Source organism: Pseudomonas sp. WS 5532, assembly GCF_012985445.1.
GTDB classification, from domain to species: domain Bacteria; phylum Pseudomonadota; class Gammaproteobacteria; order Pseudomonadales; family Pseudomonadaceae; genus Aquipseudomonas; species Aquipseudomonas edaphica.
On record NZ_JAAQWK010000001.1, the window covers coordinates 397685 to 454959 of the forward strand.

51 protein-coding genes and 1 pseudogene (2 of these 52 running past the window's edge) are annotated in these 57275 nt (G+C 61.0%); 29 read left to right on the forward strand and 23 right to left on the reverse strand.

Annotated features, from left to right (window positions below; all coding sequences use genetic code 11):
- Positions 1–742 carry the 5' portion of an IclR family transcriptional regulator gene (locus tag HBO23_RS01885; RefSeq protein WP_017135179.1) on the reverse strand. Its footprint begins 38 nt before the window's first position, so only the first 742 of its 780 coding nucleotides appear in the window; its start codon is at positions 740–742; its stop codon lies beyond the left edge, outside the window.
- A 120-nt stretch (positions 743–862) separates the two neighbouring features.
- On the opposite strand from HBO23_RS01885, the gene hmgA reads away from it, so the two are divergent.
- The 4 genes from hmgA to HBO23_RS01905 all read left to right on the forward strand — a co-directional run bounded on the left by hmgA (position 863) and on the right by HBO23_RS01905 (position 5592).
- Positions 863–2146, forward strand: a complete 1284-nt coding sequence (hmgA, locus tag HBO23_RS01890) for a homogentisate 1,2-dioxygenase (protein ID WP_017135178.1) — start codon at positions 863–865, stop codon at positions 2144–2146.
- A 3-nt stretch (positions 2147–2149) separates the two neighbouring features.
- A complete protein-coding gene (gene fahA, locus HBO23_RS01895) occupies positions 2150–3436 on the forward strand; it encodes a fumarylacetoacetase (RefSeq protein ID WP_170036316.1) in 1287 nt (428 codons plus the stop codon).
- A gap of 12 nt (positions 3437–3448) precedes the next feature.
- Positions 3449–4084: a maleylacetoacetate isomerase gene (gene maiA, locus HBO23_RS01900; RefSeq protein ID WP_170036318.1), complete on the forward strand. Its 636-nt coding sequence runs from the start codon at positions 3449–3451 to the stop codon at positions 4082–4084.
- A gap of 137 nt (positions 4085–4221) precedes the next feature.
- Positions 4222–5592: an aromatic acid/H+ symport family MFS transporter gene (locus HBO23_RS01905; RefSeq protein ID WP_169986954.1), complete on the forward strand. Its 1371-nt coding sequence runs from the start codon at positions 4222–4224 to the stop codon at positions 5590–5592.
- A gap of 140 nt (positions 5593–5732) precedes the next feature.
- On the opposite strand, the pseudogene HBO23_RS01910 reads toward HBO23_RS01905, so the two are convergent.
- Positions 5733–6533: pseudogene (locus tag HBO23_RS01910) on the reverse strand (transglutaminase family protein); the annotation flags it as partial.
- A 187-nt stretch (positions 6534–6720) separates the two neighbouring features.
- Between HBO23_RS01910 and HBO23_RS01915 the strand changes: the two are divergent.
- Positions 6721–7740, forward strand: coding sequence for a Glu/Leu/Phe/Val dehydrogenase dimerization domain-containing protein (locus HBO23_RS01915; RefSeq protein WP_017135173.1), 1020 nt, complete (start codon positions 6721–6723; stop codon positions 7738–7740).
- A gap of 55 nt (positions 7741–7795) precedes the next feature.
- On the opposite strand, the gene HBO23_RS01920 is transcribed toward HBO23_RS01915, so the two are convergent.
- Positions 7796–8056: a YebG family protein gene (locus HBO23_RS01920; RefSeq protein WP_138451819.1), complete on the reverse strand. Its 261-nt coding sequence runs from the start codon at positions 8054–8056 to the stop codon at positions 7796–7798.
- Between the two features lie 248 nt (positions 8057–8304).
- Here HBO23_RS01920 and HBO23_RS01925 point away from each other — a divergent pair, with 248 nt between their 5' ends.
- Positions 8305–8793 (forward strand): phosphate-starvation-inducible PsiE family protein, encoded by a 489-nt coding sequence (locus tag HBO23_RS01925; protein ID WP_017135172.1) that lies wholly within the window; start codon positions 8305–8307, stop codon positions 8791–8793.
- Here the strand turns inward: HBO23_RS01925 and HBO23_RS01930 are convergent.
- The 3 genes from HBO23_RS01930 to HBO23_RS01940 form a co-directional block, all read right to left on the reverse strand.
- A complete protein-coding gene (locus HBO23_RS01930; protein ID WP_058419385.1) occupies positions 8790–9107 on the reverse strand; it encodes a DUF3509 domain-containing protein in 318 nt (105 codons plus the stop codon). The two genes, HBO23_RS01925 and HBO23_RS01930, sit on opposite strands and share 4 nt — an antisense overlap.
- Before the next feature lie 286 nt (positions 9108–9393).
- Entirely contained in the window at positions 9394–10698 is a 1305-nt protein-coding gene (locus tag HBO23_RS01935; RefSeq protein ID WP_017135170.1) for a serine/threonine transporter, read from the reverse strand.
- Positions 10699–10760: 62 nt separating this feature from the next.
- Positions 10761–12137, reverse strand: coding sequence for an L-serine ammonia-lyase (locus tag HBO23_RS01940; RefSeq protein WP_170036320.1), 1377 nt, complete (start codon positions 12135–12137; stop codon positions 10761–10763).
- A gap of 137 nt (positions 12138–12274) precedes the next feature.
- On the opposite strand from HBO23_RS01940, the gene HBO23_RS01945 reads away from it, so the two are divergent.
- Together HBO23_RS01945 and HBO23_RS01950 are read left to right on the forward strand one after the other, a co-directional pair.
- Positions 12275–13222, forward strand: a complete 948-nt coding sequence (locus HBO23_RS01945) for a LysR substrate-binding domain-containing protein (protein ID WP_017135169.1) — start codon at positions 12275–12277, stop codon at positions 13220–13222.
- A gap of 212 nt (positions 13223–13434) precedes the next feature.
- Positions 13435–13845 carry an HPF/RaiA family ribosome-associated protein gene (locus HBO23_RS01950; RefSeq protein WP_017135168.1) on the forward strand — a complete coding sequence of 137 codons (411 nt, stop codon included), beginning with the start codon at positions 13435–13437 and terminating at the stop codon, positions 13843–13845.
- Positions 13846–13903: 58 nt separating this feature from the next.
- Here the strand turns inward: HBO23_RS01950 and HBO23_RS01955 are convergent, their stop codons facing one another.
- A complete protein-coding gene (locus HBO23_RS01955; protein WP_170036322.1) occupies positions 13904–15415 on the reverse strand; it encodes an MFS transporter in 1512 nt (503 codons plus the stop codon).
- 105 nt (positions 15416–15520) lie between these two features.
- On the opposite strand from HBO23_RS01955, the gene HBO23_RS01960 reads away from it, so the two are divergent.
- Positions 15521–16393, forward strand: a complete 873-nt coding sequence (locus tag HBO23_RS01960) for a LysR family transcriptional regulator (protein WP_170036324.1) — start codon at positions 15521–15523, stop codon at positions 16391–16393.
- 324 nt (positions 16394–16717) lie between these two features.
- Here the strand turns inward: HBO23_RS01960 and fecA are convergent, their stop codons facing one another.
- From fecA to HBO23_RS01975, 3 genes are all read right to left on the reverse strand, one after another.
- The gene (fecA, locus tag HBO23_RS01965; RefSeq protein ID WP_170036326.1) at positions 16718–19054 is read right to left on the reverse strand and encodes a TonB-dependent Fe(3+) dicitrate receptor FecA; all 2337 of its coding nucleotides are present in this window, start codon (positions 19052–19054) and stop codon (positions 16718–16720) included.
- Positions 19055–19147: 93 nt separating this feature from the next.
- The gene (locus tag HBO23_RS01970) at positions 19148–20089 is read right to left on the reverse strand and encodes a FecR domain-containing protein (RefSeq protein WP_169986964.1); all 942 of its coding nucleotides are present in this window, start codon (positions 20087–20089) and stop codon (positions 19148–19150) included.
- Positions 20086–20574, reverse strand: a complete 489-nt coding sequence (locus HBO23_RS01975; RefSeq protein WP_099548693.1) for a sigma-70 family RNA polymerase sigma factor — start codon at positions 20572–20574, stop codon at positions 20086–20088. The genes HBO23_RS01970 and HBO23_RS01975 overlap by 4 nt, the downstream gene beginning before the upstream one ends.
- Positions 20575–20745: 171 nt before the next feature.
- Here HBO23_RS01975 and HBO23_RS01980 point away from each other — a divergent pair, with 171 nt between their 5' ends.
- The 6 genes from HBO23_RS01980 to HBO23_RS02005 all read left to right on the forward strand — a co-directional run bounded on the left by HBO23_RS01980 (position 20746) and on the right by HBO23_RS02005 (position 27016).
- Positions 20746–21048 carry a DUF3649 domain-containing protein gene (locus HBO23_RS01980; RefSeq protein ID WP_026013535.1) on the forward strand — a complete coding sequence of 101 codons (303 nt, stop codon included), beginning with the start codon at positions 20746–20748 and terminating at the stop codon, positions 21046–21048.
- Positions 21045–22613 (forward strand): PepSY-associated TM helix domain-containing protein, encoded by a 1569-nt coding sequence (locus HBO23_RS01985; protein ID WP_170036328.1) that lies wholly within the window; start codon positions 21045–21047, stop codon positions 22611–22613. Before HBO23_RS01980 ends, HBO23_RS01985 begins: the two co-directional genes overlap by 4 nt.
- Positions 22614–22940 carry a DUF3325 domain-containing protein gene (locus tag HBO23_RS01990; RefSeq protein WP_017135159.1) on the forward strand — a complete coding sequence of 109 codons (327 nt, stop codon included), beginning with the start codon at positions 22614–22616 and terminating at the stop codon, positions 22938–22940. It abuts the gene before it with no gap.
- Positions 22941–22947: 7 nt separating this feature from the next.
- The gene (locus HBO23_RS01995; protein WP_017135158.1) at positions 22948–23526 is read left to right on the forward strand and encodes an RNA polymerase sigma factor; all 579 of its coding nucleotides are present in this window, start codon (positions 22948–22950) and stop codon (positions 23524–23526) included.
- Entirely contained in the window at positions 23523–24500 is a 978-nt protein-coding gene (locus tag HBO23_RS02000) for a FecR family protein (protein ID WP_170036330.1), read from the forward strand. The genes HBO23_RS01995 and HBO23_RS02000 overlap by 4 nt, the downstream gene beginning before the upstream one ends.
- A gap of 275 nt (positions 24501–24775) precedes the next feature.
- Positions 24776–27016, forward strand: a complete 2241-nt coding sequence (locus HBO23_RS02005; RefSeq protein WP_170036332.1) for a TonB-dependent receptor — start codon at positions 24776–24778, stop codon at positions 27014–27016.
- Between the two features lie 195 nt (positions 27017–27211).
- Here the strand turns inward: HBO23_RS02005 and HBO23_RS02010 are convergent, their stop codons facing one another.
- Positions 27212–27562 (reverse strand): glutaredoxin family protein, encoded by a 351-nt coding sequence (locus tag HBO23_RS02010; RefSeq protein WP_099548478.1) that lies wholly within the window; start codon positions 27560–27562, stop codon positions 27212–27214.
- Positions 27562–28566, reverse strand: a complete 1005-nt coding sequence (gene yejK, locus HBO23_RS02015; protein ID WP_003171997.1) for a nucleoid-associated protein YejK — start codon at positions 28564–28566, stop codon at positions 27562–27564. Before yejK ends, HBO23_RS02010 begins: the two co-directional genes overlap by 1 nt.
- 396 nt (positions 28567–28962) lie before the next feature.
- Here yejK and HBO23_RS02020 point away from each other — a divergent pair, with 396 nt between their 5' ends.
- Positions 28963–29244 carry an HU family DNA-binding protein gene (locus tag HBO23_RS02020; RefSeq protein WP_003188840.1) on the forward strand — a complete coding sequence of 94 codons (282 nt, stop codon included), beginning with the start codon at positions 28963–28965 and terminating at the stop codon, positions 29242–29244.
- Positions 29245–29325: 81 nt separating this feature from the next.
- Here HBO23_RS02020 and rlmF read toward each other — a convergent pair whose 3' ends face one another.
- The 5 genes from rlmF to HBO23_RS02045 all read right to left on the reverse strand — a co-directional run bounded on the left by rlmF (position 29326) and on the right by HBO23_RS02045 (position 35972).
- Positions 29326–30345: a 23S rRNA (adenine(1618)-N(6))-methyltransferase RlmF gene (rlmF, locus tag HBO23_RS02025; protein WP_069551850.1), complete on the reverse strand. Its 1020-nt coding sequence runs from the start codon at positions 30343–30345 to the stop codon at positions 29326–29328.
- 203 nt (positions 30346–30548) lie between these two features.
- Entirely contained in the window at positions 30549–33395 is a 2847-nt protein-coding gene (locus HBO23_RS02030; protein ID WP_017135153.1) for a valine--tRNA ligase, read from the reverse strand.
- Between the two features lie 212 nt (positions 33396–33607).
- The gene (locus tag HBO23_RS02035) at positions 33608–33994 is read right to left on the reverse strand and encodes a hypothetical protein (RefSeq protein ID WP_017136289.1); all 387 of its coding nucleotides are present in this window, start codon (positions 33992–33994) and stop codon (positions 33608–33610) included.
- A gap of 7 nt (positions 33995–34001) precedes the next feature.
- Positions 34002–34430: a DNA polymerase III subunit chi gene (locus HBO23_RS02040; RefSeq protein ID WP_017136290.1), complete on the reverse strand. Its 429-nt coding sequence runs from the start codon at positions 34428–34430 to the stop codon at positions 34002–34004.
- Positions 34431–34481: 51 nt separating this feature from the next.
- Positions 34482–35972, reverse strand: coding sequence for a leucyl aminopeptidase (locus HBO23_RS02045; RefSeq protein WP_017136291.1), 1491 nt, complete (start codon positions 35970–35972; stop codon positions 34482–34484).
- A 284-nt stretch (positions 35973–36256) separates the two neighbouring features.
- On the opposite strand from HBO23_RS02045, the gene lptF reads away from it, so the two are divergent.
- From lptF to tadA, 10 genes are all read left to right on the forward strand, one after another.
- Entirely contained in the window at positions 36257–37375 is a 1119-nt protein-coding gene (gene lptF, locus HBO23_RS02050; protein ID WP_017136292.1) for an LPS export ABC transporter permease LptF, read from the forward strand.
- On the forward strand, positions 37368–38447 hold the full coding sequence (gene lptG, locus HBO23_RS02055; protein ID WP_017136293.1) for an LPS export ABC transporter permease LptG: 1080 nt from the start codon (positions 37368–37370) through the stop codon (positions 38445–38447). Before lptF ends, lptG begins: the two co-directional genes overlap by 8 nt.
- A 151-nt stretch (positions 38448–38598) precedes the next feature.
- Positions 38599–40398, forward strand: a complete 1800-nt coding sequence (gene lepA, locus HBO23_RS02060) for a translation elongation factor 4 (protein WP_003210439.1) — start codon at positions 38599–38601, stop codon at positions 40396–40398.
- A gap of 5 nt (positions 40399–40403) precedes the next feature.
- Positions 40404–41258 carry a signal peptidase I gene (lepB, locus tag HBO23_RS02065; RefSeq protein WP_017136294.1) on the forward strand — a complete coding sequence of 285 codons (855 nt, stop codon included), beginning with the start codon at positions 40404–40406 and terminating at the stop codon, positions 41256–41258.
- A gap of 152 nt (positions 41259–41410) precedes the next feature.
- Positions 41411–42100, forward strand: a complete 690-nt coding sequence (gene rnc / locus HBO23_RS02070; protein ID WP_017136295.1) for a ribonuclease III — start codon at positions 41411–41413, stop codon at positions 42098–42100.
- On the forward strand, positions 42093–42995 hold the full coding sequence (gene era, locus HBO23_RS02075) for a GTPase Era (protein WP_016978271.1): 903 nt from the start codon (positions 42093–42095) through the stop codon (positions 42993–42995). The genes rnc and era overlap by 8 nt, the downstream gene beginning before the upstream one ends.
- A gap of 194 nt (positions 42996–43189) precedes the next feature.
- On the forward strand, positions 43190–43879 hold the full coding sequence (gene recO, locus HBO23_RS02080; RefSeq protein WP_099548483.1) for a DNA repair protein RecO: 690 nt from the start codon (positions 43190–43192) through the stop codon (positions 43877–43879).
- A 51-nt stretch (positions 43880–43930) separates the two neighbouring features.
- Entirely contained in the window at positions 43931–44674 is a 744-nt protein-coding gene (pdxJ, locus tag HBO23_RS02085; RefSeq protein WP_017136297.1) for a pyridoxine 5'-phosphate synthase, read from the forward strand.
- Between the two features lie 267 nt (positions 44675–44941).
- Entirely contained in the window at positions 44942–46318 is a 1377-nt protein-coding gene (locus HBO23_RS02090; RefSeq protein WP_170036334.1) for a multicopper oxidase family protein, read from the forward strand.
- Complete coding sequence (gene tadA, locus HBO23_RS02095) at positions 46318–46815, forward strand: tRNA adenosine(34) deaminase TadA (protein ID WP_170036336.1); 498 nt, start codon at positions 46318–46320, stop codon at positions 46813–46815. Before HBO23_RS02090 ends, tadA begins: the two co-directional genes overlap by 1 nt.
- A 140-nt stretch (positions 46816–46955) precedes the next feature.
- On the opposite strand, the gene cmoB is transcribed toward tadA, so the two are convergent.
- The 6 genes from cmoB to HBO23_RS02125 form a co-directional block, all read right to left on the reverse strand.
- Positions 46956–47912, reverse strand: a complete 957-nt coding sequence (gene cmoB / locus HBO23_RS02100) for a tRNA 5-methoxyuridine(34)/uridine 5-oxyacetic acid(34) synthase CmoB (protein WP_170036338.1) — start codon at positions 47910–47912, stop codon at positions 46956–46958.
- Positions 47909–48652, reverse strand: coding sequence for a carboxy-S-adenosyl-L-methionine synthase CmoA (gene cmoA / locus HBO23_RS02105; protein ID WP_017136302.1), 744 nt, complete (start codon positions 48650–48652; stop codon positions 47909–47911). Before cmoA ends, cmoB begins: the two co-directional genes overlap by 4 nt.
- A 36-nt stretch (positions 48653–48688) precedes the next feature.
- Positions 48689–49345 carry a lysoplasmalogenase gene (locus HBO23_RS02110; RefSeq protein ID WP_099548485.1) on the reverse strand — a complete coding sequence of 219 codons (657 nt, stop codon included), beginning with the start codon at positions 49343–49345 and terminating at the stop codon, positions 48689–48691.
- A 1-nt stretch (position 49346) separates the two neighbouring features.
- Complete coding sequence (locus HBO23_RS02115) at positions 49347–49736, reverse strand: protease inhibitor I42 family protein (protein ID WP_170036340.1); 390 nt, start codon at positions 49734–49736, stop codon at positions 49347–49349.
- Positions 49737–49928: 192 nt separating this feature from the next.
- Positions 49929–52352 (reverse strand): endopeptidase La, encoded by a 2424-nt coding sequence (gene lon / locus HBO23_RS02120; RefSeq protein WP_262378149.1) that lies wholly within the window; start codon positions 52350–52352, stop codon positions 49929–49931.
- A 222-nt stretch (positions 52353–52574) separates the two neighbouring features.
- Entirely contained in the window at positions 52575–53564 is a 990-nt protein-coding gene (locus HBO23_RS02125; RefSeq protein WP_017136306.1) for a GntR family transcriptional regulator, read from the reverse strand.
- A 335-nt stretch (positions 53565–53899) separates the two neighbouring features.
- On the opposite strand from HBO23_RS02125, the gene HBO23_RS02130 reads away from it, so the two are divergent.
- From HBO23_RS02130 to HBO23_RS02140, 3 genes are all read left to right on the forward strand, one after another.
- Positions 53900–55231: an amidase gene (locus tag HBO23_RS02130; RefSeq protein ID WP_170036342.1), complete on the forward strand. Its 1332-nt coding sequence runs from the start codon at positions 53900–53902 to the stop codon at positions 55229–55231.
- 11 nt (positions 55232–55242) lie between these two features.
- Positions 55243–56121, forward strand: a complete 879-nt coding sequence (locus HBO23_RS02135) for a polysaccharide deacetylase (RefSeq protein ID WP_003234086.1) — start codon at positions 55243–55245, stop codon at positions 56119–56121.
- 78 nt (positions 56122–56199) lie between these two features.
- Positions 56200–57275, forward strand: the 5' portion of a protein-coding gene (locus HBO23_RS02140; protein ID WP_069786160.1) for an MFS transporter. Its footprint extends 265 nt past the window's final position; 1076 of the gene's 1341 nt are visible here — the first part of the coding sequence; the start codon lies at positions 56200–56202; its stop codon lies off the right edge, out of view.

Consider the following 57275-nt stretch of genomic DNA (forward strand, 5'->3'; position numbering starts at 1 on the left):
TCGCCGCCAGCAAGTGCTGCGCCGCCGGGCCGTCTTCATCGGCATGGAACAGTGAGGTGGGGCCGACCACGGTCATCACCGCCGCGACGTGCCCGACCGCATTGAACACCGGCGCCGACAACGCATCCACGCCGGGCATCAGCAAACCATGCACAAAGTGCAGGCCACGGCTGCGGATCTGTTCGCAGGCGCTGGCGTAAGCCTCGTCGTCCGCCAGGGCATGGGCAGTCCCGGCCTGAATCTCGCGTTCGCGCAATTCCACGGTTTCCCGCGACGGTAAATAGGCGCTGAACACCAGCCCGGTGGACGAGCTGAGCAGCGGCAGCACCGAACCCAGCTGCGTCACCACGGTGACGGCGCGCACCGCCGGCTCGATCTGCACCACGGTCGCACCCTGGTTGCCCCACACCGCCAAAAAGCAGGTTTCATTCAATTCGTCACGCAGTTCTGCCAGCGGCATTGCGCCGACTTTCAACACATCCATGCTGCCCAGCGCTGCCAAGCCCACGCGCAAGGCCTCGCGACCCAAGCCGTAATGGTTGGTGGCGGCGTTCTGCTCGGCGAAGCCCGAGGCGATCAATGCCTGCAAATAGCGGTGGACCTTGCTCGCCGGCATCTGCACATGGTCGGCCAGGCGCGACAGCGAAGTGGCCGGGGACAGCTCGGCCAGCGCCTTGAGGATATCGGTGCCCACTTCGGCCGAGCGGACTTTCTGTTTACCGGTGTCGCGGGGCTTTTCCATGGAAGGGCGAGAATCCGAGAGATGAATGGGCGTCTTTATAGCTTGACGGTCGATAGTGATCAAATTACGTTATGCGTAACTGGATTACGATAAAAACAACTTCCGCACAGAGGATGATCCATGAACCTCGAATACCTGTCGGGCTTCGGCAATGAATTCGCCAGCGAAGCCCTGCCCGGCGCGCTGCCCGTCGGCCAGAACTCCCCGCAAAAAGCCCCCTACGGCCTGTACACCGAACTGTTCTCCGGCACCGCCTTTACCATGGCGCGCAGCGAAGCCCGCCGCACTTGGCTGTACCGCATTCAGCCATCAGCCAACCACCCGGCGTTTATCAAGCTGGAACGGCAATTGGCCGGTGGGCCGTTGGGCGCGGTGACGCCGAATCGCTTGCGCTGGAACCCGCTGGATAGTCCAAGTGAGCCGACCGACTTTGTCGACGGCCTTGTAGGCATGGTCGCTAACTCCGGGTCGGAAAAACCCTCAGGCATCAGCATCTACAACTACCGCGCCAACCGTTCCATGGAGCGGGTGTTCTTCAACGCCGATGGCGAACTGTTGATCGTCCCCGAGCAGGGCCGTCTGCGTATCGCCACCGAATTGGGGGTGCTGAACGTTGAGCCACTGGAAATCGTGGTGCTGCCCCGTGGTTTGAAATTTCGCATCGAACTGTTGGATGCGCAGGCTCGCGGCTATGTCGCGGAAAACCATGGTGCGCCACTGCGCCTGCCAGACCTTGGGCCGATCGGCAGTAACGGCCTGGCTAACCCGCGTGACTTCCTCACGCCGGTTGCGCACTACGAAGACAGCAAAAAGCCGACCACGCTGGTGCAGAAATTCCTCGGCGAACTCTGGGCCTGCGAACTGGACCATTCGCCGTTGAACGTAGTCGCCTGGCACGGCAATAACGTGCCGTACAAGTACGACCTGCGCCGCTTCAACACCCTCGGCACGGTGAGTTTCGATCACCCGGACCCGTCGATTTTTACCGTATTAACCTCGCCCACCAGTGTGCACGGCTTGGCCAACCTCGACTTCGTGATCTTCCCGCCGCGCTGGATGGTGGCCGAGAACACCTTCCGTCCGCCGTGGTTCCATCGCAACCTGATGAACGAATACATGGGCCTGATCCAGGGCGCCTACGACGCCAAGGCCGAGGGTTTCCTGCCGGGTGGCGCGTCGCTGCACAGCTGCATGAGCGCCCATGGCCCGGACGGCGAGACCTGCACCAAAGCCATCAACGTGGACCTGGCGCCGCACAAGATCGATAACACCATGGCCTTCATGTTTGAGACCAGCCAGGTGCTGCGCCCGACACAGTTCGCCCTTGAGTGCCCACAACTGCAACCTTCCTACGACGCGTGCTGGGCCTCGCTGCCCGCCACCTTCAACCCGAACCGGAGATAACCGATGACTCAGCCAACCTTTACCCGCAGCTGGGTAGCCTCCGCCAACGGCCACCGCGATTTCCCCTTGCAGAACCTGCCGCTGGGCGTGTTCAGCATCAATGGCTCGGCGCCGCGCAGTGGCGTGGCGATTGGCGATTCGATTCTCGACCTGCACGCCGCGCTGGATGAGTTCGAAGGTGAAGCACGGCGTGCCGTTGAAGCCACTGCCGGTGGTCAACTGAACGCGTTTTTTGAACTCGGCCGTGGCCCGCGCGTAGCCTTGCGCGAGCGCCTGCTGGAGCTACTCGCCGAAGGCAGCAAGCTGCACACCCGTGAGGCGCAGGTGCTGCACCGCGCGGCTGATTGCCAGATGCATCTGCCGGCAAAAATCAGTGATTACACCGACTTTTATGTGGGCATCGAACACGCGCAAAACGTCGGCAAACTGTTCCGTCCCGACAACCCTTTGCTGCCCAACTACAAGTACGTGCCGATTGGCTATCACGGCCGCGCCTCGACCATTCGCCCCTCGGGCACGGACGTACGTCGGCCTAAAGGCCAGACGCTTCCGGCCGGCCAAACCGAGCCCACCTTCGGCCCGTGCGCGCGCCTGGATTATGAGTTGGAACTGGGCATCTGGATCGGCCAGGGCAATGCCATGGGCGACTCGATTGCCATTGGCGACGCCGCCGAGCATATCGCCGGTTTCTGCCTGCTCAACGACTGGTCGGCGCGGGACATCCAGGCCTGGGAATACCAGCCGCTCGGCCCGTTCCTGTCGAAAAGCTTCATCACCAGCATCTCGCCGTGGGTGGTCACCGCCGAAGCGCTGGAGCCGTTCCGCAAGGCCCAACCGGCACGCCCCGAAGGTGACCCGCAGCCGCTGCCTTACCTGCTGGACACGCGTGACCAGGCCGCTGGCGGTTTCGACATCGAACTGGAAGTGCTGCTGACCACCGCCGCGATGCGCGAGCAAAACTTGCCGGAACACCGCCTGACCCTGAGCAACACCCAGCACATGTACTGGACCGTAGCGCAAATGGTTGCTCACCACAGCGTCAATGGCTGCCAGTTGCAGGCCGGTGACCTGTTTGGTTCGGGCACTTTGTCCGGGCCGCAGCCGGGGCAGTTCGGCAGCCTGCTGGAAATTACCGAAGGCGGCAAAAAGCCGATTGAACTGGCCTCCGGCGAGGTGCGCAAGTTCCTTGAAGATGGTGACGAAATCATCCTGCGCGCCCGTTGCAGCCGTGAGGGGTTTGCCTCCATCGGTTTCGGCGAATGCCGTGGCACTGTGATCGCAGCACGCTAAGAGGGCAGGGCGATGGAACTCTATACCTACTACCGTTCTACGGCGTCGTACCGGGTGCGTATCGCCCTGGCACTCAAGGGGCTGGACTTTACCGCCGTGCCGGTGAACCTGCTGGTGCCTCCGGGTGGTGCAAATCGCCAGCCCGAATACCTGGCGATTAACCCGCAGGGCCGCGTGCCGGCGCTGCGTACCGATGAGGGTGAACTGTTGATTCAATCACCGGCAATCATTGAGTACCTGGAAGAGTGTTATCCACAGGCGCCGCTACTCTCCAAGGACTTGGCGACCCGCGCCCATGAACGCGCGGTGGCGTCGATCATTGGCTGCGATATACATCCGCTGCACAACTCCAGCACGCAAAACCTGCTGCGTAAATGGGGGCATGACGAGGCGCAAGTGCTCGAGTGGATCGGGCATTGGATCAGCCAGGGCCTGGGCGCGGTGGAGCAGTTGATTGGGGATGAAGGCTTTTGTTTTGGTGACCAGCCGGGGATGGCGGATGCGTTTCTGATCCCGCAGTTGTACGCGGCTGAGCGCTTCAAGGTGCCGTTGGGCGCGTACCCACGCATTGGACGCGTGGCGGCGCTGGCGGCGCAGCATCCGGCATTTGTGCAAGCGCATCCGGCCAACCAACCCGACACACCCTAAATCAATGTGGGAGCTGGCTTGCCTGCGATAGCGGTCTATCAGTTGATCATTCGCTGGCTGACACACCGTCATCGCAGGCAAGCCAGCTCCCACAGTTTGATCCGCGTCATCCTTATAAAAATAACAGGTACCTTGCGATGCACAATCAGATTGCCAGCTTTCGCGCGGCACTCGACGCCCGTCCGGTGTCGCGCTACCAGTGGTTGATTCTCCTGTTGCTGGCGTTGCTGCTGGTAACCGACGGCTATGACGCCCAGGTGCTGGGTTACGTAGTGCCGGCATTGGCCAAGGATTGGGGGCTGGAAAAAGCCGCGTTCGGCCCGGTATTCAGCGCCAACCTGTTGGGCCTGACCCTAGGTTCGTTATTGGTAACGCCGCTGGCCGACCGCTTTGGTGTGCGCCGTATCCTGCTCGCCTGCGTGCTGATCTACGCGAGCCTCACCGTGCTGATGGTGTTCGCCAACTCCCTGACCACACTGATGGCCGCGCGGTTTATCTGCGGCATTGGCATGGGCGGCGCGATGCCCAGCGCCATGGCGTTGATGTCGGAATATTCCCCGCCGCGCATGCGTACCTTGATGGTGACCCTGGCCGCCTGCGGCTTCTCGTTCGGTGGCGCGGCGGGTGGGTTTGTAGCCGCAGGTTTTATCGAAGGCTACGGCTGGCAGGCGGTGTTTCTGGCAGGCGGGGTGACGCCGTTGCTGCTGTTCCCCTTCCTGGTGTGGTTGCTGCCGGAATCCTTGCCGCGTTTGCTGCGGGATGCGCCGCCGTATGCGCGACTGCAAAAGGTTACGGCGCGCATGCTGCCCGACTGGCAGCCGCCGCTGGCGAGCGAGGCAGAGAATCTTCAGGAGCAGGGCAGCAAACTCACGGTGGTGGAGCTGTTTCGCAACGGCTATGCACGTCCGACCATGCTGATTTGGGCCACCTTTTTTGTCAGCCTGATCCTGCTGTATTTCATGATCAGCTGGCTGCCGACGCTGTTGCTGGAAAGCGGCCTGACGTTGAAGCAAGCAAACCTTGTGACCTCGATGTTCCTGTTTGCCGGCACTTTGGGCGCCATCGGCATGGCCTGGTTTGCCGACCGCCTGAAAAGCAAAGTGCGGCTGCTATCCGGCGTGCTGGCGGCGGCTGCGGTGTGCACGATTTTGCTCGGGCTGAACCATGACAACCCGCGTTATCTAGTGGCCTGCGTGTTCGCGGCCGGCTTCTGCATTATTGGTGGGCAACTGACCCTCAACGCCTTCGCCAGCAACTTCTATCCGGCGCATGTGCGTGCTACCGGCACCGGCTGGGCGTTGGGCGTGGGGCGCTTTGGTTCAATCCTGGGGCCGTTGTTTGGCAGCATGTTGCTGGCGATGCATATTCCGGTGGAGCAGATTTTCTTCTTCTGCGCGATTCCGGCGGTGATTGCGGCGCTGCTGATCATTCAAGTGCGCTCGCCTGGCTCCAACGCGCCGCAGGGCCCGTTGCACAGCGATATTCTCAAGGCGCCGGCCAATCATTGATTCAACGCAGATCAAATGTGGGAGCTGGCTTGTTGTGGCGAGCGGGCTTGCCCCGCGTTGGGCTGCGAAGCGGCCCCAAAACCTGCCACTGCGGTGTGTCTGGAGAAATGCGGTGACTGTCTTGGGGCTGCTGCGGTGCAATGCACCACGGTGTTGGGCGGCAAATGCCCCAGCCGCTCGGTCAGGCGCAGGCGCTGGATCGGGTCTTCGCTGAGCAGCAGTGCGTGTTCGAGGTCAAAGCGCTCGGCGCTCGGGCAGTCCAGGCGCTGGTAAAGGCTGGCCCGCGCCAGGTAATCCGCAGCGCTGGCGTTGCCCAACTCCAGCACGCGCTCGGCATCAATCAGGGCCGACAGCGGGTGGTCATTGGCCAGGTGCAGTTGGCGCAGGTTACGTGACAACCGTTGCAGTATCGCGCGCGGTTCGGCGGTGAGCAGGTGCTCGGCCTGCAACTTGAGGTTTGGCCCGTACTGGCGGTGCAACAGCTCGCGGCAGTCGTTGGGGTACAGGCGCCGGCCGCCGCAGGGGTCCAAGAGGTGGTCGGCACCGGGCACTCGCAGCAGGAAATGGCCCGGGAAATTAACCCCCACCATGGGGATATCCAGGCGCCGCGCCAGCTCCAGCGCGATCAGGCCCATGGCCAAGGGCTGGCCGCGTTTGCGTTGCAGTACCTTGTCGAGCAGCGCGGCGGCGGGGCGCAGCGGTGTGGAGTCATCCTGGGCAAACCCCAAGTCATTCATGCGCCGCAGCAACGGCTGGCCGAGCTCATCCGCTGGCAGCATGGGCATACCGACGCTGACCTGTTGTTGCAGCAAGGTCAGGTCTTGCAGGATCAGCACGGGTTGCACGCTCGGATCGTGTTCAGCCGCCATCCACAACGCGGCTTCAAACAGCGAAGGCGGTGAGCGGTCCAGGCAGGCGAAAAAGGCTTTGCGGGGATTCATTGCATTCTCCGGCGGATGCCCACGTTTTAGCCTTGCTGTGAATTTTCGTCCAGTAACTTAAGAAATGTCCTGCGTGCTTATGTCGTGATGCCTACGAAACCTGGCGGCTTATTCCAGCGTGATTCAGCAGTTTTCTACCGCAAGCCTATACTGGGGCCTCTACCAGAAGTGATTCGGGAGCCTGACGATGTTTGCGCTTATGCACAGCACCCGCCTTGAATCGCTGCACCTGAGCATCGACCCGGTCACCGGGTTGAAGGCCGTCATCGCCATCCACAACAGCCGCCTCGGCCCTGCCTTGGGCGGTTGCCGTTATCTTGCTTACCCCGACGATGAAAGTGCCGTAGCCGATGCCGCGCGCCTGGCCCAAGGCATGAGCTACAAAGCCGCCCTGGCCGGCTTGCCGGTGGGCGGTGGCACGGCGGTGATTATCCGCCCCGTGCACGTGGAAAGCCGCGCCGCGCTGTTTGAAGCGTTTGGCCGTTGCATTGAAAAACTCGACGGCCGTTTTGTGACCTCGATCGACAGCGGCACCAGCGTTGCCGACATGGACTGCATCGCCCAACACACCCGTTTTGTCACCAGCACCACAGCCGCCGGCGACCCGGCACCGCATGCCGCCATGGGCGTGTTCACCGGCATCCGCACCACTGCCATGGCGCGCCTGGGCAGCGATAACCTCGAAGGTTTGCGCGTCGCGATCCAGGGCCTGGGCAATGTCGGTTATGCCCTGGCCGAACAGCTGCACGCGGCGGGCGCCGAACTGTTGGTCAGCGACATCGATCACGGCAAGGTGCAATTGGCCATGGAGCAGTTGGGCGCACACCCTATCGCCAACGATGCGTTGCTCAGCACACCCTGTGACATCCTGGCGCCGTGCGGTGTGGGCGCGGTGTTCAACCGCCACACGGTCGGCCAATTGCGCTGCGCTGCCGTGGCGGGCTCCGCCAGCGCGCAACTGAGCAACCTGGACATCGCCGACCAGTTAGAGGGACGCGGCATCCTCTACGCCCCGGACTACGTGATCAACTCCGGCGGCCTGATCTACGTCGCCCTCAAACACGCCGGCACCGAGCTGCCAGGTATCACCGCGCACCTGTCAAATATCGGCACACGCCTCACCGAGATCTTTGCCCACGCCCAGGCCGAAAAACGCTCCCCTGCACGGGTGGCCGATGAACTGGCCGAGCGCCTGCTCTACAAATAATCCAGGCATTAAAAAGGCCCTGAATCAATGATTCAGGGCCTGTTCAATTCGGGCTTTACTCTGCCACCGGGTTCAGCAACTCGGACAATGCATCCGGCTGGCTCTTGAACGCCTTGGCAAACACATCGCGATTCTTCGCCATGTAGATCCCGGCTTCCTCCACCTGCTGCTCGCTCAGGGACGGCACGGCTTTTTGCAACACTTCTGCCAGCAACTCAGCGAGTTCAAGCATCTTGTCATGACGATCAGCTTCGGCTTTATCCATGAACAAACGCTCCAGATCTCGGCTGCTGCGGTATACCACTTCGACGGCCATTCACCACCTCACATGCCTTCACGATAGTTGTCTTATGCGACTACTGTATTCATATACAGTAAAAAGGGTAAGCCAAACCACGAGGTTTGGGTAGCAGTTTTTTAATGTAGCCGGTAAATAGGGGTTTGCAGTGCCTCATGTCACCCCGCCATCATCTTATACCTGCCGCTGGCCTTTTTTCTGCATGCAGAACAACCGTCACGTCTAACCCGCAATATCCGGTCGAATCGACCTAAGGAAGCTTCATCGTGAAAATTAACTGGGCCGAAAAGCTGCGTCAGCAAGTCCATGGGCTGGCCGAGTCGCTGGGCAATCTGTTTGTCGAGACGTTCCACTACCTGGCGTTGTTCGCCATTGGTGCGGTGACGGCCTGGGCGGCGGTGATGGAGTTTCTGGGGATGCTGGAGACGGGGCACATCAAGATCGATGATATCTTGCTGCTGTTCATCTACCTGGAATTGGGCGCAATGGTCGGGATTTATTTCAAGACCAACCACATGCCCGTGCGCTTCCTGATCTACGTGGCAATCACCGCGCTGACGCGCCTGCTGATCTCCAACGTGTCGCACCACAACCCGCCGGACATCGGCATCATCTACCTGTGTGGCGGCATTCTGTTGCTGGCGTTCTCGATTCTGGTGGTGCGCTATGCCTCGTCGGCGTTCCCGTCGGTGAAGGTCGAAGGCCCGCGTCGCAAGGGCGAGGCGAGCCTGGAAACCGAGAAAGGCGAGCTTTAAAGCCCGACGCTGAAGGGCAGGGTGCGGGCGGGCGGCGGCTGCAATAATTTGTGGCTGTCGCCATCCGTCATCACCGCCAGAATCTCCATGGCGCTGTGACCCTGCTCGATGGCGATGCCGAACTGAATGCTTTGCACCAGGCGCTTGAGCCGCTCTGGGTCGTTGCGTTGTTCGGCGCTGATCATGCGTTTGGCCACCACGCCCGTCTCGTCCGAGAGGGTGAGCATGATGCTGCCGTCGAGCCGTTGGATGCTCAGGTTGACGCGGTAGGTGGGCGTGAAGGTGTCAGTGATGATCTGAAAAGGATTGTCCATGGTGCGTTACCGCCTGATAAGAACATGCAGTCATTGACGACCGGTGTCTGGTTTAGTTCGCGTTGCCTGACCACCGGCCACTCCGTCGCTGAGGTTTCACAAGGTCCGTTTGCCTCGGTAGCTGTAGAGCAAGGGGCGTGCCGTATAGCGACTTGCCTGACTGCGCCTGACCCCTGTTGGAGCGGGCTTGCCCGCGATTGCGGTGTATCAGCTAAATAATTTCTGACTGACAGACCGTTATCGCGGGCAAGCCCGCTCCCACAGGGGGTGTGGGTTGTGTTCGATTTCAGGGCAAAACCGAAAAAACGATCGCAGACAGCGCAATCAACCCGATCAGCACCACAAACACATTCGACACCTGACCCGAATACTGGCGCAGAGATGGCACGCGGCGGATCGCGTACATTGGCATCAGGAACAACAGGCACGCGATGATCGGCCCGCCCAGGGTTTCGATCATGCCCAGGATGCTCGGGTTGAAGGTCGCCACGGCCCAGCAGGTCAGGACCATGAACAGTGCGGTGCAGCGTTCCAGCCCTTTGGACGACATCGAGCGGTTGCGCCCACGCAGGGATTTGACGATCAAACCCTGGAAGCCTTCGCTGGCGCCGATGTAGTGGCCGAGAAAGGACTTGGTGATGGCCACCAGCGCGATCAACGGCGCGGCGTAAGCAATCACTGGCGTCTGGAAGTGGTTGGCGAGGTACGACAGGATCGAAATGTTCTGCGCCTTGGCAGCCGCCAGGTCAGCCGGCGACAGGGCCAGTACGCAGCTGAAGCAGAAGAACATCACCGTCAGCACCATCATGCCGTGGGCGGTGGCGAGGATGCCGCTGCTTTTGCGTTCGGCTTGTGGGCCGTAGACGCGCTTCTGGTCAACGGCAAAGGCGGAAATGATCGGCGAATGGTTGAAGGAGAACACCATCACCGGGATCGCCAGCCACAGGGTCTTGAAGAACAGCGGCAGCGGCATGCCTTCGCTGGCGGAAGCGAAGAACGCGCCGTTCCAGTTGGGGATCAGGCTCACGGCCAGCAACAGCAGGGCGGCGACGAAGGGGTAAACCAGCACGCTCATGGCTTTGACGATCACGCCCTGGCCGCAGCGCACAATGGCCATCAGGCCGAGGATCAACACCAGCGACAGAATCGCCCGAGGCGGCGGGGCCATGTGCAGTTGGTGTTCCATGAAGCTGCTGAGGGTGTTGGTCAGCGCCACGCTGTACACCAGCAGGATCGGGAAAATCGCGAAAAAGTACAGCAGCGTGATCAACTTGCCCGCGCCCACGCCGAAGTGTTCTTCGACCACTTCGGTGATATCACCGGATTTGCCCGACAGCACAAAGCGCGTCAGCCCACGGTGAGCAAAGAAGGTCATGGGGAAGGCCAGCAACGCCAGCACGATCAGCGGCCAGAAACCGCCAACGCCGGCGTTGATCGGCAGGAACAAGGTGCCCGCGCCAATGGCCGTGCCGTAGAGGCCGAGCATCCAGGTGGTGTCGTGTTTGGTCCAGCCGGTGGTTACGGTGTTATCTAAAACGTTATCTACAGCAACAGCAGGGTTTTCAGCGGCAGGTGTACGTACATCAGTCATCGATATTGCCTCGTTATTATTTTTGCGCGGGCTCACGTAGGGGGCGGGTAGAAGTGCTCCGATCAGCACTCCACCCAGCTGACCGCCAGGCCGCCCTGTGAAGTTTCTTTGTATTTGTCATGCATATCGGCGCCGGTATCGCGCATGGTGCGGATTACCCGGTCCAGGGAAATAAAGTGTTTGCCGTCACCGCGCAGAGCCATTTGCGTGGCGTTGATCGCCTTGACCGCCGCGATGGCGTTGCGCTCGATGCACGGCACTTGCACCAGGCCGCCGACCGGGTCGCAGGTCAGGCCGAGGTTGTGTTCCAGGCCGATTTCGGCAGCGTTTTCCAATTGCTCCGGTGTGGCGCCGAGGATGTCGGCCAAGCCGGCAGCGGCCATGGCGCAGGCCGAGCCGACTTCGCCCTGGCAGCCGACTTCGGCACCGGAGATCGAAGCGTTCTTCTTGCAGAGAATGCCCACGGCAGCGGCTGCCAGGAAGAAATTGACCACATCGTCATCCGACGCATCGGCGTTGAACTTCATGTAGTAATGCAGCACGGCCGGGATGATCCCTGCTGCGCCATTGGTCGGCGCGGTGACCATGCGCCCACCGGCGGCGTTTTCTTCGTTGACGGCGAGGGCGAACAGGTTGACCCATTCCATGGCCGACAAGGTGGAAGTGATCACGTTTGGTTTGCCGATTTCCAACAGGCTGCGGTGCAATTTCGCCGCCCGGCGCGGCACGTCCAGGCCGCCTGGCAAGATGCCTTCATCGCGCAGGCCTTGCTCCACGCACTCGCGCATCACCGACCAGATATGCAGCAGGCCACTGCGGATTTCTTCATCGCTGCGCCACGCGCGTTCATTGGCCATCATCAGCTCGGAAACCCGCAGGCCGTGCTTGTTGCACAAGCCCAGCAGTTCGACGGCGCTGGAAAAGTCGTAGGGCAATTCAACATCGCTGGTAGGCGCGATGCCCGAGGCTGCTTCAGCCGCTTCGATGATGAAACCGCCGCCTACCGAATAATAGGTTTGTTCACTCAGCAGGCCGTTTTCGCCATAGGCGTGCAGGGACATGGCGTTGGGATGGTAGGGCAGGCTCTCGTCGAGCAGCAGGAGGTCGGTGTGCCAGTTGAAGGCAATGTCCTGCGAGCCTGCGAGCAGCAATCGGCCGGATTCGCGCAATTGCTGAATACGCGCATTGATCGAGGTGGGGTCGACCTTGTCTGGCCATTCGCCCATCAGCCCCATCACGGTGGCGCGGTCGGTGGCATGGCCCACGCCAGTGGCGGACAGCGAACCGTACAGGCGCACTTCGATACGTCGCGTTTCACTGAGCAAATGCTGGTCGGTCAGGGCTTGGGCGAAGGTCGCCGCTGCGCGCATCGGGCCGACGGTATGGGAGCTGGACGGGCCGATGCCCACTTTGAATAGATCGAAAACACTGATAGCCATGCTAAAGCCTTACAAGCAATGGAGTAGAAATCGCTGCCATGTTTTGTAGAGCAGGCGGAATTGGCGCGATACTGAGCCTCTGGATCGGCACTGACCAACGAATTATCCTAAGACACCCTTTAGCAGGACTAAACGCTATGACTCGCCCTCTCCATGGCCAGACCTATGTCTGGCTGCACGTGTTTTCTTGCGCCGCGCGGCATTTGTCGTTCACCCGCTGCGCCGAAGAACTGCACATCACGCCGGGGGCGGTGAGCCAGCAAATTCGCCAGTTGGAAGAGCGCCTGGGCTTTCGGCTGTTTCATCGGCGCGCCCGTGGCGTGGAGTTGAGTGCCGAAGGGCAGAGGCTGGCGGCGACGGTGGGCGAGGCTTACGGCAGCATCGATGCGGAGTTGCAGCGGCTGGACGCGGGGATGATCAGCGGTACGTTGCGATTGCGTTCAATCCCGTCGTTTCTCGGCAAATGGCTGACCCCACGTTTGCCGCGTCTGCAGCAGCGCTTCCCGGACATCCAACTGCGCATGGTCGCCGAAGACAGCAGCATCGCCCTGCACGAGGGCGACTTCGACCTGGCCATCGATTTGAACGACGGCAGCTACCCCGGCCTGTTATCCACAGCCCTGCTCGATGAACAGATCTTTCCGGTGTGCGCGCCGAGCCTGCTGCGCGGGAGGCCGCCGCTGCATGGCCCGGCGGACCTGGTGCATTTCCCGCTGTTGCACGACATCACCGCGTGGCGTGGGAGTTATGAATACGCCGAGTGGGAGTTTTACCTGAATGCTATCGGCTACCACGACGCCGACGTGCGGCGCGGCCACACCTTCAACCGCAACCACCTGACCATCGAGGCGGCTATCGCGGGTATGGGCGTTGCGATTGCGCGGCGTACCTTGCTCAACGATGAGCTGGAGCGCGGCACCTTGATCGTGCCCTTTGGCCTGGCTGTGCCCAACCACAAACGTTATGTGCTGCTGTATGCACCGGGCGCGTTGAGCCACCCGGGCGTGCGTGCGGTGCATGACTGGCTGGTAGAGGAAGCAGGGATTTTTCGCGGATTGCACCCGTTGGGAGAGGGGCAATTGTAAGGTTCGCTGAGCGTAAGAAGATGTAACCAACTCCCCACCCTAACAGCGTTTTTGCTCGTCGTCAGGGTTAATTTGTAATGTGGGATTTATCTTTGCAAAGGGGTTGAAATGTTCTTCTGACTGCTCAATTGTGTAATCAAGAGGTCATGGTTTCACCACCCCGGTGTCGCAGTTGTGACCTCTCGCGAGCTAGCTGAAATAAGGGAAGAACTATGCAAATCCAAGTCAATAGCGATAACCATATTGAAAGCAGCATCCGACTGGAGGAGTGGGTACGTACTACCATTGAGAGCACGCTCGAACGTTATGAGGAAGACCTGACCCGCGTTGAGGTCTATCTGAAAGATGAAAACGGCGATAAGCCCGGCCCCCACGATCTGAGTTGCCGTCTGGAAGCACGGCCAAAGGGCCATCAACCACTGTCGGTCCTGCATAAGGCCGATACGCTGGAACAGGCGATCGATGGCGCCGCCACCAAGCTTGAGCATGCGCTGGAACATCTGTACGGCAAACTGCGCGGCAAACCACGCGCCGCAGGGCAGAGCCTGCCTGATACCAAGGCTGACGAGGCCGAGCTGGAAGAGGAATTTCTGGAAAACGAACAGGCTGCGCTTAACAGCTGATAGCTGAGTGTTTTTTCAACCCCAATAAACGGGCCTGCATCTGCAGGCCCGTTTTCGTTTAGCGGCGCTGCTGGAAGAAGTACCGGCTCAAGCCTGCCAATCCGCAAGCACCGAGGCCGGCAAAGAGCATGGCCCAGCCGGCGCCATGGCGCAGCGCGGCCTGGGCTTGCGCAGGTTCCAGTCCTGCTATATCCAGCTTGCCTGCTGCAATGTTCTGGCTGATGGTGGGCCAATCCAACGCCGTGGTGGCAGGCAGCAGGCTGGAAAGGTGATGGCCGATGCCCAGCAACAGCACCAGCCCCATCAAGGCGATGTTCAGCGCCAGCGTGATCAGCCGCGCGCTGAGGTCGATACCCGAGGCCATGCCTGCGCGGTCGGCCGAGACGGCTCCGGTGGTGGTGTTGGTGGTAGGTGAGTTGGTCAGCGCCAGTCCCACGCCTGCTAACACACAGCTCAACAGCACTAAGACGATACTCGGTTGCTGCGCCGCATTGATCGCCGCCATGGCGATAAAACCTGCGCCCATCAAACCCAGGCCCAGCGGGATAATACGTTCGGCGCCGAAGCGCAGGGCCAGGCGTTCAGCCAGCGGCGGCACCAGCAAGGTCGGCAGCGTGTAGGCCAGCAAGGCCGCGCCGGTGGTCAGCGTGTCGTAGCCCAGGCCCGCCTGGAAGTAGAGCGGCAGGTAGATCATGAAGGGCCAGAAACTGAAATTCATGCCGATCGACCCCATCAGCGCGCCGTTGAAGCGCGGGATGCGCAACACCGAAAAATCGAACATCGGGTGCGCGCTGCGTCGCTCAACCACGATGAACAGCAGCAGCCCGACCAGCGACAAACCGGCCCAGCCAAGCATCGCCGGGCTGCCGAAGCCGTTTTCGCTGCCCTGAGTAATGAAATACACCAGGGCGAACACCGACAGCGTCAAGGTCAGCATGCCGGCGATATCCAGCCGATGGCCGGCCGGGTCGCGGGATTCCTGCACACTGATGCGCAGCAGCAGCAAGGTCAGCAGCGTGAGCGGCACATGCACCAGGAACACCCAGCGCCAATCCGCGACTGCCAGAATCAACGCGCCGACCATCGGCCCGAAGCCCAGGCCCACGCCCGCGATCACGCCCCATACCGCGAAGGCCCGCGCGCGTGCCGCCGGTTCGCGGAACTGGTGCGACAGAATGGCGAACTGGCAGATCATCATCGCCCCGGCGCCTATGCCTTGCACGAAGCGTGCAGCGATCAGTGTGGAAGCCTCATTGGCCAGCCCGCAGGCCAGCGAAGCCAATCCAAACAGCCACAGGCACAACACCAGCATGCGCCGCCGTCCAAAGCGGTCGGCCAGGGTGCCGGCGGCCATCAAGACGCTGGTGCAGGCCAGGGTGTAGGCGTTCATGATCCATTGCGCATCCTGAAAACCGGTGCCCAACTGCTGTTCCAGGGTTGGCAGGATGACCGGCACGCTGGAGATCTCCAGGCCGAACATCAATGCCACAAGGCACACGGCGGTGAGTGCCAGGCCATCTCTGGCGGTGCGCGGGGCACTGACGGCGGATACGGCGGCGGCGGGCGGCATGGGATATTCCTTTTGCTTGGGGGAGAGCGCTATTCTCGCGGGAGCAGAATTCTTTATTCGTGATAAGTTTTCCTTTGATAAGGGAATTAAGGGCGACAATTAAGCATGGCCACTCCGCGTTTTGATGGTGTTGAGCTCTTTCTGCAAGTCGTCGAGAGCGGCAACCTGACCGAGGCTGCCGAACGACTGAACCTTACGCGTTCGGCCGTGGGTAAAGGCCTGGCGCGCCTCGAAGCGCGCTTGGGCACTCGCCTGTTGCAGCGCTCCACCCGCCGCCAGCGTCTGACTGAGGATGGGCAGGCGTACTACGAACATTGTTTGCGTGCGCTGGCAGAGCTGGAAGCTGCCGAATCGGTGTTGGAGAGCGGCCGGCAACAGCCACGCGGGCGTTTAAGGGCGAGCTTGCCTTTGGCTTTCGGTCATCATTACGCGGCGCCGGCGTTGTGGGGGTTGATGGATCGTTACCCGGCGTTGGAGATCGAGATTTCGTTTTCTGACCGGCTGATCGATCTCGCACAGGAAGGCTTCGACGTGGCCGTGCGTATTGGTCCGCTGCCGGACACTGACCGCCTGAGTGCACGTCGCCTGGGCGAACAATCGGTTGGCCTGGCGGCTTCACCGGCCTATTTGCAGCGGGTCGGGCCTATCGACTCTATCGATGACCTCGCCGCCCACCGAGGCATTGCCTACCGTTGCAATACCTCGCAGCGCCCCGGTGTGCCTTCGCTGTTGATGCTCGACGACCTCCAGGCCGTGGCCGATGCCGCGATTGCGGGCGTGGGCCTGGCCTGGTTGCCGAGCTGGTTGATTGCGCATTACGTGCTGCGCGGGCAACTGGAAGCGGTACTGCCAAGCCACCGCGACCAGCCTGCGCCAATCCACGTGATCTGGCCGACGGCCGCACACATGCCAGCCAAGACGCGCTGCGCCATCGACGCCTTGGTGGCCGGCACCCCGAGTTGCCTGGTAGGCAGTTAGAGTCGGCCAATGCAGATCTAAACGACAATGCCGATCCCCTGTGGGAGCTGTCGAGCTTTAGCGAGGCTGCGAAAGCGGTGGGTCAGGCAGCTTATGTTTCGCCAGTGCCGCCGCCTTCGCAGCCTCGCTGGGGCTCGACAGCTCCCACATTGGATCTTTGTCGCTGGCGAGATTTGTGTATGACGCGATGGCCCTACGAACTGAGATCTAACCAACACAGCCGATCCCCTGTGGGAGCTGTCGAGCTTTAGCGAGGCTGCGAAAGCGGTGGGTCAGGCAGCTTATGTTTCGCCAGTGCCGCCGCCTTCGCAGCCTCGCCGGTACCTAAAACGCGATGGAGGTCTGCACGTACACCGTGCGCGGCTCGCCTACATATTTGCCTTTGTTGTTGTCGTCGAACGAGCGCGTGAAGTACTGCTTGTTGAAGATGTTTTTCACTCCGACCGCCACGTTCAAGTCCGACAGTTGCGGGCCGAAGTCATACGCTGCGCGGCTGCTGAACAGCATGTAGCCGGGGATACGCCCGTTGGCGCCGTCGGCAGTTTCGGCCTGGGTGTTGGCGTTGTCGGCGAACTGGCTGCTCTGGTAGCTGCTGTCGACATTGAGCTTCCAGCGGCCTTCGGTGTAACCCACGCCCAGCGTGCCTTTGTGCTTGGACGAGAAGGGCACGCGGTTGCCTTTGTTCGGGCCGTCTTCGCGGATGGTCGCGTCCACATAGGCGTAGGTGGCGTACACGTCAAAGCCCGCGAGCGCCGGGCTCAAGCCGTCGAGGGCGTAGTTGATGCTCGACTCGATGCCCTGGTGGCGCGTTTCGCCACGGGCGATCACCGTATCGTTGGTCTGGTTGCTGTCGTACTGGTTGTCGAAGTTGATCAGGAACGCGCCGATTTCCGCACGCAGGCTGCCGTTGTCGTAGCGCGTGCCGAGTTCCCAGGTGCGGGCTTTTTCCGGTTTCACTTCGCCGCTGCTCACGCGGTTGGGCATCTGGCTGTATTGCACGCTGCCGAACGAACCTTCGGTGTTGGCGTAGAGGTTCCAGTCTTCGGTGAGGTGATAGAGCACGTTCAACGCCGGCAGCGCGGTGTTGTAGTCGCCTTTGTATTTGACGTTGCTCAAGTTGTTGGTCTGCTGGGACTCGATCATCTCGTAGCGCACGCCCGGGGTGATGGTCCACTTGCCGATGTCAATGCGGTCGTCGATGAAGAACGCGTTGGCTTCGGTGGCGCCACGGGTGTCGCGGTCGTTGCGGCTGTTGGTGTTGGGCAGTTGCTGGTTGGCGCTGATCGGCGTGCGGTAGCGCATCTCATGGCCGGCCTCGCTGATGTAGCGGTAGCCGACGCCCACTTCATGGCTGGTAGGGCCAAGATCGAAGCCTTGGGCGAAGCGCGTTTCCAGGCCACGTACCCAGTATTCGCGCGGGGACAACGAGAGGAAGTTGCCCTGGTCCAGGTAGCCATTACGCAAGGTGGTGGTGAAGAAGGTGTTGGCAGTGAATTCGCGGCGGTCTTCCTGGTAACGGTAACCGGCGTTGAACATCGTGCGGCGGCCCCAGAACTTGTCGTAGGGGCGGGTGGACTGGTACGGGTCCGCCTTGTAGTCCTTGACGTTCAAGCCGCCGGGCATATCGGCCTGGCCTTCGTAGTACTGCGCCATGGCGTTGAAGCTGTTGGCGTCATCCAGCTGGTATTTGCCCTTGAGGATCAGGTCGTCGATGCGCGTGTTGCTGTTTTCGCGCCAGTCGCCGCCACGGGTGCCGGAGTACAGGATTGCGCCACCCAGGCCGTTGTCGGCAGTGCCGCCAGCCAGCAGGTTACCGGTGGTCTTGAAGCCGTCATGGCTGGAGGACGGGCTGGTCTCGGTCTGCAAACCGCCTTTGACGGTCGGCGTATCCGGGATTGCACGGGTCACGAAGTTGACGATGCCGCCGACGTTCTGCGGGCCGTAGCGCACGGCACCGCCACCGCGAACCACGTCTACGGCGTCCATGTTGCCCATGCTGATCGGCGCGAAGGACAACTGCGGCTGGCCATAGGGCGCGAACGGCACCGGAATGCCGTCCATCAACACGGTGGAGCGCGAGGCCAGGCGCGGGTTGAGGCCACGAATACCAAAGTTAAGCGCCATGTCATGGCTGCCGGTGCCGTTGTTTTCCGGGGCGTTGACGCCGGGGATGCGGTTGAGCACATCGCGGGCCTGGGTGGCGCCTTGGCGTTCGAACTCTTCGCGGCGGATCACATCACGGGCGCCAGGGTGCTCGAACACATTGGTTTGCGCGGCGTCACCCAGCCAGTCGCCGACCACGCTGGAGGTTTGCAGCTCCACGGTCGCAGGCGCACTGGCCGGTTGCAGGCTATAGGCCTTGTCTCCCTCGGCGCGGGCTTGCAGGCCGGTGCCTTCCAGCAGTTTTTGCAGGCCTTCGTCGGCGCTGTAATTGCCCGACAAACCACGGCTCTGCAGGCCGGCCGTGACTTGCGAACCGAACGAAATCAGCACGCCAGCTTCGCGACCAAATTGATTCAGCGCCGCTTCCAGCGAGGCCGGTGCGATGTGATACGGCTTGGCCTCGGCCGCCACCACCTGAGGCAGTACGGTAAAACTGAGGCTGGCGCCCAGTAACAGTTGGCGCAAGGTGCGGGCGAGAGGGGTCGGCTGCTGGGGCATGACGTGCGGTCCTGAGAAGGAAGGATCAAGGGGGCTTTCCTTCTCTGTCACGCGAGGTGTGGAAAACGGCTCACTGTTCTTGAAAATAATTTTTCAGGCGCGGGCCTGAACGGTTACCCAGTAGCGCGTAAAGCGCCGCACCTTGACCGGCAGGCTGACTTCCAGCAGGTCGAGAATGCGTTCGCTGTCGGCCAATGGATAACTGCCGGACAACAGCAGGTTGGCCACTTGCGGGTCGCAGTTGAGCTGGCCCCGGCGATAACGGCCAAGCTCTGCGAGGAAATCGTCCAGGCGCATATGCGCCGCCACCAGCATGCCGTCGGCCCAGGCGCCGCTGTTGGCGTCGTTCGGGCGCGGCGTGTCCCAGCCTTTGCGGGTGAAATTGACCTGGCGCGCGGCCTCGACGGTCAACGGCAAACCGCTGTAGCTGTTGGGCATCACGTCGACATGGCCGTCAAACACCGCCAGTTGAGTATGGTCGTTGAACTGGCGCACATTCAGCCGGGCCGCCTGGCTGCTGAGCAAACCCTGGCCGGTGAGTACGCGCAGCGGCGTATCGCCTGCGCGCGCCGTCAGCAATATCTCGCCTTCGAGCACGCGGATCAGGCGCTGCTGCCGATCAAAATGCACATCCACCGCACTGCCGGTATTGAGCTGCAACTGGCTGCCATCGGCCAATTGCACCTTGCGACGTTCCCCAATGGGACTGCGGTAGTCGGCGCTCAGCGGCGGCAAAATATGCTGTTGGCGCAAGCCCCATGCGGCGGCTGAACCCGCGCCGAGAATCAGCAACAACTTCAGGGCCTGCCGTCGGCTACTCGATTGCGGCGCGTTCAGCGCTGCGTGAGCGAGAGGCGAGGGCATGCCACGCAGGCGCTGGTTGACGCGTTGGATATGGTCCCATGCGCGCTGATGTTCACTGTGGGCATTCAGCCAGTGCTGCCACGCCGCTTGCTGGCGCGGGTTAAGCGTACCTTGCTGCATTTTCATCAGCCAGTGCACAGCCTGTTCCGCAACCTGGGTAGAAAAGTTCATAGGGCGAAGTAGCAGCGCATCGCTGCTTTATTCAGATGGCGTTTGACCGTGGCAATGGAGATGCCCAGTTCGGCGCCGATTTGCGCGTAGGTCAGGCCGTCGAGCTGGGCCAGCAGAAAGGCGCGCTTGACCTGCACGGGCAGGCCGTCGAGCAGTTGGTCCAGCTCCACCAGCGTTTGCAGGATGATGGCGCGGTCTTCTTCCGAGGGCGCCACGTGTTCGGGCATCTGCGCGAGGGCATCGAGGTAGGCGCGCTCCAGGTCCTGGCGGCGGTAGAAGTTGAACAGCACACGTTTGGCCACGGTGGTGAGGAAGGCGCGTGGCTCGATCAGCGTGGGGGCTTCGCGGGCCGTGAGCACGCGGATGAAGGTGTCTTGCGCCAGGTCCGCCGCGCTTTGCGGGCAGCCGAGTTTGCGTCGCAACCAGCCGGTAAGCCAGAGGTGATGGTCGTGGTACAGGACTTCGACGGTGTTGGACGGCTGCAACGCGTTCACTCCGAAAGTATCAATGCACTTTAGAGAACAAGAATTGTTCGCATTGTAAGGGGCGTGATACGCGTTCGGCAATCCATGCGGGCAGGTGATTCATCCGTTCTCTTTTGCTTATGAGAATATTTATCATTAATATTGCGCGCTGATGAATCTGGCGTCTCCCCGATGAAAAGCAAACCCTCACTGGCCGTCTCTTACCGCCTCGCCGTCACCTCGCGTGCATTGGCCGCTGTGGTCGGCGGCTATCTGATGGCGTCGCTGGCGGCCGTGTGTATGGCGCTGTGGATGCCCACCTCGCGCGCCGACGCGGTGATCACCGGGATGATGAGTTCGTTTGTGTTCTATCTGCTGGCCGTCATCTGGTGCTTCGCCTGCCGCACAGCCTCGCGCGCCTGGTTTGGCGTGATGCTGCCGAGCGCGTTATTTGCCACCCTGGCGGGCGTGGGTTTTTGGATGGCACGCACATGAAAGAGGGCTTTCGCCAGGCGATGGCCTGGTTGCACACCTGGGCCGGCCTGATCTTCGGCTGGCTGCTGCTTGCGATTTTTCTGACCGGCACCCTGGCCTATTTCAAAGACGAAATTACCCACTGGATGCAGCCCGAAGTGCAGGCCCATCCGCTGGACGCGGCGCGCAGCCTCGCCGCCGCGCAAACCTATCTGCAGCAGCAGGCGCCCAACGCCGCGCGCTGGTTTATCACCCTGCCCAACAGCCGTGACCCTGGCCTGTCGGTGATGTGGCAAGACAAGATCGACCCCGGCAAACGCGGCAACTTCATCCAGAAAGTCCTCGACCCTGTCAGCGCTCAACCGGTCCAGGCTCGCGAAAGCATGGGTGGCGATTTCTTCTACCGCTTCCACTTCCAGCTGCAAATGCCTTACCCATGGGGCCGCTGGCTGTCGACGATCGCCGCGATGGTGATGTTCGTCGCGCTGATCACCGGGATCATCACCCACAAGAAAATCTTCAAGGACTTCTTCACTTTCCGCCCGCGCAAGGGCCAGCGTTCGTGGCTCGACGGGCATAACGCGGTGGGCGTACTGGTGTTGCCGTTTCACCTGATGATCACCTACAGCAGCCTGGTGATCTTCATGAACATGGTGATGCCTGCGCCGATCCTTGCCTCGTATGGCGACGACAACCGTGCGTTCTTTAATGAAGTGTTCCCCAATACCAACAATGCGCCGGCGCTCGGCCAGCCGGGCAAGTTGCTGCCATTACTGCCGATGTACGAGCAGGCGCGCACGCAATGGGCCGGTGGTCATGTGGGCCGTTTGGTGGTTAACAACCCTGGCGATGTGAACGCGTCGGTCAATGTGGTGCGCGCCGGCTCCGACCGTGTGGTGCATGATTTTGGCAGCAGCGTGTCATTCAGCGGCACCACCGGCGAGTTGCTGCGGGTCAGTGGCGAACAATCGCTGCCGGCGGCGATTGGCGGCAGTTTCTATGGCCTGCACATGGGCCATTTCGCCGGCCCGGTGCTGCGCTGGCTGTACTTTATCTGCGGCCTGGCGGGCACGGCGATGATCGGCACCGGCCTGGTGATCTGGCTGGGCAAGCGCCAGCTCAGGCACGCTAAAACCGGGGCGATGCCGTTTGAACTGCGGCTGGTGGAAGTGCTCAACATCGCCAGCATGTCTGGCTTGATGATCGCCATCGCGGCGTTTTTCTGGGCCAACCGCCTGTTGCCGGTCAGCTTCGCCGAGCGTTCCGATTGGGAAATACAAACCTTCTTTATCGCCTGGGGCCTGAGCCTGCTGCACGCCGTATTGCGCCGTGGTCGCCAGGCTTGGGTCGAGCAACTGAGCTTCGCTGCGCTGCTGTTTGTGGCGATCCCTCTGCTCAACGCACTGACCACCTCACAGCACTTGGGCACGTCATTGGCCAAGGGTGACTGGGCCATGGCCGGTTTTGACCTGACCTGCCTGGCCAGCGGCCTGTTCCTCACCTGGGCGGCGTGGAAGATGCAACACCGCACGCAACCCAAGGCCGAACGTGTGCGGGCAATGACGCTCAAGCAGGAGGCGCACTGAATGCTGCTCGCCCTGTTGATGTGCTACGCCGGGTTTACCGCGTTGTGCCTGGCCACCGACCGCCATCACGGCGAGTTGCTGCACAGCAAGCCGTCGCCCGCGCGGCGCTCAAGCCTGCGCATGGCCGGTTGGTTGTTGCTGGGCGTGTCGATCTGGCCCGCCGTCGCCGCTTCAGGTTGGGCCCAAGGGTTGGTGGAGTGGTGCGCGGTGTTGATGCTCAGCGCGCTGCTGCTGGTGTTGCTGTTGCCGTATCGGCCAAGGCTGGTCTTGATTCTGGCGGGCGCCGGCCTGCTGGTCAGCCCTGTGGCGGCCTTCGCCTTATGCTGAGCCAGTGATGATGATCAGCACGCCACCCGAATCCCAGGACAGCCCGCACACCGATGCGGCCGGTGGACGTGCGCATTTTTTGCAGGTGTTTTTGTCCCAGCGTTCGCAAATGGAAGCCTTGGTCAGTCGCCGGGTGGGGTGCCGCGCCACGGCGGCTGATTTGGTACAGGATTTATTCCTGCGCTTCTGGCGCCGCCCGTTGGTGCAGGTCGAAGAACTCAGCACTTACTTGCTGCGCTGCGCCGGCAACATTGCCATCGACCATTTGCGCAGCGAAGGCGCCCGCGTACGCAGCAGCGAAGGCTGGCTGCCGGAGCAACAGGACAATCAGGGCTGCGAACCCCAGGCGGCACTCGAAGCGGGCAATGATCTGCGCCATGTCGAAGCCGCCTTGCGCAGCCTGCCGGAGCGCACGCGGCAGATTTTTTTGCTCAACCGCATTCATGGCCGCAAGTACGCCGAAATCGCCAAGGCCATGGGGTTGTCACAAAGCGCTGTGGAAAAACATATGATGCGTGCCCTTGAAGCCTGCAAGGCCAGCCTTCGCGAACCATCGCCCCCACGCACGCCAGGGAAAGCACCGTGAACGTCACCCCCACGCCCGCCCAGGAGCAGGCCGCACTCGACTGGCTGAGCCTGTTACACGACCAGCCCAGCAGTGGCGACCAGGCCACCTTCAGCCGCTGGTTGCGGGCCGATCCTGCCCACGTCGAGGCTTATTCCCAGGCCCAGGTGCTGTGGGAGTTAAGCGAAGTACCGGCGCGCACACTGGCGAGCGAAGACGCCCTTGCCCTGCAGGGTTACCTCAATGCGATGAACAGCTCCAAACGTTCGCGCACCTTGCGCTGGTCCGGCGCATTGGCCATGGCCGCGTGCCTGCTGGTGATGGTGTCGATGGGCGCCGGGTGGCAGCCGTCGCGTTGGGTCGATGACTTCGGCGCCGATTACGTGACCGCACCGGGGGAAGTGAAGACCGTGACCCTGGCCGACCAGTCCCAAGTGACCCTGGATGCCGACAGCGCCATCGCCGTGGATTTCAGCCACGGTGAGCGGCATATCCAGCTGCGTCGCGGTGCCGGTTTTTTTAGCGTGACCCACACCGGCCAGTCCTTTGTGGTCGAGGCCGGCAGCGGTGAAGCGCGGGTGTTGGGCACACAGTTCGAAGTGCGCCTGCAACCGGCGGGCGCGCAAGTGACGGTGTTGTCCGGTCGGGTTGGCGTGACGCCATCCAGGCAAGGCCAACAGCAAATTCTGACCGCAGGCCAGCAAGTGGCTTACGCCGACGGTGTGGCCGAATCGATGCACGCGGTCGACAGTGAATCCCGCCTGGCCTGGCGTGACGGTTGGCTCAATTACTACAAAGCGCCGTTGGCTGACGTGGTCAAGGACCTGAGTCGTTACTATCCGGGGCGCATTCTGTTGCTGAACGACGAGATGGGCGCCAAGCGTGTCAGTGGCAGCTTTCCGAGCAAGGACCCAGTGGCGGTTTTAAATGCCCTGCAGGCGGTGCTGGGGTTTGAACAGCACACACTATTAGGCCGAATGATTGTGTTGCGTTAGACACGAACGGTTTGCTGGCCACCTTCTTTTACAACTGTTTCCCTCGCGATCATTTCCTGCCGGCAATTACAGGCCAAGTATCACGCTGCCTGTAGATCCTTCACTTAACCTTCATCGCAATTGCCAAAACCTGTCACCAAACCGTTACACGTGCCAAGGATGATCCTCGGATTCCTGAGCAGATGGTCAGGAAGGCTGGCGTCGCCGTTCACCCGGTTCTGACAGCCAGTACCGCCCTCCATAACAACAGATAGATGCACGTAAGGGATCTACTTGTGAAGATCAACACACTCTCTGCCCTGCTGTTTGCATCGGGCCTAGGTAGCTTTGCGCCATTGGTTTTGGCAGACACCACGCAGGACGTTGGTTCGGTAGACATCGCGGGTAAACAGACCCTGGGCAACGGCCATATGATCCGCGAAGAAAGTGCCAAGGCGCGGTCGACGGTGACCAAGGAAGCCATGGACCAGATGTCGTCGACTGCCAACGCCATCGACAAGCTCAAATACACGCCGGGCATCAACGTTTCCAGTGATGACGCCAGTGGCACCAGCGGCACCAACTTCACCATGCGCGGCATGAACTCCGACCAGATCGGGGTTTCCGTCGACGGTGTGCCAGTCAACGACTCAGGCAACTACAGCGTGTTTTCAAGCCAGTTGGGCGACCCGGAAAACCTTGCGGAAGTATTCGCGACACAGGGTTCTTCGGAAGCTGACGGCCCGCACATCGGTTCCAGTGGCGGCAACATCGGCATGATCACCATCCGGCCGACTAAAGAGGCCGGGGTGTTTGCCAAGCAGATCGTCGGCGCCAACGACTTGCGCAAGACGTTCGTGCGGGTCAATACCGGTGATTTCGGCGGCCTCAAGACCTGGGTGTCGGCGTCGCACCTGGAAGGCGACAAGTGGCGTGGCAAAGGCACCCTGCGCAGCGACAAGGTCGAGTGGAGCAGCCTGTTTGAAGATGGCAGCGGCAACTCCACACTGGCCACGATCAAGTACAACAACCAGGAAAACTACAACTACAACTCCTTGAGCAAGTCGCAGTTCGACACGGATGGGCGGCGCAAGGATTACTCGGAAACCCCGGTGTACAAATCCGGTTTGCTGTCGTCTTCCTACAAGCTCAATCGCAACCCCTTCGAAAGCGTCAACGCCACGCTCACCCAGCGCTGGCAGCTGCAGGACAACCTGGCGCTGACGGTCACGCCCTATTACTACTGGGCCAACGGTGGCAGCTTCAGCGGCCAGACCGCGTCGAACCTGGGGCCGAAGTCCGACAAGGCTGGCAACTACGACCTGAGCAACCTCAAATCGCTCAACTACTACCGCCCTTCGTGGACCGAAACCTGGCGCCCAGGCGTTACCGTCAAAATGAAATGGGACATCAACGAAGAACACAGCCTGGACTACGGCTACTGGTATGAGCGCGCACGCCAGCGCCAGAGCCAGCCGTTTATCGGCATCAACGGCGAAGGCGCACCCGATGACGTGTGGGGCGACTACAACGGCGGCGGCCAGGTGGTCGACAAGAACGGCGCGACGGTACAAGGCCGTCATTACTACACCGTCACGCCGGCGCAGAAGCTCTGGGTGCAGGACAGCTGGCAAGCCACGCCAGACCTGAGTTTTGTCGGCGGCGTGGCCTATCAGTACGTCGAGCGGGACGGCAACAACCTGGGTAGCCTCTACGACAAGCCGGAAAAACGTAACACCCGTTACCACCAGTTCCTGCCGAATTTCAGCGCCAAGTACCAGATCGACGAGAGCAACCAGGCGTTCTACAACGTCACCCGCAACATGCGCACACCGCCGAACTACGTGCTGTACAACAAAGGCGATTCGGTAAGCCTCAAGCCTGAGTTGAGCTGGAACCAGGAACTGGGCTGGCGCTTCACCGAAGACGATGTGGCGCTGAGCGCGACGCTGTTCTACATCAGCTTCAAGGACCGCCAGTTGTCGACCACCGACCTCAACGGCGACTACGCCGTAATCAACGTCGGCAAGGTCAACAACAAAGGCCTGGAGCTGGAGTGGAGCGGGCTGTTGCCGCATCACTTCAACTACTACGCGTCCTACACCTACACCCAGTCTGAACAGAAAGACAATCTGCTCAGCAAGAACGTGTTGTTGCCCACCGCCGGCAAGCAGCTGGCCAACGTGCCGGAAAACATGTTCAACCTGGTGTTTGGCTACGACGACTCGCGCTTCTACGGCAACGTTGCCGGCAAATACGTAGGCAGTTTCTACGGCGATTTGACCAACGACGAAAAAATCTCCGGGCGTACCGTGGTCGACCTCAACGCGGGTATCTATTTGCCGGTGGACAAGAAAGTCATCAAATCCGCGACCCTGCGGCTGTCGATGCTTAACGTCTTCGACAAGGAATACCTGAGCTCGGCACGCACCGTGTCGTTTAACTCGGCGCCGGTAAACGGCCTGGCGCCAAGTACGGCGTATTACAACGTCGGTGAGGAGCGCACGGCGATGGTGTCGCTGGAAGCTAACTTCTAAAGACGCTGCAGAACTGAATGTGGGAGCTCGCTTATGTGGGAGCTGGCTTTTTGTGGGAGCTGGCTTGCCTGCGATGCAGGCAACTCGGTCTGTCAGTTACTGCGCGCTGATGCTATCGCAGGCAAGCCAGCTCCCACAAAAGCCAGCTCTCCTACAAACCAGCTCCCACACAAGCGAGGTGCTGCAACGGTGGGGTTACTTCAGGGCAGCCATGATCGCATCCGGGTTGTAATCGCGAATGAGCGTGCCATTGACCTCCACAAACGGAATCCCGCCGCCGCCCAGCGCCTCATACGCCTTGCGCGCCTGGGCGTCCTTCTCGATATCGAACGCCTGGTACGGCACACCTTTCTGATCCAGAAAGCGCCGGATCTGCTTGCAGTAGCCGCACCACTCGGTGGAGTAGAGCACCACGCGCGCCGAGGCGCGTACCTGCTCCGAAACCACCTGCGAGGGGTTGAACAGCCGCTCGATCTTGCCCCAGTGCTGAATCACCACCACCACCAGCAATACCAGCAGGACTTTCTTGAGTACCCCGCCCAGCATCAGTTACGGCGCTTGAGCTGGTCGGTCAGTTGGGTCGGCAGGCCCTTGATGATCAAGGTGCCGGCAGCTTCGTCGTACTCGATCTTGTCACCCAACAGGTGCGCCTCAAAGCTGATGGACAAGCCTTCGGCGCGGCCGGTGAAGCGGCGGAACTGGTTGAGGGTGCGCTTGTCGGCCGGAATTTCCGGCGACAGGCCGTAGTCCTTGTTGCGGATATGGTCGTAGAACGCTTTTGGCCGATCTTCATCGATCAAGCCCGACAGCTCTTCCAGGCCCATCGGCTCGCCGAGCTTGGCCTGGCTGCTGGCGTAGTCCACCAGGGTTTTGGTCTTTTCGCGGGCGGATTCGTCCGGCAGGTCTTCGCTTTCAACAAAGTCGCTGAAGGCCTTGAGCAGGGTGCGGGTCTCGCCCGGGCCGTCGACGCCCTCCTGGCAGCCGATAAAGTCGCGGAAGTACTCCGAAACCTTCTTGCCGTTCTTGCCTTTGATAAACGAAATGTACTGTTTGGACTGCTTGTTGTTCTGCCACTCGGAGACGTTGATGCGCGCCGCCAGGTGCAGTTGGCCAAGGTCCAGGTGCCGCGACGGGGTCACGTCCAGCTCATCGGTCACTGCCACGCCTTCGCTGTGGTGCAGCAGGGCGATGGCCAGGTAATCGGTCATGCCCTGTTGATAGTGGGCAAACAGCACGTGGCCGCCGGTGGAGAGGTTGGATTCCTCCATCAGCTTTTGCAGGTGCTCAACCGCCGTGCGGCTGAAGGTGGTGAAATCCTGGCCACCGTCGAAATACTCCTTCAACCAGCCGCTGAACGGGTGCGCGCCGGATTCGGCATGGAAGAAACCCCAGGCCTTGCCTTGTTTGGCGTTGTAGCTCTCGTTGAGGTCGGCCAGCATGTTCTCGATGGCGGCCGATTCGGACAACTCAGAATCGCGGGCATGCAGAACTGCAGGTGTGCCGTCGGGTTTTTTGTCGATCAAGTGAACAATGCAATGACGGATCGGCATAGGCTTCTCGGCTGGTTGAAGGGGAGCGGTGGGCCTCCCCCAAAAGTCGCCCAGTGTACCGCACCCATTGGCCAAGACGCGCCTGGAAGGCGGTTTTGGACGACCTCCGACGGCCCATATGCCTTTTTTTCACGGTTTAGAGCGATAAAGCTGACCAAATGGGTATGTTGAGGCGGATATTTCCCCGTCTCTGTGCTAGTTTTGCCCCGTCTTACGCCAAGTCTCGGCGTTAAGCGTGCATTCAGCATCTGTCAGGTCGAACCAATCCCCGTTTCAAGCATCTATAACCCCGATCTCCGTGGTTATGGCCGGGGGTGCCAGGCCATGACGGTCGGGCTCGACGGCTGACACTGCACTCTGCAATCCATATGAATTTGATAGGGAAGGAACACCACAATGGCTATTACTAAAGACCAACTGATCGCTGACCTGGCTGAAGCAGTAGACGCACCGAAAACTACCGTGCGCGCTCTGCTGGACCAACTGAGCCAAGTTGTTGCTGATCAGCTGGAAAACGGCGGCGAAATCACTCTGCCAGGCGTTGGCAAACTGAAAGTGACCGAGCGTCCAGCCCGTACTGGCCGTAACCCTTCGACTGGCGCTGCCATCGAAATCGCTGCCAAGAAAGTTATCAAGCTGGTTGTGGCCAAAGGCCTGACCGACGCTGTTAACAAGTAAGACGCAGCAAAAAAAACCGTGCCTCGGAGCGATCCGGGCACGGTTTTTTGTTGCCTGCGATTTGTGCTGGGCTTTCTTGGGTTAGTCGCGCACCCAGCGCTGGCGCCAGATCTGCTGCTCGTTCTTGGTCTGGAAGGTCCAGGCCACAAAACGGCTTTGCTTCTGCCCCTGGGACATCTCCACCACCTGGCTTTCCAGCACTCCGGCTTTTTTCAGGGCTGTCTCGATCGCGGGCAAGTTCGACGCTTTTGACACCAGTGTGCTGAACCACAGCACCTTGTGGGCAAAGTGCGCGCTCTCGGCGATCAGCTGCGTCACAAAACGCGCTTCGCCGCCTTCACACCACAGCTCCGCCGATTGACCGCCGAAGTTCAGCACCGGCAGCTTGCGCTTGGGATCGGCCTTGCCCAGGGCGCGCCATTTGCGCTCGCTGCCCTTGGTGGCTTCGTCCATGGACGCGTGGAAGGGCGGGTTGCACATGGTCAGGTCAAAGCGCTCACCCGGCTCCAGCAAGCCCAGCAGGATCTGTTTGGGGTTGGGTTGCTGGCGCAACTGGATGACCTTGCTCAGGTCATTGGACTGCACGATTGCCTTGGCGGCGGCCACAGCGATTGGGTCGACCTCGGAGCCGAGGAAATTCCAGCGGTACTCCATATAGCCGATCAGCGGGTAGACGCAGTTGGCGCCCATGCCGATGTCCAGCACCTTGACGATAGAGCCGCGCGGAATCTTGCCGTCGTTGACGCTGGCCAGCAGGTCGGCGAGGAAGTGCACGTAGTCGGCACGCCCCGGCACCGGCGGGCAGAGGTAATCCTGCGGGATATCCCAATGCTGGATGCCATAGAACGATTTAAGCAGTGCCCGGTTAAACACCCGCACCGCGTCCGGGCTGGCGAAGTCGATGCTCTCTTTGCCATACGGGTTGATGATCACGAATTTCGCCAGTTCCGGCGTGGTCTTGATCAGCGCCGGGAAGTCGTAACGGCCTGTGTGGCGGTTGCGCGGGTGCAAGGTAGCCTCTTTGCGCGGCGCGACGGGCTTGGCCGGGGCTGCGGTTTTAGGCTTCTTGCGCGGTGGTTTGGGTGTGCTGGGGGCGGTCATGTTGATTCTGGTGTTGGCTCAAAGTGGTGGGCATTGTCACACATCCTGAGGCCAACTCGTTCAAATGTGGGAGCTGGCTTGCCTGCGATGGCATCAGCTCGGTCTGGCGGTTACACCGAGTCGGCTGCACCGCAGGCAAGTCAGCTCCCACAAAGAGCAAAAAAAAGAGACCCGAAGGTCTCTTTTTTCACACAGTTTCCAGCTTACAGGCTGGAAATCCGCGCATGTTGCTCGGCCAGCTTGCCCAAAGCCTGTTCCGCTTCGGCCAACTTGGCGCGTTCTTTGTCGATGACCTCAGCCGGCGCCTTGTCGACGAACGCCGCGTTGGACAGCTTGCCGCCCACTCGCTGCACTTCACCCTGCAGGCGTGCGATCTCCTTATCAAGACGCGCCAGTTCCGCGCCTTTGTCGATCAAACCTGCCATCGGCACCAGCACTTCCATCTCGCCAACCAATGCGGTCGCAGACAGCGGCGCATCTTCGCCAGCCGCCAATACAGTGATCGACTCCAGCTTCGCCAGCTTCTTGAGCAGCGCATCGTTCTCGGTGAGGCGACGCTGATCTTCGCTGCTGGCGTTCTTCACAAACACCGCCAACGGCTTGCCCGGCCCGATGTTCATTTCGGCACGGATGTTACGCGTGCCCATCATCAGGGTCTTGAGCCATTCGATATCACTTTCGGCCGCTTCATCGATGCGCGCTTCATTGGCCACCGGCCAAGGTTGCAGCATGATGGTCTTGCCTTCGATACCGGCCAGCGGCGCGATGCGCTGCCAGATCTCTTCGGTGATGAACGGCATGAACGGGTGCGCCAGACGCAGCGCCACTTCGAGTACGCGCACCAGGGTGCGGCGGGTGCCGCGCTGGCGTTCGATCGGCGAGTTTTCGTCCCACAGTACCGGCTTGGACAGTTCCAGGTACCAGTCGCAATACTGGTTCCAGATGAACTCGTACAAGGCCTGGGCGGCGAGGTCGAAACGGAACTGGTCGAGCTGGCGAGTCACTTCGGCTTCGGTGCGCTGCAGCTGCGAGATGATCCAGCGATCAGCCAGGCTCAGTTCGACGGCTTCGCCGTTCTGGCCGCAGTCTTCGCCTTTATCCAGCACGTAACGTGCAGCGTTCCAGATCTTGTTGCAGAAGTTGCGATAGCCTTCGACGCGGCCCATGTCGAACTTGATGTCGCGACCGGTGGACGCCAGCGAGCAGAACGTGAAACGCAGGGCGTCGGTGCCGTAGCTGGCAATGCCGTCGGCGAACTCGTCGCGGGTCTGCTTCTCGATCTTTTTGGCCAGTTTTGGCTGCATCAGGCCCGAGGTGCGTTTCTGCACCAGGGTTTCCAGGTCGATGCCGTCGATGATGTCCAGCGGGTCCAGGACGTTGCCCTTGGACTTGGACATCTTCTGGCCCTGGCCATCACGCACCAGGCCGTGTACGTACACGGTCTTGAACGGCACCTGCGGCGTGCCGTCTTCGTTCTTTACCAAGTGCATGGTGAGCATGATCATCCGGGCAACCCAGAAGAAAATGATATCGAAGCCGGTAACCAGCACGTCGGTGGAGTGGAATTTCTTCAGGAACTCAGTCTGTTGCGGCCAGCCCAGGGTCGAGAAGGTCCACAGGCCCGAGCTGAACCAGGTGTCGAGTACGTCGTTGTCCTGTTGCAGGGCGATGTCCGCGCCGAGGTTGTGCTTGGCACGCACTTCGGCTTCGTCGCGGCCTACGTACACCTTGCCCGACTCGTCGTACCAGGCCGGAATGCGATGGCCCCACCACAGTTGACGGCTGATGCACCAATCCTGGATATCGCGCATCCACGAGAAGTACATGTTTTCGTACTGTTTAGGCACGAACTGGATGCGGCCGTCTTCCACGGCAGCAATCGCAGGCTCGGCCAGCGGTTTGGTGGACACGTACCACTGGTCGGTCAGCCACGGCTCGATGATGGTGCCGGAACGGTCGCCCTTCGGCACTTTGAGGCCGTGGTCGTCAACGCTTACCAGCAGACCGGCAGCGTCAAAGGCCGCCACGATCTGCTTGCGCGCTTCGAAACGGTCGAGGCCGGCGTATTCGGCCGGGATCTTGCCGTCGATGCTCTCGTTCAGCGTGCCGTCCAGGTTGAACACCTGGCAGGCCGGCAGTACGGCGGCGTTCTTGTCGAAGATGTTCAGCAACGGCAGGTTGTGGCGCTTGCCGACTTCATAGTCGTTGAAATCGTGGGCCGGGGTGATTTTCACGCAGCCGGTGCCGAATTCAGGGTCGCAGTAGTCGTCCGCGATGATCGGGATACGACGGCCAACCAATGGCAGCTCGACAAACTTGCCGATCAGCGCCTGGTAGCGTTCATCGTTCGGGTTAACCGCCACGGCGGCGTCGCCGAGCATGGTTTCCGGACGGGTAGTGGCGACGATCAGGTAGTCGTTGCCTTCAGCGGTCTTGGCGCCATCGGCCAGCGGGTACTTGAGGTTCCACAGGAAACCTTTCTCGTCGTGGTTTTCCACTTCGAGGTCGGAAATTGCCGTGTGCAACTTGGTGTCCCAGTTGACCAGGCGCTTGCCGCGGTAGATCAGGCCGTCTTCATGCAGGCGCACGAAGGCTTCTTTCACCGATTCCGACAGACCATCGTCCATGGTGAAGCGCTCGCGGCTCCAGTCCACAGACGAACCGAGGCGACGGATCTGACGGCTGATGTTGCCGCCGGACTGGTCTTTCCACTCCCAGATCTTCTCCAGGAATTTTTCGCGACCCAGGTCGTGACGGTTTTGGCCGGTGGCTTCGAGCTGGCGTTCCACCAGCATCTGTGTGGCGATACCGGCGTGGTCAGTACCCGGTTGCCACAGGGTATTACGGCCCTGCATGCGGCGGAAACGGATCAACGCATCCATGATCGCATTGTTGAAGCCATGGCCCATGTGCAGGCTGCCAGTGACGTTCGGTGGCGGAATCATGATGGTGTAGGACTCGCCGGCACCTTGTGGGGCGAAGTAATTCTCGGACTCCCAGGTGTTGTACCAGGAAGTTTCAATGGCGTGCGGCTGGTAGGTCTTATCCATGCGCGGCGGGACCCTAGTTGGCATTAATTCAGGAAAGCCGACAAGTATAACGGGGGATAAGGCGCAGGGCGAGGCGAAGACGGGCTAGAGATGTATGTTGAGCAAATGTGGGAGCTGGCTTGCCTGCGATGGCGGTGTGGCAGTCACCAAAGGGTTCGACTGAGAAACCGCCATCGCAGGCAAGCCAGCTCCCACAGGGATCTAAGTAAGGCTCAGGACTGGTATTGGCTGAGCAACCGCTCCATGCGCGCATCCATTCGCCGTTTGATCTCGGCTTCAATATGCGGCGCAAAATCGTCGATCACATCCTGCATGATCAGTTGCGCGGCGGCACGCAGTTCATTGTCCAGGTGCAGCAGCAACGCGTCGGGCGCTTTTTCGGCGGCAGGTGCCGGTTCTGCAGTGGGGGCTGGTGTGACAGGTTCAGGTGCGGCAGGTTTGCCACCGACCATGTCGAACAACAGCGGAATCTGTACCTCGCCCTCGACCGATTCGGTCAGCAGCGGCGGTTGCAACTCATCATCACCGAGCAATTGACGGATCGACTCCAGGTCGTCCAGCAAGTGGTCGTCTTTTTTTAGCGGGTTTGGAGTGTCCATCGTGTGCTCAAAGTCGTTGTAGCCGGTGATCTTGCAGAGGATAGCCCTGTTCGCGGTAGAAACGGAAACTCTCCCGCGCGGCCTGACGAATAGCCGGGTCTTCGACCACCACTTCCGCCACGCGGGCAAAAGCCTTGGCAAAGGCCGGTACTTTCAGGTCGAGGTTCACCAGCAGGTCTTGGTGATCGCCGCAGTTGTCGCCCAAACCCAGCACAATCAGGCCTTCGGGTTCGGACTCGGCGGGGCCGTGGGGCACGAAGCTTTCGCCCTTGAAGCGCCACAGGCGGGCGTCAAGGTCTTCACGCTGAGCGGCATCGCTGCAATGCAGGTAGATGCGGTGGCCCATGCGCCAGGCTTTTTCGGTAAGTTTGCAGGCAAAGTCCAGGCGCGCAGAGGGATCGGCGCTGGGCAATATATAGAAGTCGACTTGGGTCATTGCGGTTCCTGAGACCGGGGCGCCGTGAAGGCCGCCCCGGAATCTTCAGTTTCAGGCTTTGGCGCGATCCAGCAGGTACTGGGTCAACAGAGGAACCGGACGGCCACTGGCGCCCTTGTCCTTGCCGCCGCTGGTCCAGGCCGTGCCGGCGATGTCCAGGTGCGCCCAGTTGAAGTTCTTGGCGAAGCGCGACAGGAAGCAGGCGGCGGTGATGGTGCCAGCTTTAGGGCCGCCGATGTTGGCGATATCGGCGAACGGGCTGTCCAGTTGTTCCTGGTACTCGTCGAACAGCGGCAGTTGCCAGGCGCGGTCGTCGGCAGCCTTGCCGGCGCTGAGCAGTTGCTCGATCAACTCGTCGTTGTTACCCAGCAGGCCCGAGGTGTGAGCGCCCAGGGCGACCACGCAGGCACCGGTCAGGGTGGCAATGTCGATCACGGCCTGTGGCTTGAAGCGTTCGGCGTAGGTGAGGGCGTCGCACAGCACCAGACGGCCTTCGGCGTCGGTGTTGAGGATCTCGACAGTCTGGCCGCTCATGGTGGTGACGATGTCACCCGGGCGTGCAGCACCACCGCTCGGCATGTTCTCGGCGCAGGCCAGGATGCACACCAGGTTGATCGGCAGCTTGAGTTCCAGCACGGCACGCAGGGTGCCGAACACGCTGGCGGCACCGCCCATGTCGTATTTCATTTCGTCCATGCCGGCGCCCGGCTTGAGGCTGATGCCGCCGGTGTCGAAGGTGATGCCTTTGCCGACCAGCGCGTAAGGCTTCTCGGACTTCTTGCCGCCGTTGTATTGCATCACGATCAGGCGTGGCGGCTGGTCGCTGCCCTGGCCCACGGCATAGAACGAGCCCATGCCCAGTTCCTTGATCTTCTTCTCGTCCAGCACTTCAACCTTCAGGCCCTTGAACTCCTTGCCCAGCGCCTTGGCTTGTTCGCCGAGGTAGGTTGGGTGGCAGATGTTCGGCGGCAGGTTGCCCAGGTCACGGGTAAACGACATGCCGTTGGCGATGGCGGTGGCGTGGGTGACGGCGCGCTCGACTTCAGCCTGGGCGGCCTTGATGGTCAGCAGGGTGATTTTCTTGATGGCGCGCGGTTCGGCCTTCTGGCTCTTGAACTGGTCGAAGACGTAACCGCCGTCCACCAGGCTTTCGGCCAGCAGGCGGGTCTTGCCGTAGCTGTCGCGGCCTTTTACTACGATTTCATCGAGGGCCAGCGCCGCATCGGTGCCGCCCAGGCCTTTAAGAGTGGTGAGGATACCGCTGATGATCTTGCGGAACGGGCGGTCGCCCAGTTCGGCGTCCTTGCCCACGCCCACCAGCAATACACGGTCGGCTTTGAGGTTGGGCAGGCTTTGCAGCAGCAGGCTTTGGCCGACTTTGCCGGCCAGGTCGCCGCGCTTGAGGACCGCGCTGATGGCGCCGCCGCTCAGTTCGTCCAGTTGCTTGGCGGCGGCGCCGAGCTTGCGCCCTTCGCCGACGGCGACCACGAGGGTGGCGGTTTTCAACGTTTCGGGGCTAACGCTTTTTACAACCAATTCCATTTTCGGGTCCCTTATTTAAGGTCTGTGAGCCTGGCGTCTGTACGCAGGCTTTGATGCTTGGCAGCTTTGTAAACCGCCCGCGACAAAGGCCGCAGTTTGAACCTCGCCAGAGCAGCCTGACAACCCTTGCAGCACGCTTTGTGCGCGCGTATGAGCAAGCACCGTGACAGGCGCGGTCAATCACAGGATAATGCGCAATCTTTTTAGCCGGCCCGTGCATGTGGGTCGACTCGGTATGCTTGCTTGTTTGGCCGCCTTAGCCTGACAACCCTGGAGTGTCTGGTTTGATCGTCTTCCGTTATCTGTCCCGCGAAGTCCTGTTGACCCTGAGTGCCGTGAGTGCGGTATTGCTGGTCATCACCATGAGTGGTCGTTTCGTCAAATTCCTCGCCCAGGCGGCCTCGGGCGCCCTGGATCCGGGCTCGTTGTTCCTGATCATGGGCTTTCGCCTGCCGGGTTTTTTGCAGCTGATCCTGCCGCTTGGCCTGTTTCTCGGCATCCTGCTGGCCTATGGCCGGCTTTACCTTGAAAGTGAAATGACCGTGCTTTCGGCCACCGGCATGAGCCAGCAGCGTCTGCTGGCCATGACCATGGTGCCGGCCACCGGCGTTGCGCTGGTGGTGGCCTGGTTGAGCATGAGCCTGGCGCCCCAGGGCGCCATGCAGTTCCAGCTGCTGCTGAACAAGCAGGATGCGATGACCGAGTTCGATACCCTGGAGCCCGGGCGCTTCCAGGCGCTCAACGACGGCACGCGGGTCACCTATACCGAAACCATGACCGACGACCGCTCTAACCTCGGCGGTGTGTTCATCTCGCAGAAAAACCTCGGCCTGAACCAGAAGGACCGCGGTATTTCGATTCTGGTAGCCAACAGCGGGCGCCAGGAAATACGCCCTGACGGTAACCGCTACCTGATCCTGGAAAATGGCTACCGTTACGACGGCAGCCCTGGGCTGGCGGAATACCGGGCGGTCAAATACGACACTTATGGCGTAATGCTGGCCAAGCCTGACATCAGTGAAGAGGTCACCGACCGCGATGCACTGCCGACGCTATCGCTGATCGGTAATCCCGAGCTGCGCTCCGTTGCCGAGCTGCAATGGCGACTCTCCCTGCCGCTGCTGGTGTTCATCGTGACGTTGATGGCGGTGCCGCTGTCGCGCGTCAACCCGCGCCAGGGCCGCTTCCTCAAGCTGTTGCCGGCGATCCTTTTGTACATGGCTTACCTGACCATCCTGATTTCCGCCCGTGGCTCCCTGGAGAAGGGCAAGCTGTCGCCAACCCTGGGCCTGTGGTGGGTGCACGGGATCTTCCTGGTGATCGGCCTGGGGCTGCTCTACTGGGAACCTATCCGTTTGAAAATGAAGAGCCGTCGTGGCCTGAAGGAGTTGGCTCGTGGCTAAGCTCGACCGCTACATTGGTAGCAGCGTACTGATCGCCATCCTGGCGGTATTGGGCATCATCCTTGGGCTGGCGTGCCTGTTTGCCTTTATTGATGAAGTGGGCAACGTCACCGACACCTATACCGTCACCCACGTATTGAGCTACGTGGCGCTGACCGCACCGCGTCGCCTCTACGACATGATGCCGATGGCGGCGCTGATCGGCTGCCTGATCGGCCTGGGCAGCCTGGCCAGCAGCAGCGAATTGACCATTATGCGAGCGGCGGGCGTTTCCATCGGCCGCATCGTCTGGGCCGTCATGAAACCCATGCTGTTGCTGATGGCGTGCAGTGTGCTGATCGGCGAGTACGTAGCACCACCGACCGAAGCCACGGCCCAGGCCAATCGTGCCCTGGCCCAGGGTTCGGGGGATGCGCAGAGCGCCAAGCACGGCCTGTGGCACCGCCAGGGTGATGAGTTTATTCACATCAACGCCGTGCAACCGGGCGGTTTGTTGGTGGGTGTGACGCGTTATACGTTCGACAAAGAGCGGCATATGCTGACCTCCAGTTTCTCCAAGCGTGCGCAGTACGACGAGGGGAAATGGGAGCTGTACGATGTCACCACGACGTATTTCCGTAATGTGGGGCAGGGCATCAAGGCCTACACCGAAGTGATCAATGTGCCGTCTGAACAGTGGGACATTGCCCTGAAGCCGGAACTGCTCAATACCGTGGTCATGATCCCGGAAAGCCTGCCGATCTCCGGTTTGTGGAGTTACATCCACTATCTCAAGGATCAGGGCCTGAACAATGGCCGTTACTGGTTGGCATTTTGGGTCAAGGTGTTGCAGCCGCTGGTCACCGCCGCGTTGGTGCTGATGGCTATTTCGTTCATCTTCGGCCCGCTGCGTTCGGTAACGCTCGGCCAGCGTGTGTTTACCGGCGTGCTGGTGGGCTTTACCTTCCGCATCGCCCAGGACCTGCTTGGCCCGTCGAGCCTGGTATTCGGTTTCTCGCCGCTGTTTGCGGTGCTGGTACCGACGGCGGTCTGCGCCGTGGCCGGGTTCTGGCTGTTGCGCCGGGCCGGTTGATACCGCGCTTATGCACAAAAAATGCCCCGCTCATATGACCGGGGCATTTTTGTTCTGGTCAGCAAAGATGACGCCCGGCCCGAGCATCAGGTACAATTCCCGGCTATTTTTCAGCGGGCAATCTGCCTGCAGCCTTTTTGAGTGTTGATCCGTGAGTGATTTGAGTCATATCCGCAATTTCTCCATCATCGCCCACATTGACCATGGTAAGTCGACGCTGGCCGATCGATTCATCCAGATGTGCGGCGGCCTTGCCGAGCGTGAAATGGAAGCCCAGGTCCTGGACTCCATGGACCTCGAGCGCGAGCGCGGCATCACCATCAAGGCCCACAGCGTTACCCTGTACTACACCGCAAAAGACGGTATCAAGTACCAGCTGAACTTCATTGACACCCCTGGCCACGTTGACTTCACCTACGAAGTCAGCCGTTCGCTGGCCGCCTGTGAAGGTGCCTTGCTGGTGGTCGATGCCGGCCAGGGTGTTGAAGCCCAGTCCGTGGCCAACTGCTACACCGCGATCGAGCAGGGCCTTGAGGTCATGCCGGTACTGAACAAGATCGACCTGCCCCAGGCCGATCCTGACCGCGTTAAAGAAGAAATCGAAAAAATCATCGGCATTGACGCCACCGACGCCGTCGAGTGCAGCGCCAAGACCGGCCTGGGCGTTGACGAAGTGCTCGAGCGCCTGGTCAAGACCATTCCTGCGCCTACCGGCAACTACGAAGATCCGCTGCAAGCGTTGATCATCGACTCCTGGTTCGACAACTACCTGGGCGTTGTTTCCCTGGTACGCGTGCGCCACGGCCGTGTGAAGAAGGGCGACAAGATCCTGGTCAAATCCACCGGCAAGATCCACCTGGTGGACAGCGTCGGTGTATTCAACCCGAAACACACCGCCACCACCGACCTCAAAGCCGGTGAAGTGGGCTTCATCATCGCCGGTATCAAGGACATTCACGGTGCGCCAGTGGGTGACACCCTGACCTTGAGCTCCACCCCTGACGTCGACGTGCTGCCGGGCTTCAAACGCATCCAGCCGCAGGTTTACGCCGGCCTGTTCCCGGTCAGCTCCGACGACTTCGAAGACTTCCGCGAAGCGCTGCAGAAGCTGACCCTCAACGACTCGTCGTTGCAGTACACCCCGGAAAGCTCCGATGCCCTGGGCTTCGGCTTCCGCTGCGGTTTCCTGGGCATGCTGCACATGGAGATCATCCAGGAGCGCCTCGAGCGCGAATACGACCTGGACCTGATCACCACGGCGCCGACGGTTATTTTTGAGCTGGCGCTGAAAACCGGTGAAACGATTTACGTCGACAACCCGTCCAAGCTTCCGGATCTGTCCTCCATCGAAGACATGCGCGAGCCGATCGTGCGGGCCAATATCCTGGTTCCGCAAGAGCACTTGGGCAACGTTATTACCCTGTGTATCGAAAAACGTGGCGTGCAGCACGACATGTTGTTCCTCGGTACCCAGGTGCAAGTGACCTACGATTTGCCGATGAACGAAGTGGTTCTGGACTTCTTCGACCGTCTCAAATCCACCAGTCGCGGCTATGCTTCGCTGGATTACCATTTCGACCGTTACCAATCGGCTAATCTGGTGAAACTGGATGTGCTGATCAACGGCGACAAGGTGGATGCACTGGCGCTGATCGTGCACAAGGACAACGCGCACTACAAAGGTCGCCAGTTGACCGAAAAGATGAAAGAACTGATTCCGCGCCAGATGTTCGATGTCGCGATCCAGGCCGCCATTGGCGGGCAGATCATTGCACGGACCTCCGTCAAGGCACTCAGAAAGAACGTACTGGCCAAATGCTACGGCGGTGACGTAAGCCGTAAGCGCAAGCTGCTTGAGAAGCAAAAGGCCGGTAAGAAACGCATGAAGCAAGTGGGCAACGTGGAAATTCCACAAGAAGCCTTCCTTGCAGTGCTCAGGTTGGATAGTTAGGTCCTATGTCACTAAATTTCCCGCTGTTGCTGGTCATCGCCGTTGCCGTTTGCGGTCTCCTGGCGTTGCTCGATCTGGTGTTCTTCGCCCCGCGTCGGCGGGCGGCGATCGCCTCGTATCAGGGCAGCGTCAGCCAGCCCGATGCGGTGGCAATCGAGAAACTGAACAAAGAGCCTTTGCTGGTTGAATACGGCAAGTCGTTCTTCCCGGTGTTGTTCATCGTGCTGGTGCTGCGTTCGTTCCTGGTGGAGCCGTTTCAGATCCCTTCGGGGTCGATGAAACCTACCCTGGACGTGGGCGACTTCATCCTGGTGAACAAGTTCTCCTACGGGATCCGCCTGCCGGTGCTCGACAAGAAAGTCATCCCGGTCGGTGACCCGCAGCGCGGCGATGTGATGGTGTTTCGCTACCCAAGCGACCCGAACGTCAACTACATCAAGCGTGTCGTGGGCCTGCCGGGCGACGTGATTCGCTACACCAGCGACAAGCGCCTGTTCGTCAATGGTGAGTCGGTAGCCGAGAAGTTGATCGGCACCGAGCCGAACACCCTGGGCAGCGCTGAGCTGTATCAGGAAAAACTCGGCGCAGTAGAGCACCAGATCCGCAAGGAAATGAGCCGCTACCGCTCGCCGCCCGACACCGAATGGAAAGTGCCTGCCGGGCACTACTTCATGATGGGCGACAACCGTGACAACTCCAACGACAGCCGGTATTGGGATGACCCTAATATCCCCAAGGACCTGCTGGGCATGGTTCCCGACGAGAACATTGTCGGCAAGGCCTTTGCGGTCTGGATGAGCTGGCCGGAACCCAAGCTCAGCCACCTGCCGAACTTCTCGCGGGTCGGGCTGATCAAGTAATACAGGCGGCGCTGTGAACACAGCGCCGAATGCTTTTCTGGGGTTGGGACAATTATTGGCCCAACTCCTTGCTGTACCAATCAGGATTTGAATTTGAACACTGCGTCAATCGTCGATGGCCGCCGGTGCCACCAAACAGAAATGGGTAAACCGTGAGCGTTTCTCTAAGCCGTCTCGAGCGCCAGCTCGGCTACACCTTCAAGGATCAGGAATTGATGGTCCTTGCCCTCACACACCGCAGCTTTGCAGGGCGCAATAACGAGCGCCTGGAATTCCTCGGTGATGCCATCCTCAACTTTGCCGCCGGTGAGGCGCTGTTCGAGCGTTTCCCGCAAGCGCGCGAGGGCCAGCTGTCACGCCTGCGTGCACGCCTGGTAAAAGGCGAGACCCTGGCCGTGCTGGCCCGTGGTTTCGGCCTGGGTGAGTACCTGCGCCTTGGGTCCGGCGAGCTGAAAAGCGGTGGCTTTCGCCGCGAGTCGATCCTGGCCGATGCCCTCGAAGCGTTGATCGGTGCGATCTACCTGGATGCAGGCATGGAGACCGCCAAGGAGCGCGTAGTCGCCTGGCTGGCGTCGGAGATCGAGAGCCTGACGCTGGTCGACACCAACAAAGATCCCAAGACCCGCCTGCAGGAATACCTGCAGTCGCGTGGTTGCGAACTGCCACGTTACGAAGTGGTGGATATCCAGGGTGAACCCCATTGCCGCGTGTTCTTCGTGGAATGTGAAATCACCTTATTGAATGAAAAAAGCCGAGGTCAGGGTGTGAGCCGTCGTATTGCCGAACAGGTAGCGGCCGCTGCAGCACTGATTGCCCTGGGCGTGGAGAATGGCCATGACTGATTCAACCGCAACACGCTGTGGCTATGTTGCCATCGTCGGCCGCCCGAACGTGGGCAAGTCCACGCTGCTGAACCACATCCTCGGCCAGAAGCTGGCGATCACCTCGCGCAAGCCGCAGACCACCCGCCACAACATGCTGGGCATCAAGACCGAAGGCAATGTGCAAGCGGTCTACGTCGACACCCCAGGCATGCACAAAGGTGGCGAGAAGGCGCTGAACCGCTACATGAACAAAACCGCTTCGGCGGCGTTGAAAGACGTCGACGTGGTGATCTTCGTGGTCGACCGCACCAAGTGGACCGACGAAGACCAAATGGTTCTGGAGCGCGTGCAGTACGTCACTGGCCCGTTGATCGTCGCGCTGAACAAGACCGACCGTATCGAAGACAAGGCTGAGCTGATGCCGCACCTCAGCTGGTTGCAGGAGCAACTGCCGAACGCCCAGATCATCCCGATCTCGGCCCAGCACGGCCACAACCTCGACGCTCTGGAACGTGTGATCGCCGAGCACCTGCCGGAGAACGAGCACTTCTTCCCGGAAGACCAGATCACCGACCGCAGCAGCCGTTTCCTGGCCGCCGAACTGGTACGCGAGAAAATCATGCGCCAGATGGGCGCCGAGCTGCCGTACCAGATCACCGTTGAAATCGAAGAGTTCAAGCAGCAGGGCAAAACCCTGCATATCCACGCGCTGATCCTCGTCGAACGCGACGGCCAGAAAAAAATCATCATTGGCGACAAGGGCGAGCGCATCAAGCGCATCGGCACCGAAGCGCGCAAGGACATGGAATTGCTGTTTGATTCCAAGATCATGCTTAACCTGTGGGTGAAGGTTAAAGGTGGTTGGTCCGATGATGAGCGCGCGCTGCGTTCCCTGGGCTACGGCGACCTGTAACCCTCCGCCTGATGGCGGGTGGGCTTGTTGTGGCGAGGGAGCTTGCTCCCGCTGGGCCGCGAAGCGGCCCCAACAAGGTCGGCGCGTTTTACCTGACGTAACTCTATGGCTGGTATAGGGGCTGCTTCGCAGCCCAGCGGGAGCAAGCTCCCTCGCCACAAAAGCGCTCTCCTTCTTTAGAGATTCCCCGTCTCATGTCCCAAACCCCACCCCCCAGCCAACTCGCCTACGTCCTGCACAGCCGCGCCTACCGCGAGACCAGCGCTTTGGTGGACTTCCTCACGCCCCAAGGCCGCTTGCGCGCGGTGTTGCGCAGTGCGCGGGGCAAAGCGGGTACGTTGGCACGGCCGTTTGTGGCGCTGGACGTGGAGTTTCGTGGCAAGGGCGAGCTGAAAAACGTCGGCCGCCTGGAGAGCGTCGGCACCTCGGCCTGGCTCAATGGCGAAGCGCTGTTCAGTGGCCTCTACCTCAACGAACTGTTGATCCGCCTGCTGCCCGCCGAAGACCCGCACCCCGCCGTCTTCGATCACTATGCCGCCACGCTTATGGCCCTGGCCGAAGGTCGCCCGCTGGAGCCGCTGCTGCGCGCCTTCGAATGGCGCCTGCTCGATGACTTGGGCTACGGCTTCGAACTGAGCAACGACCTGCACGGCGACCCCATCGCCGCCGACGGTATGTACCGCCTGCAAGTCGACGCCGGCCTTGAGCGCGTGTACCTGCTGCAACCGGGCCTGTTCCAGGGCACCGAGCTGTTGGCCATGAGCGAAGCGGACTGGACAGCCCCTGGTGCCTTGTCCGCCGCCAAGCGCCTGATGCGCCAGGCGCTGGCCGTGCATTTGGGCGGGCGCCCGCTGGTCAGTCGCGAGTTGTTTCGAAAGCCCTGACAAGCCCGTGTATGCTGTGCAGCGTTTCTTTCCCTTTTCAGGAGCGCTTCCGTGACCACCAGCAATCGCATTCTTCTTGGCGTCAACATCGACCACGTCGCCACCCTGCGCCAGGCCCGGGGCACCCGTTACCCCGACCCGGTCAAGGCCGCGCTGGACGCCGAAGAAGCGGGCGCCGACGGCATCACCGTGCACCTGCGCGAAGACCGCCGCCACATCCAGGAGCGCGATGTACTGGTGCTCAAGGACGTGCTGCAAACCCGCATGAACTTCGAGATGGGCGTCACCGAAGAAATGATGGCGTTCGCCGAGCGCATCCGCCCGGCGCATATCTGCCTGGTGCCGGAAACCCGCCAGGAACTCACCACCGAAGGCGGCCTCGACGTGGCCGGCCAGGAAGCACGGATCAAGGCGGCGGTGGAGCGCCTGTCGAAGATCGGCAGCGAAGTGTCACTGTTCATCGACGCCGACGAGCGCCAGATCGAAGCGTCGCGTCGCGTCGGCGCGCCGGCGATCGAACTGCACACTGGCCGTTACGCCGATGCCACCACGCCCACCGAAGTGGCTGAGGAACTGCAGCGCATCATCGACGGCGTCAAGTGCGGCCTCAACGAAGGCCTGATCGTCAACGCCGGCCATGGCTTGCACTACCACAACGTCGAAGCCGTGGCCGCGATCAAGGGCATCAACGAGCTGAACATCGGCCATGCGCTGGTGGCGCATGCGCTGTTCGTCGGTTTCAAAGGCGCGGTTGCCGAAATGAAAGCCCTGATTCTGGCGGCTGCCAAGCACTGATCAGACACTGGAAATCTCCTGTGGAGCGGGCTTGTGTGGGAGCTGGCTTGCCTGCGATAGCATCACCTCGGTAAAACTGAAAAACCGAGGCGCCTGTATCGCGGGCAAGCCCGGCTCCCACACAAGCCAGCTCCTACAGGAAATCTTCAGAGTCTTCATCGGCGTTTTCGCCATGCGGCAATGCGAAGCCTTACTGTTTAGCCGATGCAGGTGTATCGTATCTGCCCTTTGCGGGCCTCTGGCCTGCGGCAGATACGTGAGGTTGTTGTGTCCCGATCCTTTTCCCGTCGACAAATCCTGGGTGGCCTGGCAGGCCTGGCCGTCGTGGGCGTCGGTGCCGGTGGCGCCTATCGCTACTGGCTGGGGAAAGTCGCCGAGGCCAACGCGGGCCACGATTACGAGCTGATTGCCGCACCGTTGGACGTGGAACTGGTGCCCGGCCACAAGACCGAAGCCTGGGCGTTCGGCCCCTCGGCGCCAGGCACCGAGTTGCGTGTGCGCCAAGGCGAGTGGCTGCGGGTACGTTTTATCAACCACCTGCCGGTCGCCACCACCATTCACTGGCACGGCATCCGCCTGCCGCTGGAAATGGACGGCGTGCCCTACGTCTCGCAACTGCCGGTACTGCCCGGTGAATATTTCGACTACAAATTCCGCGTGCCCGATGCCGGCAGCTACTGGTATCACCCCCATGTGAACAGCAGCGAAGAACTTGGCCGTGGCCTGGTCGGCCCGCTGATTGTCGAAGAGCGCGAGCCCACCGGTTTCAAACACGAATGCACCTTGAGCCTGAAAAGCTGGCACGTGGACGAAGAGGGCGCTTTTGTCGCCTTCAGCGTGCCCCGTGAAGCGGCGCGTGGTGGCACGGCCGGGCGGTTGTCGACCATCAATGGCGTGCCCCAGGCGGTGATCGATCTGCCTGCCGGGCAGATCACCCGCGTGCGCTTGCTCAACCTCGACAACACCCTGACGTATCGCCTCAACATCCCCGACGTTGAAGCGCAGATCTACGCACTGGATGGCAACCCCATCGAGCCGCGCCCGTTGGGCAAAGAATACTGGCTGGGCCCGGGCATGCGCATTTGCCTGGCGATCAAGGCGCCACCGGCGGGTGAAGAGCTGTCGATCCGTAACGGCCCGGTGCGTCTCGGCACTTTCCGTTCAGTCGCCAATACCGACGCGCCGAGCGAATGGCCGCCAGCACTGCCCGCCAACCCGATTGCCGAGCCGGACCTGGCCAATGCCGAGAAACTCAACTTCAATTTCGAGTGGGTCGGCAGCGTGTCGGTGGATGACGGCAAACCGCCGAGCCTGTGGCAGATCAACGGCAAGGCCTGGGACATCACCGACAAGACTTGCGCCGACCGCCCGATTGCCAGGCTTGAGAAGGGCAAGAGCTACATTTTTGAATTGAAGAACATGACCCAGTACCAGCACCCGATTCACCTGCACGGCATGAGCTTCAAGGTGATCGCCTCGAACCGCCACAAGGTGATTCCGTATTTCACCGACACCTACCTGCTGGGCAAAAACGAGCGTGCGCGCGTGGCGTTGGTGGCAGATAACCCAGGCGTGTGGATGTTTCACTGCCACGTGATCGACCATATGGAAACCGGCCTGATGGCCGCCATCGAGGTGGCGTGATGCGCCAGATTCGCCCCGCAGCGATTATCGACCGCAGCCGCGACCAGCACTTCATGCGCGAAGCCCTGGCCCTTGCCGCCCAGGGCGCGGCACTTGGCGAAGTGCCCGTGGGCGCGGTGCTGGTGCAAGGCGGTGAAATCATCGGCCGTGGCTTTAACTGCCCGATCAGCGGCAACGACCCCAGCGCCCATGCCGAGATGGTCGCCATTCGCGCCGCTGCGCAGGCGATCAGCAACTACCGTCTGGTGGGCAGCACGCTGTACGTGACGCTGGAGCCGTGCAGCATGTGCGCTGGTTTGATTGTGCATTCGCGTATCGCGCGGGTGGTGTACGGCGCGCTGGAGCCCAAGGCCGGGATTGTGCAAAGCCAGGGGCAGTTTTTTACCCAGGACTTTCTCAACCATCGGGTGCTGTATGAAGGCGGGGTGTTGGCCGAGGAATGCGGCACGGTACTGAGTGAATTCTTCAAGGCCCGCAGAGCCAAGCCCACACTCTAAAGAACACCGAGGAGCCAATGTGGGAGCTGGCTTGCCTGCGATAGCGGTGCATCAGTCACTGATGAGTTGTCGGGCTGGCCGCCATCGCAGGCAAGCCAGCTCCCACATTTTGATCCCCATTTAGTCAGGGAAATCAGTGTTTATTTCTTGGCGATAATCACCGCCCGCATCGGCGCCGGCAGCCCTTCGATGGTCTTGCTGTGATCATCCGGGTCCAGGAAATCACTCAGCGACTGATACTTCATCCACTCGGTGCCGCGTTGTTCTTCAACCGTGGTCACGCTCACATCCACACAACGCACTTCACTGAAACCCGCGCGGCGCAGCCACAGCATCAGTGCCGGCACCGACGGCAGGAACCACACGTTGCGCATCTGTGCGTAGCGGTCTTCCGGCACCAGTACTTGCTGCTGATCGCCGTCCACTACCAGGGTTTCCAGCACCAACTCGCCACCTTTGACCAGTGTGTCCTTGAGCGCCAGCAGGTGCTCGATCGGCGAGCGGCGGTGATAGAACACGCCCATGGAAAACACCGTATCGAAGCCTTCCAGGTTCGACGGCAGGTCCTCAAACGGGAACGGCAAGTGCCAGGCCTTTGGCTCGGACAAGTAGCGCTGCACCGCCTGGAACTGGCAGAAGAACAGCCAGTTCGGGTCCACGCCAATGACGCTGTCGGCCCCCGCGCCGAGCATGCGCCACATGTAATAGCCGTTGCCGCAACCCACATCGAGGATGCGCTTGCCCTTCAAGTCCAGGTGCGGTGCAACCCGCGACCACTTCCAGTCCGAACGCCATTCGGTGTCCACGTGCACGCCGAACAGGTTGAACGGGCCTTTGCGCCACGGGCTCAGGCCCATCAGGGCGGTGTGCATTTGTGCGCGGGTAGCCTCGTCGCAATCGGTATCAAGCGTCAGGCCATTGAGCAAATCGACTTCGCTGGGCTGGATCTGCGGCAGTGCGTCCAGCGCACTTTGCCAGCGCTCCAGGTCGCCGTGACCCTTTTCCATTTTGCTGTCGAGCTGCGCTTGCAGGCCCTGGGCCCATACGGCCAGAGGAGTACCGACCAAGTGGCGGGCGAGGGGGGACAAATCAATCATGGCAAGGCAATCAACGAGGCAAAGTTAAGACACTGGAACCACGGCACGACTTTCGAGAACCCGGCCGCCAGCAGGCGTTCGCGGTGTTCTTCGAGGCTGTCGGGCTTCATGACGTTTTCGATGGCGCTGCGCTTCTGGGCAATTTCCAGTTCGCTGTAGCCGTTGGCGCGTTTGAACGCGATATGCAGGTCGGTGAGCAATGCGTGTTCTTCGGGATCGTTGAAACGCAGCTTTTCCGAAAGGATCAACGCCCCGCCTGGCAGCAGCGACTGGCGGATACGCCCGAGTAACGCCAGGCGTTGGTCAGGCGCGATAAATTGCAGGGTGAAGTTCAACGCCACCACCGAAGCAGGCTTAAATTGCAGCGCGAGAATGTCGCCCTCAATCACCTCAACCGGCAGCAACTCCTGGAACATCGAGTCCTGACCGTTGAGGTATTCGCGGCAGCGCTCGACCATGGCGGCGGAGTTATCCACTGCAATCACCCGGCAGCCGTCGGTGCGCACGTGGCGACGCAAGGCTTGGGTCACAGCGCCTAGGGACGAACCGAGGTCGTAAAGCACGCTGCCCGGCTGGGCAAATTGCGCCGCAAGCACGCCGAGGTTCTCGACGATGGTCGGGTAACCCGGCACCGAGCGCTTGATCATGTCCGGGAACACCCGCACCACGTCCTCGTTAAAGGCGAAGTCCGGCACCTGGGGCAGGGGCTGGGCGAATAGGCGATCGGGTTCTTTGCTCACGGTTGTTCCGGCGACGAGGGGGGAAAGGCCGGCATTTTAGCCAAGTTGGCCCTCATGTGCGCGGGTTGTCTGATGGAAAGCCGAAGCGGTAATACCCCACTGACCCAGCCAATAGGTGGTGATCAGCAAATACGGTGCCGCATCGAAGGCCAACACAAACCGGTTGATGCCGATCAGCGTGTCGGAAAACACAAACGACACCGCCCCCGCTGCCGCAAGCCATGCCGAGCGTTTGGGCACTTCACTGCCCAGCCGTGCGAGCGCACGCCAGAGCATGGCGCTGATCACCAGGGCGTAAACCACCACTGGAATCAGCAAGTCGCCGAGGCCGTGGGAAATCAAAATACTCAGCAGGATTGCCCCCACACCCAGCGCCAATACCAATGGCAACACCGCCAGGCGGCGGCAATCGCTGAAATAGGCTTTCAGATACGCCAGGTGCGCAAACAGGAACGCGCCGAGGCCAAAGATAAACAGGTCGCCCGGCCAAGCGAGCAGCACATCACCGACCAGGGAAAAAATCAGCCCCAGGCTGATCCAGCGTCGATAGTCAGTGGGCGGCGCATCATGCAGCCAGCCCAGCAGTGCCAGCACCGGCAGTGGTTTGACCAGCAGGCACAACAAGGTGGCGTGGGTGGTCAGGCCGTAGATAAAGGTGCCGGCGCCCATCAACGCAAGGATCAGCCATGGCATATCAGTTCACCGTAATGGCGCAGTCGAAGGTTTCGGCCGGTTCGGCTTCCGGCTCCCAGGGTTGCTGGGATGTCAGGCGCAAACGGCCCTGGCCGGCCGCGAAGGCCTGGAAGCGCCAGGTGGAGTGGCCACCGCCGCCGATCACACCGGATTCCGCGCTGCTGTAGACCTCCGGGCTCAAGGCACGCAGCACACCGCCCGCGGAATCCTGGATGGCCCAGCGGTAGCCGGTGGTGGGGTTGCTCGGCAGGGTGAGGATCAGGTTTTGTCCGGTTTTAAGCTGCAGCGGGCAGGCGCTCTGGTTGTCCACTGTGACGTTTAGCTTGGGGGCACTGGCGCATCCGGCCAGCAGGGCAAGGCTCAAGGGGAGAAGCAGGCGGGCAGCGGTCATGGAGGCTCCGTTGTGTGGCGACGAAGGGCGAGCATAACCGAAGATGAGACAAGGTGTGACAAGCAGACAGTGACAGAAACCTTTGTGGCGAGGGAGCTTGCTCCCGCTGGCCGCGAAGCGGCCCCGGCTTTGTTGGGACTGCTGCGCAGTCCAGCGGGAGCAAGCTCCCTCGCCACAGGGTTGGAGTGAAATTTAGAAGAGCACCTTCGCCACATCCGCAAAGCGCTTGGCAAAGTGTACCGTCATGCCTTCCTTCAGGTACTCCGGCAACTCCTCAAAGCTCCCGCGATTCGGCTCCGGCAAGATCAGCTCGTGAATCTTCTGGCGGCGCGCCGCAATCACCTTCTCGCGCACGCCGCCAATCGGCAGCACATGCCCGGTCAAGGTCAGCTCGCCGGTCATGGCCACGCCTTTTTTCGGCGGCTGGTTGCGTGCCAGCGACAGCAGCGCACTGGCCATGGTGACACCTGCGCTCGGGCCGTCTTTTGGTGTGGCGCCTTCCGGCACGTGCAGGTGTACGAAGGCTTCATCGAAGAACTTCGGATCGCCGCCAAACGACTTCAGGTTCGAGCTGATGTAGCTATAGGCGATCTCGGCGGACTCTTTCATCACTTCACCCAACTGCCCGGTGAGTTTGAAGCCGCGATTGAGCGTGTGGATGCGCGTCGCCTCAATCGGCAAGGTCGCGCCGCCCATGCTGGTCCAGGCCAGGCCAGTGATCACACCAGTGCCCGACAGCACTTGCTCGTTGCGGAACACCGGCATGCCCAATGAGCTTTCCAGGTCCTTGTTGCCGATCTTGATCACCGAGTCTGGCTCATCCAGCAGCTTGACCACCGCCTTGCGCACCAGTTTGCCCAGCTGTTTCTCCAACTGGCGCACCCCGGCTTCCCGCGCATAACCGTCGATCAACGCACGCAGGGCGCCGTCGCTGATGCTCAGGCTGGTTTTCGCCACGCCGGCTTTTTCCAGCTGCTTGGGCCACAGGTGACGCTTGGCGATGGCGACTTTTTCTTCGGTGATATAGCCCGACAGGCGAATCACTTCCATACGGTCCAGCAACGGGCCGGGGATCGAGTCCAGGGTGTTGGCGGTACACACGAACAGCACTTTGGACAGGTCCAGGCGCAGGTCCAGGTAGTGATCGAGGAATTCGACGTTCTGCTCAGGGTCGAGGGTTTCCAGCAGCGCAGACGCCGGGTCGCCCTGGAAGCTCTGGCCCATCTTGTCGATCTCGTCGAGCATGATCACCGGGTTCATCACTTCCACATCTTTAAGCGCCTGCACCAGCTTGCCCGGCAGGGCGCCGATGTAGGTGCGGCGATGGCCCTTGATCTCGGCCTCGTCGCGCATGCCGCCAACGCTGAACCGATAGAACGGCCGGCCCAGGGACTCGGCGATGGATTTACCCACACTGGTCTTGCCCACGCCCGGCGGGCCGACCAGCAGCACGATGGAACCGGCGACTTCGCCTTTGTAAGCACCGACCGCGAGGAATTCGAGGATGCGACTTTTGATGTCGTCCAGGCCTGCATGGTGTTTATCCAGCACTTTGCGCGCGTGTTTCAGGTCGAGCTTGTCCTCGCCATATACGCCCCACGGCACGGAAGTGGCCCAGTCCAGGTAGTTGCGTGTGACCGCGTATTCCGGCGAACCGGTTTCCAGGATCGACAGCTTGTTCATCTCTTCGCCGATGCGTTTTTGCGCCTGGGCCGGCAGCACTTTGCCCACCAGGCGTTGCTCGAACTGTTCGACGTCGGCGCTGCGGTCATCCTTGGTCAAGCCCAGCTCTTGCTGGATGACCTTGAGTTGTTCCTTGAGGAAGAACTCGCGCTGATGCTCACCGATCTTGCGGTTTACCTCGGCGGAGATTTCCTTCTGCAGGCGCGCGACTTCAACTTCCTTGCGCAGCATTGGCAATACTTTTTCCATGCGCTTGAGCATGGGGACGCAGTCCAGCACTTCCTGCAACTCGTTACCGGTTGCCGAGGTCAACGCGGCGGCGAAGTCGGTGAGCGGCGACGGGTCGTTGGGGCTGAAGCGATTGAGGTAGTTCTTCAACTCTTCGCTGTACAGCGGGTTGAGTGGCAGCAGTTCCTTGATCGCATTGATCAACGCCATGCCGTAGGCCTTGACCTCGTCGGTCGGCTGGGTGGGCTGGTGCGGGTATTCGACTTCCACCAGGTATGGCGGGCGATGGTGCTTGAGCCAGGTCTTGATGCGCACGCGGGTCAGGCCCTGGGCGACGAACTGCAGCTTGCCGTTCTCGCGGCTGGCGTGGTGCACCTTCACCAGCGTGCCGTACAGCGGCAGGCTGGAGGTGTCGAAGTGGCGCGGGTCTTCGGGTGCTGTGTCCATGAAAAACAGCGCAAGCGAGTGGTGGTCGGATTTGCTCACCAGCTCCAGGGTTTCGGCCCACGGATCTTCGTTGACGATGACCGGCAATACCTGCGCCGGGAAGAACGGCCGGTTGTGGATCGGGATGATATAGACCTTGTCCGGCAGGTTTTGCCCAGGCAGGGCCAGGCCGGTGTTGGACGAGGTTTCGTGCTCAGCGTTTTCGGGGTCGGCGTAATCGTTCAGGTCGATGTCCGGGAATTCTTGCTGGTCGCTCATGGGGCACCTGCATAAGGAAGTATGCAGGTTAGATGGGGCGGGGTAGCGGTGGTTTCAATGGTGGGCGTGAGATAGCAACATATTGCATGAAATTTCTAAAACGACGCTGAGTCCATGTGGGAGCTGGCTTGCCTGCGATAGCGGTGTGCCAGTTGATACATCGGGTGACTGATACACCGCCATCGCAGGCAAGCCAGCTCCCACATGTCAGACCGAGTGGCGTCAGCTGATTTTGTGCAGGTAAGCCGGCAGCGGCTGCTCCGGTAACACCGACAGCACCTTCAGGCGCTGCAACATCCGCTGCCGCGCCCGCTGCAAATGCTCGCGCAAATTCAGCGCCGCCGCATCAAATGCCCCATGCAGCAACAACTCCAGAATCAAGCGATGTTCGGCGAGCATGGCGGGATCTGCGCCGATTCCCAGTAAACGGTAAAAAATACGACTGATGATCATCGGGCTCTGGCCCTGGCGGATCAGCGCGGCGATCTTGCGGTTTTGCAAGCCGGCCAGGCAGCGTTGGTGCAAGTCCTCTTCGATCTGTTCGATGGTTTCCAGGCTGCAGTGTGGGCTTTGCTGGGCATCCAGCACGCGCTGCAACATCGCTTCGAGCATCTCGCGGTCCAGGTTCGGCGCGCTCTGGCGCAGCGCTTCGGGTTCCAGGCAGGCGCGTAGTTCGTAGTCTTCGGTGACTTCCCGCGCGGTCAACGGCCCGGCCAGCCACTGGGAGTAGGGTTCTTTTTCCACCAGGCCACGGTCGCGCAGGCGCATCAGCGCTTCACGCACCACCGCGCGGCTGACGCTGTAGTGGTCAGCGGCGGCTTGCTCGTCCAGGCGGTAGTGGCCAAAAGCGATACACGTGGACAGCGCCGCGCCGATCTCCTCGACGATCCGCTCACCCAGCGGCCGCGTATCCACCAACTCAGCTTCGCCATCAAGGCCCAGGTGCGCATGGCTCAGGGGCAAGCGCAGCGGCTCCATGACCAGGCCTTTGGGGTTGATCAAGTAACCTCGGCCATTGAAACGGCAGATCAAGCCCTCGTCATGCAGCAGGTCCAAAGCCTTGCGGACTGGAACGCGGCTGGTGCCGAACAGCTCGGCCAGCGGCGCTTCCAGCAACACCAGCCCGTGGCGCGCAGTGCCGTTAACGATCGCATCACGCAACAGTTGGTGAATCATCGCGTAACGGGAGGCCGAGGCGGACACTGCTTTCATCGTGTTCTCTTGGGCGTGTAGGAAAGTGGTCGGGGATTCTCTCATAGATGCACCTGTCACTCTGCGCTACAGCGGTGGCACTTTTTTGGGGCCGCCAAGAGAGAAACGTTACTTTTTGCACCAAAATGTATTTATTAATAAAAGATACATTATTTCAATTCGAGTCAGGCTCAGCACGTGCGCCGATATTTTTTGCAGCCTGCAAAACCATCTATCCCGCTGGTGTTGACGTTATGGCTTAGGAACACCACAACACGTCCAAAGAGACTGGCACGAAATCTGCCTTTGTAAAACGTACATTTTATTAATATGTACGTTTTGTGAGGGTCATCTTGATGTCAGACGCCACCTCAATGGCCCAAGCGTTCGCCAGCGGTCGCAACGACCCGGTGCAGGCACTGGAGCAGGCACTCGTCCACGCGAGCATGGCGCCCAGTGTCTTTATCTCCCTGACCGCCGAGCGCGCACGCCGTGAGGCCGAGGCTGCCGCCGCGCGCTGGCGTGCCGGGCAGCCTTTGAGCGCATTCGATGGCGTGCCACTGGCCTGGAAAGATTTGTTCGACGTGGCCGGCAGCATCACCACCGCAGGCGCCGCCTATCGCCGCAAGGCTGCGCCGGCCTTGGTCGATGCGCCCAGTGTCGGGCTGTTGTGCCGCGCCGGAATGGTCAGCCTGGGCAAGACCAATCTCAGTGAACTGGCGTATTCCGGCCTGGGCCTGAACCCGCATTTCGGCACGCCCCATAACCCCAATGGCAGCGATCAACCGCGCATTCCCGGCGGCTCGTCGTCGGGCTCGGCGGTCGCTGTGGCGGCGGGGATCGTGCCCATCGCCATGGGCACCGACACCGCCGGCTCGATCCGCATCCCCGCAGCGCTCAATGGTGTGGTGGGCTACCGCAGCAGCTGTCGGCGCTACAGCCGCGACGGCGTATTCCCGCTGGCGCACACCCTCGACAGCCTCGGCCCGCTGACCCGCAGCGTGCGCGATGCGCTGGCCATCGACGACCTGCTCAACGGCCGCACGCAACAGCACGTCGCCCGCAGCCTCAAGGGCCAGCACTTCGTCCTTGAGCAGGGCACGTTGGAAGACATCGAACCCGCCGTACGCAATAACCTGCTGCGCGCGGTGGACCAGCTCAAGGCTGCCGGTGCGCTGATCGAGGTGCGCGCGTCAGCCACCTTCCAGGCCACCCTCAACCTGATCAAGCAGGACGGCTGGCTCGGCTCATTCGAAGCCTTCGCCCTGCACGAAAACTTGTTGGACAGTTGCGATGCCGAGCAACTCGACCCGCGTGTACGTCGCCGCCTGGAGGCCGCGCGTGAATTGCCTGCCAGCCAATTACTGCACCTGATCGACGCGCGTCGCCGCTTGCAACTCCAACTGGTCGATGAACTCGACGGTGCCGTTCTCATTACCCCGACGGTCGCCCATGTCGCCCCGGCCCTTGCACCGCTGCAAGCCGATGACGAGCTGTTCGTCAAAACCAACCTCGCCACCCTGCGCCTGACCATGCCCGGCAGTTTGCTCGACATGCCTGGCGTCAGCCTGCCCAGCGGCCGTGATGCCCTGGGTTTACCCACCGGCCTGCTGCTCAGCGCCCCAAGCGGCGAAGACGCACGTCTGCTCAGGGCCGCACTGTCGGTCGAAACCACCCTGAATTTTTAAGGAGACATACCATGGCTAAAGACATTCTCTGTGCATTTGGCGTCGACGTAGACGCCGTCGCCGGCTGGCTCGGCTCCTACGGCGGTGAAGACTCGCCGGACGACATCTCTCGCGGCTTGTTCGCAGGTGAAATTGGCGCGCCGCGCCTGCTCAAACTGTTCGAACGCTACGGCCTGCGCACCACCTGGTTTATTCCCGGTCACTCAATGGAAACCTTCCCCGAGCAGATGAAAGCGGTGGCCGACGCCGGCCACGAAATCGGCGTGCACGGCTACAGCCACGAAAACCCGATCGCGATGACCGCCGAGCAGGAAGAAATCGTCCTCGATAAGTCGATCGAGCTGATCACCCAGGTCACCGGCAAACGCCCGACCGGTTATGTCGCACCCTGGTGGGAATTCAGCAAGGTCACTAACGAGTTGCTGCTGAAAAAAGGCATCAAGTACGACCACAGCCTGATGCACAACGACTTCCATCCGTACTACGTGCGCAAGGGCGACAGCTGGACCAAGATCGATTACAGCCAGCACCCGGATACCTGGATGAAACCTTTGGTGCGTGGCGAAGAAACCGACCTGGTGGAAATCCCGGCCAACTGGTACCTCGACGACCTGCCGCCGATGATGTTCATCAAAAAAGCCCCCAACAGCCACGGCTTCGTCAACCCGCGCCACCTGGAAGAGATGTGGCGCGACCAGTTCGACTGGGTTTACCGCGAACACGAACACGCGGTGTTCACCATGACCATCCACCCCGACGTGTCCGGCCGCCCGCAAGTGCTGTTGATGCTCGAGCGCCTGATCGAACACATCCAGAGCCATGCCGGCGTGCGCTTCGTCACCTTCGACGAAATCGCCGACGACTTTATCCGCCGCCAACCGCGTACCTGATCTGAGTCATCCGTTACCTGTGGTTCAGGTTCCACCTTGGCTAGTCGGCATTTGCCCCAACCCTGCGAGGCGCGATTTATGTCCATCTACAACAAGCTTGACCTGACTGGCTGGAAACCCCGGCAACTGACGTCGCAAGAGGTGCGCTTTGCCACCTGGATCGCGTTTTTCGCCTGGGTGTTTGCGGTGTATGACTTCATCCTCTTCGGCACCTTGCTGCCGGAGATCGGCCGGCATTTTGGCTGGGGTGAAGTGGAGCAAGCTGAAATCGCAACATGGGTGGCGGTGGGCACAGCGGTGGTCGCCTTTGCGATTGGCCCGGTAGTGGACAAGTTGGGCCGGCGCAAAGGCATTATTTTTACCGTGGCAGGTTCCGCGCTGTGCTCGGCACTTACCGCGATTGGCGGTGCGTGGGGCAAGTCGCCGCTGATTCTGATTCGTTCGCTGGGCGGCCTGGGCTATGCCGAGGAAACCGTCAATGCCACGTACCTGAGCGAGCTGTATGGCGCCTCGGAAGACCCACGACTGACCAAGCGCCGCGGGTTTATCTACAGCCTGGTGCAGGGCGGCTGGCCGGTGGGCGCGTTGATCGCTGCCGGGTTGACCGCGCTGTTGCTGCCGATTATCGGCTGGCAGGGGTGTTTCATCTTTGCAGCGATCCCGGCCATCGTGATCGCGATCATGGCGCGCAAGCTCAAGGAGAGCCCGCAGTTCCAGATCCATCAGCGCATCAGCGAACTGCGTAAAAGCGGCGCGGTAAAAGAAGCGCAAAACGTCGCTGTGACTTACGGCGTCGACTACGACGAACACAGCAAGGCTGGCCTTAAAGCCGCCTTCCGTGGCCCGGCCCGGCGCGCCACGCTGGTAATCGGCGCCGCGTTGTTGCTCAACTGGGCGGCCATCCAGGTGTTCAGCGTGCTCGGCACCTCGGTGATCGTCAGCGTGCACCATATTTCGTTCGAGAACTCGCTGATCATCCTCGTGTTGTCCAACCTGGTGGGTTACTGCGGCTACCTGACCCACGGCTGGATGGGCGACAAGATCGGCCGCCGCAACGTGATCGGCCTGGGCTGGATGCTCGGTGGCCTGGCATTTGCCGGGATGCTGTTTGGCCCAAGCAACATGCCGATGGTGGTCGGGCTTTACAGCCTGGG

Excerpts from the sequence above, each read along its gene's own strand:
- hmgA (WP_017135178.1), top strand. The coding sequence starts at position 863 with ATGAACCTCGAATACCTGTCGGGCTTCGGCAATGAATTCGCCAGCGAA.
- fahA (WP_170036316.1), top strand. The coding sequence starts at position 2,150 with ATGACTCAGCCAACCTTTACCCGCAGCTGGGTAGCCTCCGCCAACGGC.
- maiA (WP_170036318.1), top strand. The coding sequence starts at position 3,449 with ATGGAACTCTATACCTACTACCGTTCTACGGCGTCGTACCGGGTGCGT.
- HBO23_RS01905 (WP_169986954.1), top strand. The coding sequence starts at position 4,222 with ATGCACAATCAGATTGCCAGCTTTCGCGCGGCACTCGACGCCCGTCCG.
- HBO23_RS01915 (WP_017135173.1), top strand. The coding sequence starts at position 6,721 with ATGTTTGCGCTTATGCACAGCACCCGCCTTGAATCGCTGCACCTGAGC.
- HBO23_RS01920 (WP_138451819.1), bottom strand. The coding sequence starts at position 8,056 with ATGGCCGTCGAAGTGGTATACCGCAGCAGCCGAGATCTGGAGCGTTTG.
- HBO23_RS01930 (WP_058419385.1), bottom strand. The coding sequence starts at position 9,107 with ATGGACAATCCTTTTCAGATCATCACTGACACCTTCACGCCCACCTAC.
- HBO23_RS01935 (WP_017135170.1), bottom strand. The coding sequence starts at position 10,698 with ATGACTGATGTACGTACACCTGCCGCTGAAAACCCTGCTGTTGCTGTA.
- HBO23_RS01940 (WP_170036320.1), bottom strand. The coding sequence starts at position 12,137 with ATGGCTATCAGTGTTTTCGATCTATTCAAAGTGGGCATCGGCCCGTCC.
- HBO23_RS01945 (WP_017135169.1), top strand. The coding sequence starts at position 12,275 with ATGACTCGCCCTCTCCATGGCCAGACCTATGTCTGGCTGCACGTGTTT.
- HBO23_RS01950 (WP_017135168.1), top strand. The coding sequence starts at position 13,435 with ATGCAAATCCAAGTCAATAGCGATAACCATATTGAAAGCAGCATCCGA.
- HBO23_RS01955 (WP_170036322.1), bottom strand. The coding sequence starts at position 15,415 with ATGCCGCCCGCCGCCGCCGTATCCGCCGTCAGTGCCCCGCGCACCGCC.
- HBO23_RS01960 (WP_170036324.1), top strand. The coding sequence starts at position 15,521 with ATGGCCACTCCGCGTTTTGATGGTGTTGAGCTCTTTCTGCAAGTCGTC.
- fecA (WP_170036326.1), bottom strand. The coding sequence starts at position 19,054 with ATGCCCCAGCAGCCGACCCCTCTCGCCCGCACCTTGCGCCAACTGTTA.
- HBO23_RS01970 (WP_169986964.1), bottom strand. The coding sequence starts at position 20,089 with ATGAACTTTTCTACCCAGGTTGCGGAACAGGCTGTGCACTGGCTGATG.
- HBO23_RS01980 (WP_026013535.1), top strand. The coding sequence starts at position 20,746 with ATGAAAAGCAAACCCTCACTGGCCGTCTCTTACCGCCTCGCCGTCACC.
- HBO23_RS01985 (WP_170036328.1), top strand. The coding sequence starts at position 21,045 with ATGAAAGAGGGCTTTCGCCAGGCGATGGCCTGGTTGCACACCTGGGCC.
- HBO23_RS01990 (WP_017135159.1), top strand. The coding sequence starts at position 22,614 with ATGCTGCTCGCCCTGTTGATGTGCTACGCCGGGTTTACCGCGTTGTGC.
- HBO23_RS01995 (WP_017135158.1), top strand. The coding sequence starts at position 22,948 with ATGATGATCAGCACGCCACCCGAATCCCAGGACAGCCCGCACACCGAT.
- HBO23_RS02010 (WP_099548478.1), bottom strand. The coding sequence starts at position 27,562 with ATGCTGGGCGGGGTACTCAAGAAAGTCCTGCTGGTATTGCTGGTGGTG.
- yejK (WP_003171997.1), bottom strand. The coding sequence starts at position 28,566 with ATGCCGATCCGTCATTGCATTGTTCACTTGATCGACAAAAAACCCGAC.
- HBO23_RS02020 (WP_003188840.1), top strand. The coding sequence starts at position 28,963 with ATGGCTATTACTAAAGACCAACTGATCGCTGACCTGGCTGAAGCAGTA.
- rlmF (WP_069551850.1), bottom strand. The coding sequence starts at position 30,345 with ATGACCGCCCCCAGCACACCCAAACCACCGCGCAAGAAGCCTAAAACC.
- HBO23_RS02030 (WP_017135153.1), bottom strand. The coding sequence starts at position 33,395 with ATGGATAAGACCTACCAGCCGCACGCCATTGAAACTTCCTGGTACAAC.
- HBO23_RS02035 (WP_017136289.1), bottom strand. The coding sequence starts at position 33,994 with ATGGACACTCCAAACCCGCTAAAAAAAGACGACCACTTGCTGGACGAC.
- HBO23_RS02040 (WP_017136290.1), bottom strand. The coding sequence starts at position 34,430 with ATGACCCAAGTCGACTTCTATATATTGCCCAGCGCCGATCCCTCTGCG.
- HBO23_RS02045 (WP_017136291.1), bottom strand. The coding sequence starts at position 35,972 with ATGGAATTGGTTGTAAAAAGCGTTAGCCCCGAAACGTTGAAAACCGCC.
- lepB (WP_017136294.1), top strand. The coding sequence starts at position 40,404 with ATGTCACTAAATTTCCCGCTGTTGCTGGTCATCGCCGTTGCCGTTTGC.
- era (WP_016978271.1), top strand. The coding sequence starts at position 42,093 with ATGACTGATTCAACCGCAACACGCTGTGGCTATGTTGCCATCGTCGGC.
- recO (WP_099548483.1), top strand. The coding sequence starts at position 43,190 with ATGTCCCAAACCCCACCCCCCAGCCAACTCGCCTACGTCCTGCACAGC.
- tadA (WP_170036336.1), top strand. The coding sequence starts at position 46,318 with ATGCGCCAGATTCGCCCCGCAGCGATTATCGACCGCAGCCGCGACCAG.
- cmoB (WP_170036338.1), bottom strand. The coding sequence starts at position 47,912 with ATGATTGATTTGTCCCCCCTCGCCCGCCACTTGGTCGGTACTCCTCTG.
- HBO23_RS02110 (WP_099548485.1), bottom strand. The coding sequence starts at position 49,345 with ATGCCATGGCTGATCCTTGCGTTGATGGGCGCCGGCACCTTTATCTAC.
- HBO23_RS02115 (WP_170036340.1), bottom strand. The coding sequence starts at position 49,736 with ATGACCGCTGCCCGCCTGCTTCTCCCCTTGAGCCTTGCCCTGCTGGCC.
- lon (WP_262378149.1), bottom strand. The coding sequence starts at position 52,352 with ATGAGCGACCAGCAAGAATTCCCGGACATCGACCTGAACGATTACGCC.
- HBO23_RS02125 (WP_017136306.1), bottom strand. The coding sequence starts at position 53,564 with ATGAAAGCAGTGTCCGCCTCGGCCTCCCGTTACGCGATGATTCACCAA.
- HBO23_RS02130 (WP_170036342.1), top strand. The coding sequence starts at position 53,900 with ATGTCAGACGCCACCTCAATGGCCCAAGCGTTCGCCAGCGGTCGCAAC.
- HBO23_RS02135 (WP_003234086.1), top strand. The coding sequence starts at position 55,243 with ATGGCTAAAGACATTCTCTGTGCATTTGGCGTCGACGTAGACGCCGTC.